Source organism: Ningiella algicola, from assembly GCF_028401415.2.
Taxonomy (GTDB): domain Bacteria; phylum Pseudomonadota; class Gammaproteobacteria; order Enterobacterales; family Alteromonadaceae; genus Glaciecola.
Window position 1 is genome coordinate 2,940,962 of record NZ_CP171821.2, and the last position, 57,671, is coordinate 2,998,632.

At 45.5% G+C, this 57,671-nt stretch carries 50 protein-coding genes (2 of these 50 running past the window's edge); 21 read left to right on the top strand and 29 right to left on the bottom strand.

Translation table 11 applies throughout. From position 1 onward, the window contains the following. A protein-coding gene (locus tag PN836_RS12795; protein ID WP_395338873.1) for an alpha/beta hydrolase family protein crosses the window boundary here: on the top strand, positions 1–703 show its 3' portion. 1,283 nt of this gene lie to the left of the window's left edge; the window shows 703 of its 1,986 coding nt (coding positions 1,284–1,986); its start codon lies off the left edge, out of view; its stop codon occupies positions 701–703. Positions 704–728: 25 nt separating this feature from the next. On the opposite strand, the gene PN836_RS12800 is transcribed toward PN836_RS12795, so the two are convergent. The 3 genes from PN836_RS12800 to PN836_RS12810 are packed head-to-tail and all read right to left on the bottom strand — an operon-like array spanning position 729 to position 5,486. After that, positions 729–1,442, bottom strand: coding sequence for a DUF4919 domain-containing protein (locus PN836_RS12800; RefSeq protein ID WP_395338875.1), 714 nt, complete (start codon positions 1,440–1,442; stop codon positions 729–731). 16 nt (positions 1,443–1,458) lie between these two features. After that, the gene (locus PN836_RS12805; RefSeq protein ID WP_395338877.1) at positions 1,459–2,343 is read right to left on the bottom strand and encodes a hypothetical protein; all 885 of its coding nucleotides are present in this window, start codon (positions 2,341–2,343) and stop codon (positions 1,459–1,461) included. Positions 2,344–2,387: 44 nt separating this feature from the next. After that, positions 2,388–5,486, bottom strand: a complete 3,099-nt coding sequence (locus PN836_RS12810; protein ID WP_395338879.1) for a CheR family methyltransferase — start codon at positions 5,484–5,486, stop codon at positions 2,388–2,390. Between the two features lie 240 nt (positions 5,487–5,726). On the opposite strand from PN836_RS12810, the gene PN836_RS12815 reads away from it, so the two are divergent. Further along, on the top strand, positions 5,727–8,393 hold the full coding sequence (locus PN836_RS12815) for an EAL domain-containing protein (RefSeq protein ID WP_395345647.1): 2,667 nt from the start codon (positions 5,727–5,729) through the stop codon (positions 8,391–8,393). 25 nt (positions 8,394–8,418) lie between these two features. On the opposite strand, the gene PN836_RS12820 is transcribed toward PN836_RS12815, so the two are convergent. The 17 genes from PN836_RS12820 to PN836_RS12900 form a co-directional block, all read right to left on the bottom strand. Continuing rightward, positions 8,419–9,363 carry an exopolyphosphatase gene (locus PN836_RS12820; protein WP_395345650.1) on the bottom strand — a complete coding sequence of 315 codons (945 nt, stop codon included), beginning with the start codon at positions 9,361–9,363 and terminating at the stop codon, positions 8,419–8,421. Between the two features lie 143 nt (positions 9,364–9,506). Beyond that, the gene (locus tag PN836_RS12825; RefSeq protein WP_395338880.1) at positions 9,507–10,349 is read right to left on the bottom strand and encodes a CLCA_X family protein; all 843 of its coding nucleotides are present in this window, start codon (positions 10,347–10,349) and stop codon (positions 9,507–9,509) included. A 162-nt stretch (positions 10,350–10,511) separates the two neighbouring features. Then, positions 10,512–11,558: an AgmX/PglI C-terminal domain-containing protein gene (locus PN836_RS12830; RefSeq protein ID WP_395338882.1), complete on the bottom strand. Its 1,047-nt coding sequence runs from the start codon at positions 11,556–11,558 to the stop codon at positions 10,512–10,514. Beyond that, a complete protein-coding gene (locus tag PN836_RS12835; protein WP_395338884.1) occupies positions 11,555–12,178 on the bottom strand; it encodes an ExbD/TolR family protein in 624 nt (207 codons plus the stop codon). The genes PN836_RS12830 and PN836_RS12835 overlap by 4 nt, the downstream gene beginning before the upstream one ends. Further along, positions 12,175–12,828, bottom strand: a complete 654-nt coding sequence (locus PN836_RS12840; RefSeq protein ID WP_395338885.1) for an ExbD/TolR family protein — start codon at positions 12,826–12,828, stop codon at positions 12,175–12,177. Before PN836_RS12840 ends, PN836_RS12835 begins: the two co-directional genes overlap by 4 nt. 8 nt (positions 12,829–12,836) lie before the next feature. Then, positions 12,837–13,502, bottom strand: coding sequence for a MotA/TolQ/ExbB proton channel family protein (locus PN836_RS12845; protein WP_395338887.1), 666 nt, complete (start codon positions 13,500–13,502; stop codon positions 12,837–12,839). 4 nt (positions 13,503–13,506) lie between these two features. Then, complete coding sequence (locus PN836_RS12850; RefSeq protein ID WP_395338889.1) at positions 13,507–13,893, bottom strand: hypothetical protein; 387 nt, start codon at positions 13,891–13,893, stop codon at positions 13,507–13,509. Beyond that, complete coding sequence (locus PN836_RS12855; RefSeq protein ID WP_395338891.1) at positions 13,890–14,765, bottom strand: tetratricopeptide repeat protein; 876 nt, start codon at positions 14,763–14,765, stop codon at positions 13,890–13,892. The genes PN836_RS12850 and PN836_RS12855 overlap by 4 nt, the downstream gene beginning before the upstream one ends. Continuing rightward, on the bottom strand, positions 14,755–18,375 hold the full coding sequence (locus PN836_RS12860; RefSeq protein WP_395338893.1) for a tetratricopeptide repeat protein: 3,621 nt from the start codon (positions 18,373–18,375) through the stop codon (positions 14,755–14,757). Before PN836_RS12860 ends, PN836_RS12855 begins: the two co-directional genes overlap by 11 nt. Before the next feature lie 6 nt (positions 18,376–18,381). After that, positions 18,382–20,544: a hypothetical protein gene (locus tag PN836_RS12865; protein WP_395338895.1), complete on the bottom strand. Its 2,163-nt coding sequence runs from the start codon at positions 20,542–20,544 to the stop codon at positions 18,382–18,384. A gap of 12 nt (positions 20,545–20,556) precedes the next feature. Next, positions 20,557–21,129 (bottom strand): hypothetical protein, encoded by a 573-nt coding sequence (locus PN836_RS12870; protein WP_395338897.1) that lies wholly within the window; start codon positions 21,127–21,129, stop codon positions 20,557–20,559. Positions 21,130–21,138: 9 nt separating this feature from the next. After that, positions 21,139–22,488: a DUF3570 domain-containing protein gene (locus PN836_RS12875; RefSeq protein WP_395338899.1), complete on the bottom strand. Its 1,350-nt coding sequence runs from the start codon at positions 22,486–22,488 to the stop codon at positions 21,139–21,141. Next, complete coding sequence (locus PN836_RS12880; RefSeq protein WP_395345653.1) at positions 22,424–22,612, bottom strand: DUF4266 domain-containing protein; 189 nt, start codon at positions 22,610–22,612, stop codon at positions 22,424–22,426. Before PN836_RS12880 ends, PN836_RS12875 begins: the two co-directional genes overlap by 65 nt. 215 nt (positions 22,613–22,827) lie before the next feature. Then, on the bottom strand, positions 22,828–23,373 hold the full coding sequence (locus PN836_RS12885; protein ID WP_395338901.1) for a TlpA family protein disulfide reductase: 546 nt from the start codon (positions 23,371–23,373) through the stop codon (positions 22,828–22,830). Between the two features lie 26 nt (positions 23,374–23,399). Beyond that, a complete protein-coding gene (locus PN836_RS12890; protein WP_395338903.1) occupies positions 23,400–24,071 on the bottom strand; it encodes an outer membrane beta-barrel domain-containing protein in 672 nt (223 codons plus the stop codon). 13 nt (positions 24,072–24,084) lie between these two features. Continuing rightward, complete coding sequence (locus PN836_RS12895) at positions 24,085–24,852, bottom strand: SH3 domain-containing protein (protein WP_395338904.1); 768 nt, start codon at positions 24,850–24,852, stop codon at positions 24,085–24,087. 4 nt (positions 24,853–24,856) lie between these two features. Further along, positions 24,857–27,715: a hypothetical protein gene (locus PN836_RS12900; protein ID WP_395338906.1), complete on the bottom strand. Its 2,859-nt coding sequence runs from the start codon at positions 27,713–27,715 to the stop codon at positions 24,857–24,859. A 705-nt stretch (positions 27,716–28,420) separates the two neighbouring features. Between PN836_RS12900 and PN836_RS12905 the strand changes: the two genes are divergently transcribed. The 9 genes from PN836_RS12905 (at position 28,421) to PN836_RS12945 (ending at position 41,345) form a co-directional block, all read left to right on the top strand. After that, positions 28,421–29,668 carry a hypothetical protein gene (locus PN836_RS12905; protein ID WP_395338908.1) on the top strand — a complete coding sequence of 416 codons (1,248 nt, stop codon included), beginning with the start codon at positions 28,421–28,423 and terminating at the stop codon, positions 29,666–29,668. 2 nt (positions 29,669–29,670) lie between these two features. Next, on the top strand, positions 29,671–32,145 hold the full coding sequence (locus PN836_RS12910) for a LamG domain-containing protein (RefSeq protein ID WP_395338910.1): 2,475 nt from the start codon (positions 29,671–29,673) through the stop codon (positions 32,143–32,145). 21 nt (positions 32,146–32,166) lie between these two features. Continuing rightward, positions 32,167–33,825: a hypothetical protein gene (locus PN836_RS12915; RefSeq protein ID WP_395338911.1), complete on the top strand. Its 1,659-nt coding sequence runs from the start codon at positions 32,167–32,169 to the stop codon at positions 33,823–33,825. Between the two features lie 283 nt (positions 33,826–34,108). Next, entirely contained in the window at positions 34,109–37,099 is a 2,991-nt protein-coding gene (locus PN836_RS12920; RefSeq protein ID WP_395338913.1) for a TonB-dependent receptor domain-containing protein, read from the top strand. Between the two features lie 54 nt (positions 37,100–37,153). Then, positions 37,154–38,629 carry an SLC13 family permease gene (locus tag PN836_RS12925; RefSeq protein ID WP_395338915.1) on the top strand — a complete coding sequence of 492 codons (1,476 nt, stop codon included), beginning with the start codon at positions 37,154–37,156 and terminating at the stop codon, positions 38,627–38,629. Then, entirely contained in the window at positions 38,626–39,510 is an 885-nt protein-coding gene (locus PN836_RS12930; RefSeq protein ID WP_395338916.1) for a hypothetical protein, read from the top strand. The genes PN836_RS12925 and PN836_RS12930 overlap by 4 nt, the downstream gene beginning before the upstream one ends. 21 nt (positions 39,511–39,531) lie before the next feature. Next, the gene (locus PN836_RS12935) at positions 39,532–40,605 is read left to right on the top strand and encodes a M14 family zinc carboxypeptidase (protein ID WP_395338918.1); all 1,074 of its coding nucleotides are present in this window, start codon (positions 39,532–39,534) and stop codon (positions 40,603–40,605) included. 28 nt (positions 40,606–40,633) lie between these two features. Further along, positions 40,634–40,825 (top strand): hypothetical protein, encoded by a 192-nt coding sequence (locus tag PN836_RS12940; RefSeq protein WP_395338920.1) that lies wholly within the window; start codon positions 40,634–40,636, stop codon positions 40,823–40,825. Positions 40,826–40,832: 7 nt separating this feature from the next. Continuing rightward, a complete protein-coding gene (locus PN836_RS12945; RefSeq protein WP_395338922.1) occupies positions 40,833–41,345 on the top strand; it encodes a GNAT family N-acetyltransferase in 513 nt (170 codons plus the stop codon). Positions 41,346–41,389: 44 nt separating this feature from the next. Here PN836_RS12945 and PN836_RS12950 read toward each other — a convergent pair whose 3' ends face one another. Continuing rightward, positions 41,390–42,358: an SDR family NAD(P)-dependent oxidoreductase gene (locus PN836_RS12950; RefSeq protein WP_395338924.1), complete on the bottom strand. Its 969-nt coding sequence runs from the start codon at positions 42,356–42,358 to the stop codon at positions 41,390–41,392. 458 nt (positions 42,359–42,816) lie between these two features. Further along, positions 42,817–43,782: a RhuM family protein gene (gene rhuM, locus PN836_RS12955; RefSeq protein WP_395338926.1), complete on the bottom strand. Its 966-nt coding sequence runs from the start codon at positions 43,780–43,782 to the stop codon at positions 42,817–42,819. A 382-nt stretch (positions 43,783–44,164) separates the two neighbouring features. Here rhuM and PN836_RS12960 point away from each other — a divergent pair, with 382 nt between their 5' ends. From PN836_RS12960 to PN836_RS12980, 5 genes are all read left to right on the top strand, one after another. Beyond that, positions 44,165–44,464, top strand: a complete 300-nt coding sequence (locus tag PN836_RS12960) for a type II toxin-antitoxin system RelE/ParE family toxin (protein WP_395338928.1) — start codon at positions 44,165–44,167, stop codon at positions 44,462–44,464. A gap of 4 nt (positions 44,465–44,468) precedes the next feature. Then, on the top strand, positions 44,469–44,744 hold the full coding sequence (locus tag PN836_RS12965) for an addiction module antidote protein (RefSeq protein WP_395338929.1): 276 nt from the start codon (positions 44,469–44,471) through the stop codon (positions 44,742–44,744). 325 nt (positions 44,745–45,069) lie between these two features. Next, the gene (locus PN836_RS12970; RefSeq protein WP_395338931.1) at positions 45,070–45,729 is read left to right on the top strand and encodes a hypothetical protein; all 660 of its coding nucleotides are present in this window, start codon (positions 45,070–45,072) and stop codon (positions 45,727–45,729) included. A 107-nt stretch (positions 45,730–45,836) separates the two neighbouring features. Further along, positions 45,837–46,493 carry an isoprenoid biosynthesis glyoxalase ElbB gene (elbB, locus tag PN836_RS12975; RefSeq protein WP_395338933.1) on the top strand — a complete coding sequence of 219 codons (657 nt, stop codon included), beginning with the start codon at positions 45,837–45,839 and terminating at the stop codon, positions 46,491–46,493. A gap of 18 nt (positions 46,494–46,511) precedes the next feature. Next, positions 46,512–46,913 (top strand): DUF2784 domain-containing protein, encoded by a 402-nt coding sequence (locus tag PN836_RS12980; protein ID WP_395338935.1) that lies wholly within the window; start codon positions 46,512–46,514, stop codon positions 46,911–46,913. A gap of 2 nt (positions 46,914–46,915) precedes the next feature. Here PN836_RS12980 and PN836_RS12985 read toward each other — a convergent pair whose 3' ends face one another. The 3 genes from PN836_RS12985 to PN836_RS12995 all read right to left on the bottom strand — a co-directional run bounded on the left by PN836_RS12985 (position 46,916) and on the right by PN836_RS12995 (position 48,757). Continuing rightward, a complete protein-coding gene (locus PN836_RS12985) occupies positions 46,916–47,338 on the bottom strand; it encodes an aldehyde-activating protein (protein ID WP_395338936.1) in 423 nt (140 codons plus the stop codon). 145 nt (positions 47,339–47,483) lie between these two features. Continuing rightward, positions 47,484–48,485 carry an FAD:protein FMN transferase gene (locus PN836_RS12990; RefSeq protein ID WP_395338937.1) on the bottom strand — a complete coding sequence of 334 codons (1,002 nt, stop codon included), beginning with the start codon at positions 48,483–48,485 and terminating at the stop codon, positions 47,484–47,486. Further along, the gene (locus PN836_RS12995) at positions 48,482–48,757 is read right to left on the bottom strand and encodes a hypothetical protein (protein WP_395338939.1); all 276 of its coding nucleotides are present in this window, start codon (positions 48,755–48,757) and stop codon (positions 48,482–48,484) included. The genes PN836_RS12990 and PN836_RS12995 overlap by 4 nt, the downstream gene beginning before the upstream one ends. 165 nt (positions 48,758–48,922) lie before the next feature. Here PN836_RS12995 and PN836_RS13000 point away from each other — a divergent pair, with 165 nt between their 5' ends. The 4 genes from PN836_RS13000 to cydB all read left to right on the top strand — a co-directional run bounded on the left by PN836_RS13000 (position 48,923) and on the right by cydB (position 53,760). Continuing rightward, positions 48,923–50,125 (top strand): hypothetical protein, encoded by a 1,203-nt coding sequence (locus PN836_RS13000; RefSeq protein WP_395338941.1) that lies wholly within the window; start codon positions 48,923–48,925, stop codon positions 50,123–50,125. Between the two features lie 663 nt (positions 50,126–50,788). Beyond that, a complete protein-coding gene (locus PN836_RS13005) occupies positions 50,789–51,328 on the top strand; it encodes a GbsR/MarR family transcriptional regulator (protein WP_395338942.1) in 540 nt (179 codons plus the stop codon). 25 nt (positions 51,329–51,353) lie between these two features. Beyond that, a complete protein-coding gene (locus PN836_RS13010; RefSeq protein WP_395338943.1) occupies positions 51,354–52,727 on the top strand; it encodes a cytochrome ubiquinol oxidase subunit I in 1,374 nt (457 codons plus the stop codon). A 1-nt stretch (position 52,728) separates the two neighbouring features. Beyond that, positions 52,729–53,760 carry a cytochrome d ubiquinol oxidase subunit II gene (gene cydB, locus PN836_RS13015; protein WP_395338944.1) on the top strand — a complete coding sequence of 344 codons (1,032 nt, stop codon included), beginning with the start codon at positions 52,729–52,731 and terminating at the stop codon, positions 53,758–53,760. 27 nt (positions 53,761–53,787) lie between these two features. Here the strand turns inward: cydB and PN836_RS13020 are convergent, their stop codons facing one another. From PN836_RS13020 to PN836_RS13030, 3 genes are all read right to left on the bottom strand, one after another. Continuing rightward, entirely contained in the window at positions 53,788–54,000 is a 213-nt protein-coding gene (locus PN836_RS13020; RefSeq protein ID WP_395338946.1) for a Rho-binding antiterminator, read from the bottom strand. 38 nt (positions 54,001–54,038) lie between these two features. After that, complete coding sequence (locus PN836_RS13025; RefSeq protein WP_395338947.1) at positions 54,039–54,416, bottom strand: GFA family protein; 378 nt, start codon at positions 54,414–54,416, stop codon at positions 54,039–54,041. Positions 54,417–54,649: 233 nt separating this feature from the next. Further along, positions 54,650–55,594 (bottom strand): prenyltransferase, encoded by a 945-nt coding sequence (locus PN836_RS13030; protein ID WP_395338949.1) that lies wholly within the window; start codon positions 55,592–55,594, stop codon positions 54,650–54,652. Positions 55,595–55,766: 172 nt separating this feature from the next. On the opposite strand from PN836_RS13030, the gene PN836_RS13035 reads away from it, so the two are divergent. Continuing rightward, a complete protein-coding gene (locus tag PN836_RS13035; protein WP_395338950.1) occupies positions 55,767–56,405 on the top strand; it encodes a TetR/AcrR family transcriptional regulator in 639 nt (212 codons plus the stop codon). 69 nt (positions 56,406–56,474) lie between these two features. On the opposite strand, the gene acnA is transcribed toward PN836_RS13035, so the two are convergent. Beyond that, positions 56,475–57,671, bottom strand: the 3' portion of a protein-coding gene (acnA, locus tag PN836_RS13040) for an aconitate hydratase AcnA (RefSeq protein ID WP_395338952.1). 1,530 nt of this gene lie beyond the right edge of the window; only the last 1,197 of its 2,727 coding nucleotides appear in the window; its start codon lies off the right edge, out of view; the stop codon is at positions 56,475–56,477.

Sequence of the window (57,671 nt, forward strand, 5' to 3'; positions counted from 1 at the left end):
ACCAAGCAGTGGCGAAGCTCCCTATCCCACAGTTATTTATCCGCATGGTGGACCAGGGACTAGAGATTTCGGCGGCTTTGATCCTTATGTTTCTTTCTTATCAAGTCGCGGCTATGCCGTCTTTCGACCTAATTTTCGCGGATCTCAAGGCTATGGGTTTGAATTCGCACAAGCCCAAATGCAGGGCTGGGGCTTGCAGATGCAAGATGACATAAGCGATGGTACCCAATACTTAATTGACCAGGGCATTGCCGATAAGGACAATGTTTGTATTGTGGGTGCAAGCTACGGGGGCTATGCTGCTGCTATGGCGGCAGTGAAAACGCCCGAATTGTATACTTGCGCTGCTAGCTTTGCTGGTGTGTTTGACTTGCCTGCGTTAAAGCGCAAACTGTCCAATTTAAGGGGAGGAAGAGAGCTCGCTGAACGTCAGTTTGGCAGTAACACTGATGACTTGCTTGCCCGCTCTCCTGTTTCTGGCGTTTCTAAGGTACAAATTCCAATTCTGCTAATGCACGGTGAGACGGATTCGGTGGTAGATGTTGATCAATCCAGAGGCTTTTTTAGCGCACTTAAGCGTGCCAACAAACAAGTTAAGTTTGTTGAGTTTGAACAAGGCGATCATTTCCTTTCTCGCCAAGACAATCGCACGCGTTTTTTCGCTGAACTAGAAGCATTTTTAGCACAACATTTACATGATTAAAATGAGGGCACCAACGCGCTCACTGTCACTGCATCAGACCATGGCGAAACTGTGGTGACACATCAAAATACCAATATGAGAGGCTGCCATTTTCAGGTGTTTGCACGGTAATCTGCTGGATGGGTCTGTTTTCAAAGTACACGAGGCGCTGGTCTTGCAAGATAAGTTGATGAAACTGCACAAAAGCAAACAAGTCTTGTGAGCTATTGATGCGAAAGGCGGTTTGTGCAGAGCGACCGTCGCCCGTTCGCCAAATAGCTTCAATTAGCTCGTTCAACACATAGCTGTGAAACCGGGACTTGCTCGCTAGCGTTTCATTATCCTGTGGAGAGACACTCGATACTTCTATCGCGTTTCGCGCGCACCAAGCCATGGCGTAATGCGCGTCTAAGGAGCTGTAGTTTTTTTCAAGCACGCTTGCTGCGAGTGTTATGCAGTCATCAAACTGATTATTTTGCATATATCCTCTGATTTGATTACTGCGGTCTTGCTGAACTTGGCTATGGGGCTTATAGAATGAGCTTAGGGGGTAAACCCATAGCAATCTGTCAAAGCTGGTGTCATCGCCCAATCGGTTTTCGATGGTTTGTTTTAAAGACAAATAAGTCTTATCCGCTTTATCGATAAAAGCTTCGTACCTTACGGTATTCGCTGATTCCTGCCTCTTGCCGTTTGTAGCGCATGCAGCGAGCAACAGTATTAGATTGCAAGTAATGAATATTGATATTGAGGCGTTCATGGTTTTTAGATTATTCTTACATCGTAGCGGGAGCGATATTCGATGGAACACTCATTGGCAATGTCATACTGACGATAAAGGCATAATCTTCTTCATGGCGCTGCACGTCAAATTTCAATTCTCCTGCATATACACCAAGAATGTAATCAACAATCGCAAGCCCAATACCAATGGAATCTTGATTCGACGACGACTCGACCACCGCCTGCTTAAATAATAAACGCAAGGACTGCAATTTTGTCTCATGCACAGTGACAGACTCTGAAGAGATGCTAAGGTCTTCACGGCGTTTTATTTTAAGTAAGTTACCAATATTTGCAGGAAAACTGATAAATCTCAGCTCAACAAAACTCGGGTTGACGATATCAGGCTTGGCATCAATTTCCAGTGCACAACTAGGGGAGCTGTCTTTCGTCGAGTGAAGAACGGAATTGCTAAAGAGTTCATTTGCTACCCGTAATAGGTCTTGATACGCGATGGGCATGTTGAAATGCGTGGCTTGCTCACTCGCTAAATTACTGTCGCCAAAATTGAGAGTCTTGACTGAAAACGTAAGATTGGGCTGCGATGCCTGATAGGTCTCGAAAGCGCCGTTGAATACTTCGATGGCATTTGTTAACACGCGCTTGCAAACAACATTCGAAATCGCATCCGCATATCGGGATAAACCTCTAAGCTGCTTTATGGCGTTTTGTTGCTCTTGCAGCACAATCGACAAATGTGATTGAACCGAAGCATTCGCACCATGACGCTCGTCAAACTCACTTTGCAGTAGCTTGGCAAAGCCAGAGGCTGTGCTAATTGCCCCCTTTATATCATGACAAGCGCGTTTTATCGCCTCACCTGCCACTTGATGTGAGGATGCTTTACTTGCTTCACCAAAAAAGGGCTTCGAATTCACGTTTATATCCTTTCTAACAAAGCTTAGCTTACCTTGGTCATTGCTTAATTATCATGGCGGTTTTCATCGGCGAGCTCTTCTGAGTTGCTGACCATCATGGTGTCAATTTGATCATCTATTTGCTGCCGACGTACGGCGTAGCGCATACTTTTGTCAAGCAGAGCCGGTGTAATGTCTTCTTTTTCAATTAGGTCAAGCGCACCATGGGATAATAACATCGGGCTTAGCTGCTCGGTCAAATTGCCCGTTGTCACGATTACAGGGAGTCTTATTTGGTCGGGTTTCAGCGCGTCAATGAAATCGATAGCCGTCTCATCATCTAAGTAATAATCGGATATACAAATATCGATATCGTTATTTTTTATACTTTCAATTGCTTGCTCAACGCTTGTCGCTGTATGAATGTTACACTTGTAACTCTCAATTGCCTTGAGATTTTCACTGAGCAAAGAAAGCGCATTTTGATTATCATCCAACAATAACACTGTAAGATTATCGCTAAAGGGGGCGGTATCAAGCATATCAAGCGCATTGTTCACGCTTGAGCGCAACTGCTTGTAGGCGACTTCCATCCCAAGCTCGGTGTATTTAACGCGTGAAATATCCGAAAACACGATCGCAACACCTTTTGTTTGGTCCACGTCATTATGCGTGTAGGCGCTTATAGTAATGCGTAACAAGCGCTTATTCGGTAACGTGAGCTCTTTTTCTATAGATTCGCTGGTTCTAAATACTGAGGCAACATCCTCCAGCATGTTGTCATAAGAGATATTCTGACTAATATGATGTAGCGGCCGATTCACATCTGACTCGAGTACGTTTACGTAGGCTTTTACCGCATCGGTATAGCGGCGAATAAGCATATTTTCATCAAGGAATATAATCCCAATTTTAGCCAGCCCTAACACTTCATCTAAGTCGCCGTTGGCTTGTGATATTTCAGAGATCTTTTCTTGATATTCCGAGTTCACAGTGTATAGCTCTTCATTAACCGACTGCAGCTCTTCATTCGTGCTTTGTAACTCTTCATTTGCCGACATCAGCTCTTCGTTGGCAGACTGTAGCTCTTCATTGGTTGTTTCGAGCTCTTCTACCGTGACTTGTAAATGCTCCTTACTGAACTTAAGCTCCAGTTCCAAGTCTTCAATACGCTGTTTTGCTTGCTCAGCGGCATCGAAAGACTGCGGTTTAGGGGAGGCTTTATCGCCCTCATCAGAAGGTTCAAACACTACCCAAAAGTACCCGGGTGCGGAAGCTAAGTCATGTTCTTTGACATAGCTAACGCGCATATTCAAAGCGACCGGGCCAGTTCCGCTGTTGGTACTCATATCGGTATAATAGACAACTTCGCCCTTTTGCTTAGCGCGCTGTAATGCCGACATCACCGCAATGCCAATATCTTCGTTCACCATATCGCTTACTTCAGTGCTAATGCGTCCCGGTGGTAAGCGCTTCACATATTTTGACACATCGCCATACACATGAATTGCTTGAAATTCGTCGTTCAATAGTAAGCATGGCGGCACATATTCGGTTATCAGCGCTTCGTTTGCGAAACTGATAGAAGATACGGTAGAGACTTGTCCACGATAGTTTTTCATTAAGGTAGAAACCGAGGGTATCGTCGTTGGCAATTGTTTATTTGTGTTTGGCATAGTGCTGTTTGTACTAATTGGCAAACGCGTATCGGAGGTTTTCTGAAAAACACGCTCCCGGTCACTGATCACTTTAAAGTGACTTGAAAGCTCGCCTAAATTCTCCGATGAACCCAAAAACAGGTGACCACCACGCTTCAGTGCAAAGTGCAAAGAAGACAGCACTCTTTTTTGAGCACTTTGCTGAAAATAAATTAAAACGTTCCGGCAGGTGACCAAGTCAAGATTTGAAAAAGGAGGGTCGACAATCATATTGTGCGTGGCAAATACCACCATATGCCGCACTTGCTGACTCACTTGATAATCGCCTGCCGCGCGCTGGGTGAAGTACTTCGTGAGTAAAGGTGCAGGCACATCATGGACAATGTCTTCGCTATACACGCCCGCGCTTGCTTCACTAATCGCATCTTGATTAATATCTGTAGCAAATACCTTTATTTCACGCTTTAAGCCTTGACGTTGCACCTCATCACTTAACAATATGGCAACTGAATAGGCTTCTTCACCACTTGAACATGCCGCCACCCATGCTCTTATGAGTCCACCATCTTTGGACTTACTGACAATTTCAGGAATCACCTTGTCTTTGACTACTTTAAACGCTTCATCATCGCGGAAAAAACGCGTAACGCCAATTAACAACTCTTTACTCAGCACCTCAACCTCATAGCTATCTTTAAACAAAAGCATTAGGTATTCTTGTAAAGAATTGACTTGCTTGATCGTCATTCGACGCTCTATGCGCCGAGCGATAGTTGAAGGTTTGTATTTCGAAAAGTCGATATTGCTTTTGGTTCTGAGCACTGAAAAGACTTCGCCCATTAAATCGGTACTGCTTTCCATGTCATGCTGAATAGTATCCGACTGTCCGCTAACGAGTGGATGCTTGATGTATTCAGCGAGTTTTTCGCCCATCACCTCGGGTCTCAAAATCATATCAACGATGCCGGTGTTAATGGCACTGTTTGGCATCCCATCAAATTTAGCACTATCTGGCTCTTGCGCAATCACCAGAGCCCCTGCTTCTTTGAGCGCTTTTACCCCTCGGCTGCCGTCCGAGCCTGTACCGGATAAAATGATGCCGATGGCTCGGTGCTGTTGGTCTTCGGCCAATGAACGAAAAAAGGTATCGATGGGTAGGCTTAAACCTGAATCCGGTATCTTATCGGATAGGAGCAGCTCCCCTTGCGCGACAATCAGCGTCTTTTTTGGCGGCAATAAGTAAATCGTATTGGGTTTTGCAAGCACACCATCTTCAACGTTCTCAATATTCATGCCCGTATGTTTGCTCAGAAGCTCTAACATCATGCTTTTAAAGTCGGGGGACAAATGCTGCACAATGACAAAGCAAGCGCCAGTGCCCGTGGGCAAATGTTGCAACAGTGTTTGCAAAGCCTCTAAGCCACCAGCAGATGCGCCAATACCTATAAAGTGGGAAGGAAGTATCAGCTTGTTAATAGGTGACACAGATTTTGACGCTTCGTGCATAACTTGTTACTCTCTTCGAACTTGTAAGAAAATCAGTGTTTTATAATATTTTAGTATATGCTTTTCATAAAAACATAAGCGTAATTAGAATATAACACTAAAGTGAGTAATTACAGAACAGCTTCACCATTTTCTTATGCATGGATGCTTGCCTATGTTAGAAGAATAGAGAAGTAGAAACGTGAAAAAAACAGCAAGTAAAACGCCGCCTAGTGTTAACGTTGCATTGGATTGCCAGAGGTGTTAAATCGCCGCAGTGCCTCAGATGTGCGAGGCGCAATTAATACCGCGCAAGAGCTCCTGTTTGACCCAGAAGCAAAGACGCAAGTCTTTTCTCAAATGCTTGAGCATTTTTTATCGCTGACCAAAAGTGATTTATGTGCCTGTTTTGTTGCAAATGAAACGGTGAGTGAGGCGATTACAGAAGAGTGTGACAAATTACACGGTATTTACTTAGATTCAGTAAAGTCCTTTGTAAATAAGGATGTATTATTTACTTGGGTGCGCACAAAAAACGCTCTATCTCGTCCCTCTTTCTATCAAGCCCCTTATCCATTCGCATGTGCCGCCTTAATGAACGAGGAAACGCATACTCAAGCGATCATGATTATTCCCATCCGAATTCATGACGAACTGATGGCGATTTACGTTCTTGCGAAAAAGTCGGGCACTTACGATGCCGCAATACTGACTAAGCTGCGACCCGTAATTGGTGCAATTTCATGCACGATGCAAAGCGCAGAAAGCGTTGATAGTAATTTTAGCGGCATTGATAAAACCATAGCGAACGACAACTATATGAGCAGCTTAATTGCCTCTTCTCCTCTGGCGATTATTGTAGTCGATCACACCGATAAAGTCGTAGTCGCGAACCCAAATTCTTTGCTCACCTTTGCCGATAAAAATAACCGCGACCCTGATATCTTAAACGGGCGAGACATTCACGATTTGCTTCCCAATTACGAAGATTTATTTAAGTGGTCACGTCAACAAGCTCGATTTGGAGAGATGAATCATGCAAAAGGACCGCAACTGTTTAAAGATCAAAAAGCTTTTACGATTAAAGGTCAAGCCCTTAGTGTAGGTCTCACTATATTTCGATATAACAAAGGTCCACTGCGCTATACGACATTACAAATTGAGGATACGACGAGTTTTATCGAACAGACCGAACATCATAAGAGCACGGCACAGCAATTTGAAGCGCTAACGCAACTCGTTCCAGTAGGCATTATTCGTGTCAATATTTACTGGGAATGTGAGTTTGCCAACGATAAATGGCTAGAATATAGCGGTATTGAGCTGGAAGACGATGGCGACCAAAATTGGATAAATGCAGTACATCCAGAAGATATTGAAGGCTTTTTAAAAGCCATCAAACAAAGTCTGGAACATGCAAGTGATTATGAGCAGCAAGTAAGGATAGTGAATGCACTTGGGGCGACAAAATGGACAGATTTTCACTCTCGGGTATTAGTCGATGACGATGGAAATGTAGAAGGCTTTTTAGGCACCTTTTCAGATGTCACTGAACGTCACATTATTCAAGAAAAGCTCAAACAAGTCGCGCAATTTGACACTTTAACGGGCCTTGCCAATCGCTTGTTATTGCAAGATAGGCTTAACCAAGCGTTTGCCAACGCGCAGCGAAATCATCAAATCGTGAGTGTTCTGTTTTTAGACTTAGATGAGTTTAAGCACATAAACGACACATTAGGCCACGATGTGGGCGATATACTCTTGCAACAAGTGGCCAATCGCCTTACCAATGTATTGCGTGCAAACGACACCATTGCCCGTTTTGGTGGTGATGAGTTTGTTATTCTATTAGGGGAAGACGATCATTTTACTGAAATTTTAGTGGTCGCAGAGAAGATTATCGCGCACGTTGCAGAGCCATATCTTATTGGTGGCGAGCAGCTTTTTGTAACGGTAAGCGTGGGTATTGCCCAAGGAAATTTCGAGGACAGCAATCCAGAAACCTTGCTAAAACATGCTGATCTTGCGCTTTACAGTGCAAAAAACGAAGGTAAAAATAATTATCAAATATTTAACGAAGAGTTTGCACAAAACACTCATGAGCGCGTTGAAATTTTAAATCAGTTGCGTGCGGACAGTAGCTTATCTCGCTATCAATTGTTTTATCAGCCTATATGCGATGCTAAGGACAAACGTGTTCTTGGATTTGAAGCTTTAATTCGATTTCAGGCAAACGATGGCACTTTGGTCGCGCCTGATCATTTCATCCCAATCTTAGAAGAGTCGGGCATGATATTGCAGGTGGGTCGATGGGTGATTCAAGAAGCGTGCAGACAGCTTGCCATTTGGCAAAAAAGTGGTGATTTTGTGCCTCAAGGCTACGTTTCGGTTAATGTATCAGCCAAACAGCTGCTTCATGCCGACTTTGTTGAAGAGCTGCGCCAATGCTTCGACATATTTAGAGTGGCGCCTCAATGCATGGTAATGGAACTGACCGAAACCGTGCTGATTAAAAAGCCGGAACAGATAGGAAACGTGCTTGCTGAAGTAAAGGCGCTCGGCGTAAAGTTGGCGCTTGACGACTTTGGTACGGGTTATTCGTCGTTGAGTTATCTACAAAACTACCCCTTCGATATGCTTAAAATAGACAAGTCATTTATTGATGATTTATCTGAAGACTCAAAAGATACCAAAATAACCAAAGCTATTATCGCTTTAGCATCTTCTATGGAGCTTACCGTTGCAGCAGAAGGTGTTGAAACTCAAGTCGCGTATGACGCAATTGAAAGGATGGGCGCTGATATTTTCCAAGGTTTCTATGTTAGCAAGCCCTTAAGCTCCGTCAGTGCCACCGCCTTGATGGCGGGCAGCACTGCTGACGAAGAAGCTATTGAAGCTCAAAATGAACAGATAGAAGTGCCAAAGTGACAATACCAATCTAGATTTAAACCGCCTAGCCGTCCGCGTTGATGCGAGTAATCAAATCCAATTTCACATCTTCTGCCTGTTTGTTAGGCACTTGGCATGTGCCCGCTGCCTGATGACCGCCGCCGCCATGACTTAAGCAAAGCTGACCGATGTTAGTTTGAGAGCTTCTATCTAAAATCGACTTGCCAATAGCAAACACCGTATTTTGTTTGCGAAATCCCCACATTTGATGAATGGAGATATTACATTGAGGAAACAGGGCGTAAATCATAAAACGATTGCCTGCGTAAATCACATCTTGGTCTTGTAAGTCAAGGACTACCAGATTGTCGTAAACTTTTGAACATGACAACAGCTGTCGCTTAAATTTTTCTGCATGCTGGTTGTACATCTCAACGCGTTCTTGCACATCGGGAAGCGCGATAATTTCGTCAATGCTATGATTGCGACAGTAATCAATGAGTGCCATCATCAGCTGATAGTTTGAAATTCTAAATTCTCTAAAACGCCCCAGCCCAGTGCGGCTGTCCATCAGGTAATTTAGCAATACCCAACCACGAGGATTAAGAATTTCCTCTTTGGTAAATTGGGCAGCGTCCGCTTTGTCTACTGCGTCCATCATGTCATCCCATGCTTCTGGGAAGATGTCTTTACCGCCGTAATAATCGTATACGACTCGTGCGGCTGATGGCGCGTGAGCGTCAATAACGTGATTGGACTTTGCGTTGTCGCCACGACGCTTTAATTCGCTGGCGTGGTGGTCAAATGCGATATGACAGCCCGGCACATAGGGCAGGTTTGTCGTAATATCGTTAGGCGTAATCTCAATTTTGCCATCCTGCATGTCTTTAGGATGCACAAATTTAATGTCATCGATTAATCCGACTTCTTTGAGCAACACAGCGCAAACTAAGCCGTCGAAGTCACTACGGGTTACCAGTCTGAATTTTTCTTCTATGGGGGCAAGCATCGATGCCATTTTTATTTCTCCAACTCAACATGATTCAACTTGTGCCATGCTACCTTTGTTCGTCAATGAAAGGGGTATCAACGCACATACTTAGGTGTGCCTGAAAATAAAAATATGCGCTTGGTCAAATTTGGATAAAAGGCTTAAGACTTGAGCGCCAAGCCTAGCTGGTAAAAGTGTTCAAATAAATAATGTTGAATCTGCATCAAACGGTCTTGTTTTGGGTAAATACCGAATTTTGCCTCATCGCTAATGCGGGCCCTTGCGTTTTGATAACGGGGATCTAGCGCTAACACCTCGGCATCGAGGGCACCGTCGACCAAAAAGGCATTCTTTGTGACTTGGTACTCAATAACGCTTTCAAAAGCGCGCGCAGCCAGCTCTTGTGGGCGAGCGTAATAGAATGAACCGCGCGCTTTATCGGCCATTACGCTGAACTTCACCAACTCATTTGGACCCGTTCCTGCATCGTTTAAAAACATCGCGCCAAAGGCGCGCGCCAGTTTTTGATTGAGCGGATGTTCCACCGTACTTGCGCTATCATTTAGCCAAAGTTCAGAAGCAAATTGATTAGGCGCATTAACCATAAACACATGTGAGGAAATATAGTGGTCAAAGGCATGAAACCACTCATGTGCTAGCGCCCCGCCACCCGCATTTTTGGCAAGCGCTAGCTGCCGTTTTGCACTATTGTAGTGAGCACAAACATATTTTTGCCCGCCTACACCAAAAGCCAGAGCCAGCGTGCCTTTAAGCGATATCACGGTTTCTGGCACCTGAAGTATGTCCATTAAGTCACATAAAGCATCAAAAAAGAGATTTGCAGCGATTTGCTGCTCTTCTTTGCTCACCCATCTACCCACTTCAATACCTCGGAACCCGAAAATCTTTACGATATCGGCAAAGCTCACGTCTGCACCTGCGCGATGATCTTCACCGTTTCTAAAGTAGGCTTTATGAATACGGCTGCTGACTGGTCTTTTCATTTCGTTTGGTTGATTTTAAGTACAAAAAAAGAGTGTGTTTGGATATACGGGAATTGCGAGAAAATTGGGCAAACGCTCGTAGAATGCATATTACATGTATACAAAGTGCGTTAGGCGTTCACTCGCTAGCCTTAGGCCTCGCCGTTTAAAACGCACTAAGCGCTAAAATGGTAGAAAATTAAAGGCGTATTCTAACTCGGTTTGACTGACGTTCTGGGCGCCAAAATCAATCAACGCAATTCGCGAGATGAGTTTTTGTACCAAGTCAGGCGCATTTAGCTGAGAGTCAATTAGCTGCACATCTGTTAGCGAGCCATCGGGTGCAATAATCAGTTTAACCGTTAGTTTGCCCTCTATGCTTGGGTCTTGACGAAGCGCTCGTCGATACAGCGCATATACTGCGCCTTTGTTCGCATCTAAGATTTGCCGAATTTGATCCAGACTTCTATTTCCGACCACTTGCGCTTGGGTTTCAATGCGCTTCGTAGCAAGGGCGGCTTGGCCCTCACTGGCGGCAACAAATTCGGTGCTGCGCCGACCTTCTAACTGTCCTGCGGCGCCTACTGTGGTAGACAGCTCTCCCACCTGAATACCACCGCTAGTGGCAATTTGATTGCTCACAATCGCGTTTCGCTGGGTAAGCTCAGATTGCCCAGCGCCCTCAGTCAACTGCGTATTTGCCAGATTATTGATGTTCGCTTGTTCCCGCATGCTGGCTAATTGATCCTGAAAGGCTAGCACGCCTTTGCTTTTGGCGCTTTTACGAGCTTGAAGCACTTTTTCTTGTTCACTTAACACGACTTCTTCGGGTGTTATCTCAGGCTGTGCAAGTTCTGGGAGATCTTCCTCCACGAGTGGCTCAAGAGGTTCAGGCTTAATCTCAAGCGCCTCTTCAGACGGCGGTTCAGGAACTATCTCAGGTAACACCGGTTCGGGAATAGGAGGAGGTGTCTGCGCTTCGATAATTCTGGCTAGCTGCGGCGGCAGTTTCTCTCGCTGCTCTCGCTCAATTTCAGGTAGTGCTCGATTGGCAATGACGATAGCAAAGGCAATCGTTAAGGCTAGCATTAGCAGACACAATAGCAAAAAACGTTTGTTCTCGGATGCGCCTGCACTCCAAGGGAGCTGGCTGTCAAAATACGGCGCTACGCTGACCGGCATTTGAGGTGTTCTGCGCCATTGATCCATGCTCTGTGTTATTGTGCTCATAAGGCATCCTCAAACGCAGACTTAGGCTCAATGCTAGCTTGATTGGGCTGAGGAACCATCGCCTGAGAACTCAGGGCGGTACCACTGGACTGCATGTTTTCAACCGCTAACGCGATATTAGTGAAACCTGCCTTGGCGCTTGCCTGCATGAGTTGTTTAAGAATAGCATAAGGGATACTTTCATCGCCCATAATCGTAATCGATTTGCCCGCTGAGGCGTCTTCAAGCGCGTCAGTCTGCGCTTGCTCATTGCTGTGTTGCGATGGCGAAAGGTGCAACTCTCTGTTTGCGTGAAAACGCAATTCATCGTTCAAGGTCTGCATTTGAAATGAATCGGCCCTTGCAAAGGCTGGCGTATCGCCCAGGACTTTACCTTGAAGCAATACGCTTTGACTAGTCACCATTAAAAGTATGTTTTCATCTGCGGGGGTTTCGGCTGTCGATTGTGGCAAGTTAACTTGATCACTGGATTGCAATACCTGTACATCAGAGGCATTAAACATGAGAAAGAATACCAATATAGTGAATATATCCATTAGCGAGACTAAAGAGAGCTTGGCGCTTTTTTGGTTGCGCTTATGATGCCTTTCCATTCGCTTTGCACGCATTGATTGTTTCATTCGCTGCCACCCTGCTCTTGACTAGCGTTAGCGGGCAATTGCACGCTAGTTTGCACGGCATCTGCAAGGGAAACCTCTGGAAACAGTTCTGCATCCACCACCGACGCCACCACCACGTCTTTGTATGAACGTGAGGCATCAATCAAACTCACAATAGTTTGATAGTCTGTATCCTGCTGCAAAAGCAAGCTCAGGTCTTTTTTGTCCACCTCTTGGCTTATCAAAGTCTGTTTAATTTGTTTTAGTGTGTTTTGCAAAGCCACGAAGTCATGCTTTGCTTGCCCACCTTCGCCCAGACTAGTGTTCCCCGCACCCGGGGAAATACCCTGCGTGCTGGTTTGTGAACGTGAAGCTTCCGCATCAGCCACTGTTTTGGGGATACTGGCCACTAAATAGCCTTGAGGAAAATACACTTCCAAGCCATCTGCATTCACCTGTACCTCGAGCACTTGCGCTTTAATTTCTTCGCTTGAGCTTTGCGCAATGCCCGGCAAACTCAGCTCCACCACCGTGATTCGAGAAAACACCATCATCATCAGAAGCACCGGCACCAATACAATCATCAGGTTCATAAACGAGGTGATATCAAGCTCGGCCTCTGATTTAGCCCCTCGTCTGCGTGCTTTTGAGGATGAACGATTATTCAACATACCCGCCTCTATGCGTCGGACGCGCGAGTTTTCAAAGAAAGGTGCTCAAGAGAAATAAGGCTGTTGAGACACTTCACGCCGGCCATTTCCATCGAATCGATAATTTCGGTCGTTTTACTTTGCAAAAGCGCGTGAAAGCCAAGCAAAGGAATAGCGGATATCAAGCCAAAAGCCGTGGTATTCATGGCCACCGAGATGGAACTAGACAGCAAACTGGCTTTTTCCGATGGGTCTGCATTAGCCACCGCAGAAAATGCCGCGATAAGTCCGATAATCGTCCCCAGCAGTCCAAGTAAAGTCGCGATGTTTGCTAAGGTTCCAAGATAAGACGTCCGCTTTTCAAGCCTAGGTACGGCCTCCATCAAGCCCTCTTCCATCGCATATTCAATGTCTTCACGCCGTGGGCTTATTCCTAAGCGCGTAATACCTGCGGCGATGACTCGGGACACAGGTGCACTGCTTTGCTGACTCATTTGCAGGATTTTGTCGAACTGCTGCTTGGCTAACAACGGCTCTATTTTACTAAATGCCAGTTTATTGGTGTGTTTAGCAGAGAGTAAAAATATATAGCGTTCAATCGTAATCGCTAGGCCTAGCGCCAAAATAATCGCGATTGGCAGCATAAATGAGCCGCCCTGCTGAAAAAACCGCGTGAGTGTGTCTAAAATATCCATGGGTCTACTCTCTTTCTTCTGAGTTTGCGTTGGGGTTAAGATTTCGTGTTTTATAAGCTTGCCTCAGCGCCAATTCTTGTAAAAACTGATTGCGTTCGATACTGGGCAAAGTATTTACCACCGGCTGCCAATTTTGTGTTTCATTGATTCGCTGATGCGTTGGCAGTTGCCAAGGCACAATAGTCAGCACTTGAGGTTGTTCTTTGTTGGCTCTAATGGTTTCTTCTAAGCGCAAGGGAGCTTGCGATTGGACTTGAGCGCTCTTCTCCTCCTCTAGCTGCGACGCTTGTGTCTGCTGCGCGCGAGGATCTTGAGCAAATGTCGAGGGCGAAAGCACGCAGGTAAGCAAAAGCGCTTTGAGCATAAATAAGGTTGTTACAGTAAACCTCATTGTTGACTCCTTTTTGAATGTTGAGCATCACTAAACAAACTTCCCGAATGGCGTCGTTCAATGTCTATGAGCCAGCCTTTTACTTGTTTGATATTTGCCCGCACGCGTGTTTGTTGAGCTTCGTTCCCCTCAATTTGTGAAGGCTCTGGAGAAGCTAGCAAACGATACTCAAGTAAAGCCAGGTAAGTCTCATAGTCGTTTTTTGCTTTGAGGGCATCGCCAATATACAAATCGAAAAGTAGCCCTCGGTTTCGGTAGCTGGGCGCGTATGAAGGCTTTGCCTCAATTGCCCGTTTATATAGCGCAAGCGCGGCATCAAAATCACCATTAACGCGATGTCGTTTTGCGAGTCGATTGGCTGCATAATAGTTATCAGGGTTGGTCTCAAGCGCTTGTTGGTAGCTTTGTATAGACGCTTCAAGCTGCTCATCGGCAAGATAAATGTCCCCCTCTAGCACGTATGCTGAGCTGTTAAGATCACTCAAAAAACCGGTTTCCTCTTTAGCTTGCGCAATCGCTGCCAAGGCCGCTTCGTATTTACCCTGATGATACGCATTCAGTGCATCGACTAAATGAGCCTTGCTGGCAGGAGGGTTCGTGCCTTTGCTGGACGCAAATCTGTCTGGCGAGTCAAGTAAATCACGTATGCGAGGAGAGATGTCCTTTGCAAATACTTGATTTCTTTGCAGTGCATTTTCAGTGGGTGCATTTTCAGTGGGTGCATCATCACTAAATAAATTACCCGTGCTCTGTTGGGCAGTCGCATCCGCGTCACGTTGGGAAGACACCAGCGACATCAGACTTGAACATGCACTTAGGGAAATTACAGTAACGCTAAGCAGTCCAATTGAGCAAAGGTGTTTATAAATCATCAGCACTTAGCTCCTCTATAAGTTCCTGTTTGTTATAACGAACAGGCATGAAATGACTTAGTGCTTCAAAGCTTTGCTTTACATAGCTGTCGTAAATGCCTGTCTGTGCGCGCTTTGCGTTAGTCTCATGTATTTCAATAGCTTGTTCTTCAAACGGATAGGCTTGCTCTTCAAGCAAAATTTCGTATTGGCTTTGTTCCAGCGCGCTTAAATTGTCTGGGCGAGCCGAAGACATGAGATCTTGTGCCAGTGTGCTGTACAAATTCGCCAGACGATAGTTTGCTTGGGTAGTGAATTGCGCTACGCCAAAAGACATAACTTGATCGTAGCTGTTAATGGCTTGTGTCAGTGCACTTTGCTTCTTTTGCAAGCTTTCGTTTAATGGTAAATCCAGTGCGATTTGAGAAAAGGCACGGTCGGCATCTTGCGCAAAAACCATGGCCGCCATCGCCGCTAGATAACGTGACCTCGGTGTACCCAGCGCGGCCAACTGCGTGTCGTTACTTAAAGAACCGGCATCCGCCTCAGCATCTTGTGAGGGCGACGACGACAGTTCAAGCTGTGCCTTTATGAGTTTATCCAACCAAAATCGGCGCTTATTTTCTTCTCCAGACTCAAGGTAATATTCACTCATTTTGAATCGTGCTTCGTTCGCTGGGGCAAGCGGATAAGGATAGGCGTGTGCATACTGTCGAAAGGTATCGAGCGCTTTGTTACGATTGCCGGCTTGCTCGTAATATAGTGCGGCCTGAAATAGCCTCTCTCGTGCTTGTTGCTTGTTATCGCTGCCAACTGGATGTTGATTTTGTGCGCCAGCATTAAATTGACTGCGCAGTAAATCGCCTGCGGCTTCATAATTGTTGCTTTGCTGATAAGCAAAAAGAAGCTGCTGCGGCAAACTTTCATTTAGTGGGGAATCAGCAAAACGCGTTGAAAAATCCAGCCAAAGCTCAATGGCTTGCTGCCAGTTTCCGAGCATGGCGAAATATACCGCACTGTCATATTGAGCGGCACTTCGAAAACTAGATGTGGGCACATCTTTGATCAAGCGTGCCCAGTGAGCCAGTGCTTCTTTGAGAACAAGTTTCGCTTCAGCGCTTAGCTTCAGATCGTATGGATTGCTCATCGCACTAATATCTTGTGGGCTTAGTGCGACTTGTGCGAGCGTTTGCTCTGCTTGCTTATAGATTGCAGCTGCTAGGCGGTCTTGTAGTGCTGAGATCTCAAGCCCCATCACAGTGGCAAGCGCAGCTGTAGTTTGCTGCTTGTCCGGCGCAACTGTGGCGTCGAGTAATTCACGATAATAGCTTTCAGCCTGAGCATATTGACCTTGTTCGAAAAGGCTATGCGCCATGACTAAAGATGCGCTTTGCTGGAATTGAGAAGATTGCGGATGGTCACGCAAATCCACTATTATTTGGGCAATCAGAGTGTCACTGAGTTTCTCTGACCCAGATGAATCCATGACAGATGTAACATCGCCTAAAAGATAGGCTGCCCACTTTTGAGCTTGAATATAGGCGCGCTCTGCGAAATACGAATGCATTAAATTCGACGCCACTAGCGGGCTGCGCTTATCATCATAAAAGGTAAGTACAAAGCGCGCTTGCGACTGCTGTTTAGCGCGTATGGCTTCACTTACATGATTATCAACAGGCGATTGACTATTCGATGCTTGGTTTGCATGTGGGGGTGCGCTGGTAAGGCCTTCGTGAGCAAGAATGGCGGCGTAGGCAGCTTCTGCCGCCAGCGCCTGGTCGCTTTGATCATCCATATAGGCATAGCGTTCAAAAGCGCTTATCGCTTGTGGATATTGTTCAAGCGCAAAATATGCCTCTGCCATATAAAAACGAAGCTGTGAGACTTCTTGCTGATATTCACTGTTCTGGGGCAGTTTCGAGAAGGTGTTTATAAAGTTTTCATAGTGAGATATGGCTTGCTCATAGGCTTCAGTGCGCAGGCTGCGTAAGTCGACTTCGCTGGCATTAGCCAAGGATTGATTCAGATCATCCGCTTTGCCTGACACTGGCTCAGAAGCAAAAGCACTTGAAAAATCGCGTTGCTCGAGTGCTTCAGAGCGGTCTTTATCCTTGTCGTTCATGCGCTTTAATTGAGCGTCGATGTGCTGGCCTAAATGATGCTCTGTTTGTGCCAACTCTTGTAAGTAGCGTCGTAGATAGGGCAAGGCGTCATCGGCTATTGGAGAATAAACAGCCGTTAAAACTCCATTTCCAAGTGAATAGGTGTCAACAAATTTGTTTTTCGCTATGCGTGCTTCGTCACTAAAACCACCAAGCAAGTAGGCGTCAATGTGGCGAACATAAAACTCGACGGCTCTTGGGTGTGCCGGGCTTGCTTGCGCGAAAGCCAACAGCACAGAAGCACTGTCAGTATATCTATCCTCATCAAGGTATTGCTGAGCTAGCTCCTCAAATATCAAATGACTATAGGCTGGCTGCCCTTGTTGAGCGTGTGTAGCTTGAGAAATCCCCTTCGCATAAAAATCCAGTATCGCTTGGCCACTTCCCTGATATGAAAAGGTGAGTGCCATGATGCGTAAACTATCTTTGAGCAAGCGCAGTTCTCCTTTACTCAAACTTGTATCGTCAAGTGCGCCGTTAAGTGAAAGTTTGGACAAGATGTTGTTTTGCTGCAATTTCACGTCGTTATTGAAGGTGTGTGCAAGCATCAAGTCAAACGCATACAAAGCTTCATCGAAACTATCGCGTTTAAATTCACTCCACCCGAGCATGTAGGCTGAAATCGCATAAAAATCGGTGCCGTGTTTGAGAGAAACTTGAGCATGAGTATCTATGACTTGGCGATAGTATCCGGAGGCAGTCTCAAAATCTTGACGATTGAAATAGTATTCGCCAATGCGAAAGAAAAGTTCCAGGTGCTGCTCATTGGGTGCATATCGCTCGAGTGAGAAGGTCTTGATATAATTTTTTGCCACCTCAACGCTCTGCGACTGTTTACCGCTTAAATCAAGTGCACGAGCCAGCTGATACATGGCATCCATTTGTTTTAGTGTGCTCGAATTCTCCGTATCCGCATTCTCATCAGATTCAACAAGGTCAGGAAGGTATGTTTGCGGTTGCGCGAGTATGCGCTGATATTCATCGATGGCTTCACTTAGATTGCCTGAGGCAGAATCATCCGCATTCATAAGCGCGATTTCCGCAATCTCCATTTTGATATCCGCTAAACGATAAGCAATTTGACGGCGCTGCTGCTCATCTCTCACGAGCGGCAGCAAAGATTCATATTCCGCTTGCTTTTGTAGCAAGCTGAGCCTTGGAATATCAGCAACATTGGTACTTGCAGAAGTCTCTGTATCTGTTTGCTGGCCGCGGGCCTGAGGCATCAAATTTAGACTGGATAAACCAGGCCGACTGCTTTTCCCCGCCAGCAAGCGTTGGCGTTGTTCGCGCTGAATCTCAGATAACCCCTTTGCGGGGCTTGCAGAAGCTTCAGGTTCAGACTCAATTGAAACAGGGTGACGCATCAACCCAAGTGCGCATGAAGCGAGAGAAAACAGACATACTAAGCTAAGCACAACGGTGCGAAATGCATTTAAGATGAATATTTCACGCTTACACTTATTCATCGTCTATCACTCTGAGGGCGCCAAGTCTTGTAAACGCAGCATGGCCAACCGCGTGTTCACTTGTTGGCTTGTCAATTGCTCAATTCGAAGTCTTATTAAATTTAGCAGCGCATTTTGTAAGCGTAAATCGGCTTGGTTAAATATCTCACGAGCCTGCTCATACAAACCCAGTATGCGAAGTTTATTTTGATCAATACTTTGCGATTGTTGCTCAAACAACTGTGTATTTTGTTTGGCGAGCCTTAAGCGTTCAAACTGATCTTGGGCGCTGCGCATCGCTTTGATTGCATCATCTAACAAGATTAGATGCTGTTGACGGCGCAGCGTAAAATTGTCATAAAGTTGCCAGTGAAGAAGCCCTTCTATGCGTGTGAGCCTTTGTTCAACATTTTCGGGCAGCGCTGAACTTTCATTGCTCTTATGACTTTCATCTGCATGGATGCTTTTCAATCTCAATTGAGCGCTCTTTAATCGCCGTAACTGCTTGCTTTGTGCTGGGGTCGCCATTTTTTTTGCAAGCGCAATTTCTGCATTTGGCTGACCTGGGTGTTGTGTGATTTTCGCATTGATAGTTTCAAGCGCTTGTCGCGTGTGACTAAGTTGGACTTGTGTTTGCTTGAGAGACAGGGCCTGCTGTCTTTGCAAATAGCGTGCTTGGCGAAGCTCAAGCATTTGTTCAAAAGTCGCCAGACTAGCAAGCTTACTTTGCAAGGCCCCCATACTTTGACGCGCTTGCTGGCGGACCAGCAAAAGATATCTTGCATCGAAGCGACTTGTGGCACTAGGAGATAAAAACAGCTGTTTTATATCAAGCAGATCATCGGGCCATGAGCTCATGCTAGGCTGAATATTCGCTCCAGCTTGTGCATCGCTTAGTTCAAGCTTATTAACAAAAGAAAGCTGGTCGAAAAACCCACTCCTGCGAACCTCGCCTGCAAAAGCCTCAAGCGATGCGATACTTTGGTCGATTTGCGCACTTGTATCTTCAAGTGCAAAAAAAGCATCTGCGAATTCCCCTTCTAACTGATAGGCGTATGCGAGTCCATAACTGGCCTGAAGACGATATAAACCACTCGAACGCTGCTGCAAATAATGCCAAACCTGTTTCGCTTGTACCAATCGCTCGTCTTGCGCCATAGCCCAACCAAGGGTCAGCATCGCTTGTTCAGCGTCGCCACCGTCAATGGATACTGCTGTGACGACTTCCAAAGCATTTGCATCATCACCTTGCTTTAACAACGAATAAGCTAATCCAAGATTGACGCGATCATATAGCGCATCTAGCTCAGTTTGCACGAGTGCCTGCGCTTGTTCGACTGCGGCTCTATCAACACTGAAATCTTCGATAAACCAATTGCTTGGATTGATCCAGTTGGCGAAGCGATTGCTGGCAGATAACTGTGGATTAGCCCTTGAAGCAAGAATTGACTGTTTTGCTTCAATAAACGCAGTCTCGGCTTGTTCATAGTTTTGCTGATTAAACTGAATACTGCCGAGATTGGCTAATAGGTAGGCTCGATAGAAGGTATCGTCGCTTAATTGCTTTGCTAAATCCTCCCAAGCTTGTCCTTGCTGCATACGCCAGTATGCATTTAAGTAAATCAGTTCTTGCCATTGCTCATGTGTAATATGTTCGTTCAGGGCGCGCTCAGAGATGATCGAAAACGCTTGCTGCGCTAAGTCAAATCGTTTGTTTTTAAGCCCTGCCTTTGCCAACCAATACCACGTATTTGCTTGAATGTAGGGAGAGCTGCTTTGCGCCAACAGGGTATTTAATCGCTTTAAAGCCTGTTCATATAATCCGATATTCAGCTCTGAGGCGCCTTGAATAAGGCGTAAGCGATCGAGATTCGCTTGGTCAAGCGCTGAAAACTGATGTCTTCGTTCAGCCACTTCAATCAAGGTAAGCGTGCTGTCGTACTGCCCTTGAAAATAAGCATAAAGTGCGTGTTCAAAATCTGTCTGCTGCTGGACTTGTGCAGACGATATACTCTGTGAAACGGCAAATGGACAAGCGCCTGCTGCGAGAATACTGGCGTAAACCCATCCCCATAAATGTTTTCTCAGCCTATTTGAGCGTGTTTTTTTCGCGGCTGTGTTCACCAGTGCTTTTGGCAATGCCCAGACCTGCGCAAAGCAAAGCTGAATGTTTAAATGCGAAGTGCTCATTAGCCTGTCATCCTAAAGGCGAGTGGCAGTAAACACAGGCTGGTGCTTAGCACTTGAGTCAAGCACGCTTAGCTCAATCGCAAGTGGCTCATCTGTCTTTTCAAACTCCAGGCTGAGCGCACGTTTGTATTCTCTTTGCTCGGGCCCTATGCCAATGAAAAACGCGCTGATCTCGTGCACACCCTGACCAATATTGCCAATATACAGACGCTGCACGCCACCTCGATAGAGCGCGTCTACTTGGCGTTCTGTATAGAGATATTGGGTAACTGTCTCGTCTCCTATTTTTAGCTCAACCGAATCAAGCGCGAAGTATTCACCCACGTCCATAGAAAGGTAAACAGCCACTTGAGTTGAAGCTGGAAACAGCAAGTCTTCTTCTAAAATAAACAAGTCACGGTTAAGCCGCACTATCGCTTGACGCAAGCTTTCAATTTCTGCCCCCAACTCGCTCATCTGGGGTGTTTGCTCGCTATTGTTGCTCTGTTGCGAGAACGCTGCCGGGCTTAAGCAAATGAGCAGAAGAAGGCCACAAATCAGCCTGCTTGTTTGCTGAAACGACCTGATAATAGCTAACATGCTCATATCGAGCTCCTAATAGTAAATTGAGCCATAAAGCTTGATCACGCTGGCGGAAAAACCAAACAAAGGCTCTTCGCCCACCGGCGCATCCGCCGTAACGTCGCGAAAGTCCTCATAATCGAAGTCCATATAGTCGTATTCAAAATGCAATGAACTTCGTTTAATCATGTCACTGGATGAAAACTGCCATTCATAGCTGACGGCCACCCCTAGAGTAAGCCCACTATAGGTGCTCATCTCTTTATCACGTGCCATGAAATTAAACTGGTTTTCGCGTTCGAACAGGTCCTGATAAAAATCGGCGCTCTGTTGGGTGTAGTAGCGAGCAAACACATCAAACAAAAAGCCTTGGTAAGGATGCAGGTAGCCAAGCTTGTAGTTTTGCGCGTCAATGCCCCAAGTATCATCATATAAGCGAGCATCAGCGTAGATAGCCGCGCGGTAGGGCAAGTAGTAGTTTGCATTTAACGAATATGCATTAGATGAGCGAGTGTTTGGGTAAATTTCAGTGGCAAAGCGAAAGCCTTGTTCAGAATTTGCATCCAAAAATCTTACACTTCGATACGGATTGTTAAGGTAGCCCTCATCGGAAATATGTTCGGCGTTAAATCCCATGATCAGGTTTTTGGTAAAGACTTGCGTAAAGCCGAAGCCAAACTTTTGTCTATCAGCCTCTTCACTAAAGCTCTCATCACCGCGACGCCCTACCTCGTCCCAGCCTTTGGAATAAGTGAGTGAAATAGTGGATAAGTCGCCAAAAAAGTCTTGACTGATGCCCACGAAAACGGAATTTGCTTCAAAGTCTTCTTCGCTTGAATTGGTGTAGCTGACACTTAACAAGGTTTTTTCGTGCAAAAAATCAGAGCCCAGCGTGGTCTCTTTTCGGGTTTCTTGATAAGGGGACGCGGTTGCCCTTACATCTATGGACGCGCCAGACACCGTATCGACATAATAATTGGCTGAGAGCGATACATGATTACCTACTTTTTTTCTCAGCAGCACGGAGGGGCCGTCAATGGTCACGCCATCTCCTTCATAGCGGTGATACATCACATCCGAGCGGTCTTGCGGTAACACCGCGGCCTGACTGGAAGAAATTGAAACAATCATTGCGGCAACAATGAGTACCAGCGCGAATAAAAACAAAGCTGTTTTCAACACGCGAGACCAAAATCGAGATGGTCGCAGAAAAAGCGGTCGTTGTTTCATAGCAGCCAGCGCTTGACTTTGGGCAGCATCTTTTAACACGATTCCGGTATCAAAACGGTGTAGCGTTCGTACAGACGGTTCCACTTGTTTAGTTACAGCCACAACCACCACCAGCACCGCCATCGGCGCCACGTGCGCCTTCTCGTGATTCATTAACGTGCTTACCATAGGCTAAAGCGATAGGGTTACGATTCATGCTCATGATGGGGTCTGCTAAGTTACTGCGTTCATAGGGTTTTACCCAAGGTTCTACTTTAAAAAATGAGGCACTAAACAAGCCTTCGAAAAAGCTCTCTGGCGTCTTTTCAGTTGTTGCATCATTTGGGATGACACCATCTGAAGCTTGCGCAGTTTTGCTGTTTTGCGCTTCAAGCCGAGCGTCAGAATGATTGTTGGTCATGGCGAAATACTCGCTTTGCGTCGACATGCCTGCACACCCGCTTAAAAATGCACTTGCAAGAATGACTATCAATCCAATAAAGCAACGCATGCTTACTCCTCACGCAATAGCATGTTGATTGCCTCTTCATACTTAAGCTCATCGCCTTTGCGATAACCCATATGAAGCAAGCGCTGCTTGCCATTGCGATCGATAATCACGGTGGTTGGCATAGCATTGACATTAAAAAGTTCACTGACCTTTCCCTGAGTGTCGTAAAGTACGGGAAAGCTCACTTCGATATCATCAAGCAATACATTGGCTTTATCAGGGTGGTCGTCTACGTTCACCGCTAAAATTTCAAAGCCTAAGTCAGAATAGTCTTGATAGAGGCTTTCCATTTCAGGTAACTCCTCTCGGCATGGCCCGCACCAGGAGGCCCAAAAGTTGATAAGCACAATGTTGCCGCGCTGCTCCGACAGGCGAATATTGCCAGCATCTTTGCTCTTAAGGGTAAAATCCGGTGCTAAAATACTCTTATTGATGCCCTCAGTTGCTGCATTGACGTAACTTGACATAAAACCAAGTAAAGCCACCGACAGCATAACGAGTAAGATAAAACTAAGCGCCGTTTGCGAACGGTATGGTTGGAATCTCATAGTGCTTGCCTTTTCATTTACATGCCTTAAAAGAAAAATGAGGTTGAAAGCGTGTAGGTTAGATTATTCACGTTCTTTTCTTTGCCTAATATATCGCTGTTGAAGATGTGATCGCGCACATCTAATCGAAGCGCGAAGTAATCGGTAAGCAGCACTCGATAGCCTGCCCCTGCCGAGACAGTGAAGCGTTCATCTCCACCAAATTCTGTACTGCCAGCGCCCAGCGTCAGATAAAAATCGGTGTTAAACACCAGGTCACTGGTCACAAATAGTTCACCGTTCATGTTGTAGCCAAGGGAAACATCATAGTAGCGGTAGTCTCGCTCGTCGTCGGTCAAAAACGGTGCGCCACCCGAGAGGGTTTCAAAACTGGTTTCGCCGGCTTGAGCAATACCGTAGGTTCCTTCAATGAAAAGGTGTTCATTGACGTGGTAGGCAATGCGAGCGCCATATACAACATTGGATTCAAAATCTTCAATACTAATGACACCCATGTATGCACCCACCTCAAAATTCTCAGAATCAATGTCGAATTCTTTGATGTCACGACGCTCAATATTTGGATCAATCTCCACCTGTGCTTGATTGCTATTGACTTGAGCAAAGGCAGTATTGTTGATGATAAATTGACTCGCTAGCACGGCTAGACAAACAACGGTTGCGCCATATTGTTTAATTCTATTCACGGTCAATTTCACTGCCATTTCTCCTTTAAAAAAACACACTGGCGCCCAGCATCCACTGATCTAGGCGCTCTTGTTCATCGCGATCGGTAAGCGCAAGTAAGGCTCGATATTCAAATTTGAGCAACACACTTTTAGTAAAGTAATAGCGCGCACCGGCACCCACCTCGTAGTGGTTAGATGTTCTCAATTCGTCGCCACTTTGCACTAAGTTCGCTCTTGGCTGGGTGCGAATTTGACCCGCCCCAACAGCCAAATACGGGCTTATCTTCCAGCTGGGAAATAAAGTATGACGCATGCGAAGCGACCAAATTCTGTTTTCAGAAAAATCCCCGAGGGCTTGGGTGAAGCTTGCATCCACCGCCAAATTGCGCGTCCACACCCAGGTGCCAGATGCGCTCAACGCTGCAACATCGTCAAGTACACCACCCATCAATGTTATTTCGAAGTCGCGGTTTTGATAGTCTTCAAAGCTGCCGCTGGAAGCAAACACGCTACTACCGTCGCTTAAGCGGGTTAGCGCAATACTTTTTTCACTTATCCAACCTTCGACTGCCCTGCCACCGCGAGTCTGCACACGAATTTTGTACCATGAGGTTTGTGATTTAAGCACGGCTAAACGCTCACCTTTTTCGACCACGTGAAAGATAGGGTAAGCTTGAGCAGGGCCCGTGTGGACGTTGATAAATGCACCATTGACAATCAACTCAAAAGGCTGTGAAGCAACAAGCGGGGAAGAAACACCATATAGGCAAAGTGCGAGGATGAGTTTTGCGCTCAAGACGTGACTAAACATTCTCCTAGTCCTGCGGCGCATCAAAAGGGTTATTGTAGTATTGGCCGCCAATATCTAACCATTCGGCAATCAACTTAAGCTCAGCGGCTGACAAAAGCTCGGCATGGTTTACCGTTGTGTCTAAATCGTTGGCTAAAAATGGCGAGAAAAAACGCTCACTGGCTAAGGCGCCTTGTGTGCGCATACTGGGGGGCACATTTACCCCATCAACAAGCACAATAGGGTCACCGTTAGCATCTAAAATCAGCTCGCCGTTTTCATCTGTGGCGAACACTGGGTCACCGTTTTCATCTAATACGGGCTCCACAATATCCAGTAGCGCGCCGTCGACAAGCTCCTGCGCGTTATCATTAAAAAGAAGTTCACGGTAGCTAGTGACAACATCTGCGTCATCTGTTGACGGTGCATTGACGAGATTGAGCTGGGCCGCCGGTATGCGGCTTTGTCCATCTGCATCTGTATCGCTATGGCATGCTATGCAGGTATTATCATTCAGTACATTTCCCAGCTCGTCCCGTGTGGCTCTATCTAGCTCAAAAATAGGCGCAATATGCAGAGGGTAGTTGATCACGCTGCGGCAAATAGCTGACCAATTTTGTGCGCAGCTTTGGGACACTGGTAAGGGTGTTTGCAAATCAGCATAGGCGTAAGCAAATGATGGTTCTGGCGTCTGTGTTTGTGGATTCGCCCATATGTCCTCAAATACAATGTCTGAGGTTAATGACGGCAAACCCTGCACGCGCGAAAACGTTTGTGCCATGGTCTCACCAATGTCGGCAAATAAACTTGGGTTGGCGCCAGGAAAGGGAGCTCCGGTATTAGGTGCGCCACCATTGATTGAATCGTGCTGCGCCTCAATCCGCCCGTGAGGCGCTTCACTATCTTGACTATGACAACCCACACAGTTTTTCTGCTCGCCGGGCACGAGCTGCAACCAATTGTCGTGTCTTTCATAAATACGCATACCCTGCGCATCCAACACTTCTATAGTAAAGGGAACGTTCGCAGGTACCGCGACTTTGACCGAACCATCTGGCTGAATAGGTGTATATCCTAATACTTCTCGCATCAACTGATCTTGTGAGCGTCCAAACGCAGAATTGTCGAATTCGAGCACGTCGTCGTCAGGTATCGACACGCTTTTAACCACCCGTAAAAAACGAGCCGGGCGCATGCTAGCAGGCGTTATTAATGGATTGCTAGTGTCTACTATGCCGGCGGGACTGCTGTCTTCGCCATCAAAATCATAAACGCTGGCAATGTTGATTACGCCGTAGGCATTATCGAGAAGCTGCTGATTACTCGCATCCACGCTTGAAATTGGGTTGGCCGGGAAGGGGCGGTTTTCCATGGCAACCACTTCACTAATAGCGACGGTTTCTTGGGGAATATTTAGCGCTAGTTGAGTTTGCTCTAGCGCGCTCTCATCTGATGCCTGCGCAGGGTCAAACATCCACAAACCATAAACGGGGGGGGCAAGTTCGAAGCTCTCTGGTGCCGCCATATCTGCATTCGGATTCTCATCATCAACAATCGTATTTGCAATGTTTTCTTCACTACAGGGGGCTATGGTGCGTTGTAAGTTTGGGTCGCTAGGGTCTTCACCTTCTGCCAAGGCTTTATACAACCTGCACTGCGCCCAGCCAAAAATAATTCGCCCGCTGCCGTCCCACAATGGATACAAAGCGTTGATATATCCGCCTTTTGATATCTCTTCTGACAAGCTGATGCTTTCAAACAATATGCTTTGTTGCGCTTGTGTTGCGCCATCAGCTACTTCACCCACAATCGGACGCTCGTTGTCTGTGAAGGCTTGAATATCAATGCTGTAATAGTTGGTGTTAAATAAGGGCTCTGAAAAAGACGCTGCACCATACAAAATTTGGCCATCTGGGGTAACACTCGTATTGCTGTATTGCGCAGCATTAATCCCAGGCACTGAATCACGACTGTGGCGTCCGTACATAAGGGTTAAATCACTTCCATCAGCGTTCATTTGGTAGAGATTAAGGCCTTTATCGCCCGATACCTGATCCCAGCGACTGAAGAGTATTTTGCCATTAGGTTGTACAACAGGGTCTAAATCATGACTTTGGTTATACGAAATTTGCGTAATATCACTGCCGTCTGCATCCATCAAATGCAGCACAGAAGCCGGCACGTTCAGGCTCTCTTCAAGGCCAGAATACTGAGGTTTTCCCTCATCAAGCAAACGGGCTTGATTGCCGCGCTGACGAGTAGAACTGAACACAATGCGTCCGTCTGCTAAAAACGAAGGACCGGTGTCGTCACCCGCTTGTGCGCCGGCATCGGAACTGATAACTCGAATGAGCGAGTCATCGTCTCGAGAATACAAATATATATCCCAAGTGGGTGAAAAACCTAAGGCATCAAATTCGGCTAAATCTGGCAAGCGTGCTGCAAACACAATGCGCTGTCCGCTGTAGTCGTTTTCCAAGTCTTTTATATCGATGAGTACTGGAACGCCGTTTTCATCTACAATCGGTGCTTGTTCATTGACCTCCACCGTTTCTCCTGTCGCGCTTTGCAGCATCAGCGCAGTCAAGCGCTGAGTCAAATCGATTTGAGAAGAGGATGCGCTTGCTCTGCGTTTTATGACTAGCGATGCGCCTGGAATAAACTGAGCGGGTTGAGTGATGTCGCGCAGCGGCGGGCCGTCTGATGAGAGAAAATCTCTTTGAATAAACGCGATAGGGACTTCAACGACAACGGGATCCGCACCCTGCTCGTCGTCTGAATTTGAATCTACAATTGAACCACCGCAGGCAACAATGAACAGGCTAAAAAGCATAGCAAGCATAAATGCCAAGCAACGAGTGCGATGAACCCCTCTTTTATTCATGATGAGGATGCACCTAAGCTTATTGGATTGTGATGCTTGTATTTCATGTATCAGCTTCTCATAACTATCACTCGTCGAACCCCGAGTCAGAAATGCTATTTGTTTGAACAATTGATCAAGCTCTCGGCTTGAGTGTTGCACTCGGGTAAGACACTACGCATTGTCAAGAATAGTGCTTATCGGGTCAGCGTAGCTAGTGTCGCGATTCAAAGACGAGGCGCGCGAAAGTCATCCTTTTTTGCGCTTTACATGGATAAGAAGCGTGTATGAAATGTCACTTAAAATAGTCACTTAGGGCGCTGGTATAGCAAGTGAAACAAGTGTTTCGCAGCAGTTGATGACACAAGGAAAATGCCTTAAATTTAGGTTATAAAAATCAAGTTATATATGCACAATTAGAATTAAAAAAAACATTTTCATACTAAAAAGATTTCGATGATTACGAATGCACACCTTTTCGACTAAACTCTAAGATATTGATTAATCTATAGATAATTTGATATTTGTCGCTTAATGATGGTTTATCCGCTGTATTGGTGTCGACCATTTGCGACCAATTGAAGCTTGTCATTCAGTTTAGGATAAGCTGAGTAAGCCTTGCATCAAACTTATCTCTTTAATTATCAGTAGCTTGTTGTTTTAGGCACAGTTTGTGTAAAGGCACGCATGAGATAACACGCTCGCTGCAAATTTAGGGAGTAGTCCATGCACCGACCCGGATTTCTAGATAGTGCGGCATTTGCTCTTGCGCTTTTAGTCCTTCCACCTTTATCGCTTTCACAAAGTCTCCCATCGCAAGATGCACGAGTGCAGGCTAAGTTTATCCATGACCGTATTGCAGGCGTGCCCCCATCGGCGCTGGTGTTGGACCAAATGAGTAGCTTAATTCAAAATGCTGACGCGCTAGGCGCAGCTCAGTTGGCCATGCAAGATCCATCCTTCTATAACGTGACGCTTAAAAACTGGGTAACACCTTGGACTAACGAAGAAGCCGATATATTTGCGCCTCTCAACGATTACACTGCGACCGTCATCGGCATGGTGCGCGATGATCTAGACTTTCGCGCCGTCTTAAGTGCTGACATTCTCTATAGCGCCAGCGGCCACGCTGGCGCGCCTGCTTACAGCACCAGCAATAATGCGCACTATGAAGCGCTTGAAAATAGCGGCTTAGATTTATCAACGGTACTGGTGCAATCCACTCAGTCTTCCCTTACTGGATTAGCGCCTGACGCCACCGCTGGCGTCATGACTACAAGAGCCGCTGCAAAATCGTTTTTCAAAGACGGCACCAATCGCGCAATGCTGCGCTTTACTTTAATGAATCATCTTTGCACCGATCTTGAGCCCTTAAGAGATACTAGTCTTCCTCCCGATCGTATCCGCCAAGATTTAAGTCGCAGCCCAGGTGGTGACAGCCGTATTTTCTCAAATTCCTGTGCAGCTTGTCATAACGGTATGGATCCACTTGCGCAAGCCTTTGCTTATTATGAGTACGATTACAATGTCGATGCCGACCCACAGGGTGAAAATGGGCAGCTTCGATATAACAGCGAAGGGCAGATTGATGCACAAACCGGCACGCGTGTTACAGCAAAGCATCGCATTAATGAAAACAACTTTCCCTTCGGCTTTATCATAAATGACGACAAATGGGATAACTATTGGCGAGAAGGCATCAATCAAAACTTGGGCTGGTCACAACAGCTTAGCGGCAGCGGATTTGGCGCAAAAAGCATGGGGGAAGAGCTTGCCAACAGCCGTAAGTTTGCCGCTTGCCAAGTTACCAAGGTATTTGAAAACGTGTGTTTGCGGCAGGTACAAGATAGTGACGACCGCTTGGCTCTGACTCGTATGACTGACAATTTTATTGCATCTGGCTATAAGATAAAAAACGTGTTCGCTGATACTGCGGTTTATTGCTCCTCTAGCTTATCTGCGCCGGGAGAATAGACATGAATATCAACCGTCGAACACTGATTAGCGCTGCCGTTTGGATGCTTACCATTATCACCCTCAGCGCCTGCGGTGGGGGTTCCGATACGCAGGTAACTGAAACGCCCACACCGCCTCCTAACAATTCACCTGACAGCAACTACAATGGTCCGCCTCCGGCAACTACTGATGTACAGAACTTCAAACTCAATGTATGGGACAACTTGGCAAGTGCAGATAAATGCGGCGCTTGTCATATTCAAAATCAACAAGACCCGGCATTTGCGCGTTTTGACGACATTAACGAAGCCTATGCGATTACCAATACATTGGTGGACAAAAATGCCCCAAATGACTCCTTACTGATAACAAAGGTGGCAGGCGGTCACAACTGCTGGTTAAGCAGCCTAAGCGCCTGTACAGATTTGATGATCACGTGGATTGGCGCATGGCTAGATGACAATCAAAGCGCTACAAGCATTGAATTAGAAGCACCGATAGCGAGAGAAGTAGGTGCAAATAAAAACTTTCCGTCGTCACCCTCTTTATTTGAGGACACCGTTTACCCTATTTTGCAAACCTACTGCAACGAATGCCACACCGGTGATGCAGCAATTCCTATTTCTCCCTTTATCGCCTCAAGTGATGTCGCCGAGGCTTATTTTGCCTCTATATCCAAGCTTAACTTAGATGTGCCTGAAGACAGCCGAGTCGTTGCCAGAGTCAGAGACGAATTTCATAACTGCTGGAGCGATTGTGCCAGTGATGCCAGAACGCTTAACGATGCTGTTCAAACGATGTCTGATGCAATAGAAGTCACCCAGCTTGATAGCAATTTGGTTGCCTCCGATGCAGTGGGCTTATTTGACGGCACGCTTGCCAGCGGCGGCGGACGGTTTGAGTCAAATCTGGTGGCTAAATGGGAATTTAAAACCGGCTCTGGCAATACGGCTTTTGATACCAGCGGTGTCTCCCCAGCTTTGGATTTAACGCTGTCTGGTCAATACAGCTGGGTAGGTGGCTGGGGAATCAATCTTGTCAACGGCAAAGCGCAAGGCACTACAAGTAATAGCAGAAAGCTCTATGAACTGTTGACCGCCACTGGCGAGTTTGCAATTGAGGCCTGGGTTGCGCCAGCAAATGTGACCCAAGAGGGGCCTGCTCGCATTATCAGCTATTCAGGCGGCGATGACAGACGCAATTTTATGCTAGGGCAGAGCCTTTACAACTATAACTTCTTGCTTCGTCATGGCAATACGGACGCAAACGGCAGCCCTGCGCTTAGCACAGCAGATGCCGATGAAGATGTCCAAACTGCCTTACAACACGTGGTCGTAAATTACAGTGCCAGCGGTGCCAGAGAGATATTCGTCAATGGCGAAAGCACAGGGGATATTGATAGTATCGAAGCCAGCAATTTCAATGACTGGGATGACACTTTCGCATTTGTTTTAGGAAGCGAAGTCAGTGGTCGTTTTCCTTTTGCTGGCGTTATTCGTATGGTGGCAATTCACAGCCGTTCGCTAGACAGCGCGCAGATTCAGAGCAATTTTGATGCGGGGATAGGGCAAAAATTTTATCTGTTATTCGGTATTACTGACATTATAGATGTGCCGCAATCCTATGTCGTATTTGAAGTCAGTCAGTTTGATAGCTACAGCTATTTGTTCACCGAGCCTTTTGTTATCAGTCTAGATCCACAAAATAGCGCTGCACTTGACGACATTCGTCTAGCAGGCATGCGCATTGGTATTAATGGTCGAGAGGCAAGCACCGGGCAAAGTTTTGCAAGGCTAAATACCGCTATTGATTCGGCTACAAGTAATGAGCTGAGCGGCGTGCCTTTATCGGCTCAAGGAACGATTATTCCTGTGCAAAAGGGACCTGAACTGGACGAGTTTTTCCTTACCTTTGACCTGCTTGGCCAAGCGCAGTCTCAACGCGTTGTTGCACAAGCGCCAGTGCCTGCGCCACCAAGCGATTTACCGGCACAGGCCGAAGTTGGTGTACGGAATTTTGAAGAAATCAATGCTAGTATGTCAGCGCTCACCGGCGTTGCCAGCAACCAAAATGATGTTTACGTCACATATACTCAACTGCGTCAGCAACTCCCTAGCGTAACTGCACTAGACAGCTTCTTGGCATCAAACCAAATGGCAGTCACCCAGTTAGCGATTAAATACTGTGATGCCTTAGTTGAAGACACAAACCTTCGCGCGCAGTATTTTCCAAATGTGAACTTTAGCGCCAATGCCAATAACGGCTTTAGTGAAGATACAAAAGCCGCAATCATTACGCCCTTAAGTCAGCGCATGCTTGGAAGCGGACTTAGCTCGCAACCACAGTCATCTCAAATATACTCAGAAATCAGCGCCTTGATTGAGCGTTTAAGTACCTGCTCAGCTAGCAGTAGCTGCTCTGTTGATACCACAAAAACCGTCGTGAAGGCCAGTTGCGCAGCATTGCTGGGCAGTGCTGTTGTTACCGTTCAGTAAGCGGATTGAGGAACACCCATTATGAAAAAAACCTACAGCATGCCCAAGGCCAAAACCCAATCCGCAAAGCGATCTTTTTCAACGCGATGCACTAAGGTCGCACCAGCGCATACTAAAGATGCACCGCTGTTGCACAATGACCACGGCAAACCAATCACCCGCAGAGACTTCATTGCTCAAGGTTTTTGTGCGGGCGCTACCGCATTTGCAGGTGCGTCAGTTTTGAGTTTGTTTGCCAATCCAAGAAAGGCCTATGCTCAGCTCTCACCCGACCTAGAAGCCCTGAAACAAAGCTGCGGCATTGCGACTCAAGGCGCTGGCAAAATTCCGTTTATCGTGTTTGATTTAGCCGGTGGAGCAAATATAGCGGGCTCAAACGTGCTCGTGGGTGGACGCGGCGGTCAAATGGATTTCCTAAGTGCTCAAGGCTATTCAAGACAAGGACTGCCTGGCGATATGATCCCCTCTATTGCCAACCCCGACACTGGCCTTTCAGATTTTATCAATACCGAATTAGGCTTAGCGTTTCATTCCGACAGTGCTTTTTTAAGAGGCATACAAGATAAGTTGGCACTCACAAACAGAGCCAATGTAAATGGTGCGGTAATACCTGCACGATCTGAAAACGATACTGGCAACAATCCCCATAATCCGATGTACGGCATCCATAAAGCAGGTGCCGATGGCTCACTGCTAACATTGATTGGGTCGCGTAATTCTGACTCTGGCGGCAATTCTATGGCGCCCGCTGACTTAATTGATGCGGCTATTCGCCCCACCAAAGTCGACCGACCCTCTGATGTGACGGGCTTAGTTGATACCGGCGATTTAGTCGGCTTGCTGTCTCAGGATGACTCTGTAGCTGTGATGGAGTCAATTCAGCGTATATCAGACATGAAACTTAATCGCGTTAACACCCAAATCAGCAGTGATGATGTCCTTAAAGACTTAGTCAGATGTGCTTATGTGAAAAGCGCCGATATTACCGATAGATTTGGTGACCCAAGCACGCTTAACCCTGAGCTTGACCCAGTAATTGTAGGGGACGGCGGCATATTCAGCGCTGAAGAGTTTGCCTCAGACCGTGAGTTTCAAAAAACCGCATCGGTAATGAAGTTGGTAATGAACGGCTTTGCAGGTGCAGGCACGATCACGATGGGCGGCTACGACTATCATGTTGGGAATCGGTCCACCGGTGAAATACGTGATTTGCATGCAGGCCGCTGCATGGGCGCTTGTCTGGAATATGCAGCGCGCGTTGGCATGCCTTTAATGATGTACGTGTGCAGCGACGGCTCAGTGTTTAGCAATGGCATGATTGATAACTCTGCCGACGGGCGCGGCAAGGGCGTTTGGACAGGCGACAATTCCTCTACCGCTGCCTCATTTTTCTTGGTTTATAACCCCAACGGCACACCGCAATTAATAGGTGCAGACCAAAGCCAACAAGCTATGCATCAGCAGCTTGGCTATATGCGCAGCGACGGAAGCGTTGAAACCGCAAGTACACCCGCAGCTAACAATGTGAATCTATTAGTTGAAACGGTGGTGCTCAATTATTTAGCCCTGCATGGTGAGCAGGGCCGAATAAACGAAGTACTACCTGGCAATAGCCTTGGCAATGCCAACTTTATCGACTCACTTACCGCTTTTGCGCCTATTGTAGATGGACAAATTTAGGCAATTATAAGCCAAGCATTTCAGGCAAGTATTTCAAAAGACTTGCAATATCCTCGCACATAGGCGTATATTTTTTGAGCTACTGGAACATGAGATTCAATCATTGTTCATTAAGCTTTGAGGATATAACGCGTGATTGCCACCGTCAGTCTGACGAATAAGCACGATTATTTGCTCCCTTATTTTGCTCAGCCGAGCAAGCTATCCGTGCATCTCATGCGCGTAGTACATGGAATCCAGCCAATACACACACTTAGCCCAAAATATAAAAGCAGGCACACTTATGAAACCAGCTTCAACACGTTTAAGTCAATTAACATTGTCATTAGCAATTGCACTATCAAGTAGTACTTACTCTACACTCGCTCTTGCTCAAGATGCGGCCGCAGAAGAAGACGAATCCGTCGAGAAAATTACCGTTGTCGGTTCGAATATAAAAGGCGGCCCAGTGGCTGAAACTTTAGCCGTATCGGTCATCGGCGCAGATGAAATAGGCACTTTGGGCATCGATTCTATTGATGATTTACTTCAGCTCATTCCAGAAAATGGGCAAAACTTCTTCAGTGAAGCTGAGAACATCAGCGGCGGTGTGAATGCGGCTCGTGGCGATGTAGGCACCTACAATCTTCGAAATCTGGGTACCGGTAACACGCTAGTGTTATTAAACGGCAGACGAATGGTTAATTCCGCCTCCTATCAGACTGAAGAAGTTGGCGGAAGCTTTGTCCCAGTAAATTCAGTGAACGTCAATACCATTCCGGTGCAAGGTTTAGATCGCGTCGAAGTACTGCGCGATGGTGCATCTGCTATATACGGTGCTGATGCGGTCGCAGGTGTAGTAAACCACGTGCTTAAATCTGACTTTGTAGGCTTAAATATTTCAGCGCGCTGGGGGGAGTATGAAAACACCCCTCGCGATACCCAAACCCTGACAATAGAGTGGGGAAAAGACTTCAACGGTGGCCGCACTAACGTCAGTATGTTCGCCAATTATTTCGCGCGCGACCGGGTCAACTCACAAGACGACGAACGTTGGGCAAACTCAGACTTCAGAGATCGCGTGCCTGAAGGTTCTTTGTGGGAAGGTGATATACGATTCAGGAACAACAGCGCCAACTCTTTATTCGGACAGTACGACCTGGTCACAAGTGCGTCGAGTGCAGGATTACGGGATGTACTGACTGATCGCTCAGGTGAATTTGAAACCTACCCAATTGGCGACCCACGCTGTGAATATGCCATCAATGCAACTACCTGCGGCGCAATAGATGGCCAAGGCACTTTTCGACTAAACCTTAACGCAGACAGGGACTTAAGCTCAGAACTAGAACGCACCAACTTTTTCGTATTTCTCAATCATGAATTTAAGAACGGTGTAGAAAGCTTTACTGAGTTTTCCCTTTATCAATCAAAAACAAACTTACGCCGTCATGCGACGGCACCTTTTACAAGCTCTCGATTACGTGTTGGTGCAGAAAACTACTATAACCCATTTGGGCCTTGTGGTTCGCCGAACCGACTCCCAGACTCGATGATTCCCGATGTTCCTTGTTCTGGATTAGAGCTTATTATTGATAATTATCGCTTCGCTGAACTACCCCGTATCGTCGATAACGACGGCGACTCATTCAGATTTTTGCAGGGCTTTAGAGGTTACATTGGCGATTGGGACTGGGAGGGGGCTTTTACACATTCCCAAGCGAATAAAGAGGATATTACCAGCAATCGAGTGTCTAACAATTTGATTACGGAAGCGCTGTTTGATCCAACGCCTGCTGCCTACAACCCCTTCAGTGGTGGTGCCGACTCAAATATCGAAAGAGCGCTCATTCAGGTAGTGCGTAAGAATGAAACTGAACTCACAACCTTTGATTTTAAAGTCTCCACGCCAGCTTTATTCGAATTGCCGGGGGGCGACGTAGGCTTTGTTGCTGGGTTTGAGTATCGTGAAGAGTCGTTTATTGATGATAGAGACGACCGATTAGACGGCACCATTCCCTTTACCGATTTTGAAGGTGACACCTACCCCTTTGTATCGGATGTGGTGAATTCAAGTCCAACGCCTGATTCCAGTGGCGAGCGTAGCGTGACATCCTTATTTATGGAGTTTCAGGTGCCCGTGCTTGACAGCTTAGACGTGCAGGCCGCAATTCGTTATGAGGATTTTTCTGATGTCGGCAGCACCACAGTGGGCAAAGTCGCGTTCGGCTGGAAACCAACAGACTTTTTCATGTTGCGCGGCTCTTGGTCAGAAGCGTTTAGAGCGCCAAATTTAATTACCATTAATGAAGAAATTGTTGCGCGTAACAATACCCGCACCGATTTAGCTTGTTTATATGCTGCGTTTTTCGGTGGAGATCCAGATCAAGACACGCTTGATTGTAGAAACGCTATTCAGCGAATTGCGCAAGGGAGTGATCAACTTAAGCCTGAAGAGAGCATAAACACTAACCTTGGTATCGTTTTAACACCTATTGACGATTTAACCATTACTGTTGATTATTGGTCGATAGAAAAAGAGAACACTATCGGCTTATTCGGTGAAGAAAATCATACATTGCTCGACTTACTCTTGCGTTTAGAAGCAGGTACATCAAACTGCGGAAGCGGCGGGTTTAATCCTGCAATAACCCGTCAGGCACCGGACGAAGATCAGTCCGCTATTTACTTAGCTGCTGGTATATGTCCAGCCGGCGATATTCAGTTTATCGATGACAGGTATGCTAATTTAGATGATCGAAATTTAGCGGGCTTTGATATTGGCATATACTACAATTTAGACACAAATATCGGCGAATTTAAGTTTAGCTACAATGGCTCGTTTATTGATGAATTTGAGCAAGTGCCTGGTGGCGAAGCTGCGTTATTAGTGAGTGCACAAGAGAGTGGCGCCATTCCCGCAAGTTTTCCCGTTGACGGTTTCGCTGATTTAATAGGGCGAGACGGCAATCAAGAACAACGGCATTCGGCGAGAGTCAGCTGGCGCAAGGATGACTTTGGCGCGAGCCTGAGTGGCAATCGTATTGGCGAATTTTATCAAAGCTCCTTAACGTTAGATGACGGTACGCAATACATTATTCCTTCAATGACAACCTACAATGCAACCTTTGACTATCGTTTCGACGTAAAAGACGTGAACACACGCTTGCGTTTGGGTATTCGTAACCTAACTGATGAACGCGCTCCCCTTGCAGATCGCTTTTTTGGTTTCTTTGCAGACGCCCACCGTGATTTTGGACGCACTTACTTTGTTGATGTAAGAGCTCGCTTTTAAGTAGCCGTAATTGCCAAGGTCAACGTGATTGACCTTGGCTCGCAAGGAGTTGTAATGGCGTCTGTACAGTTTAACGAACACGCCCGTGCTCGTTATCAAGATATCGGCCTGATTTTAGGGCCACTTCTGTTTGCTTGCATGATGATATTTGACGCATCGCAAAGCGCAATGGAGCCAGCCGCTTGGCGGGTTGCCGCAATAGGGCTTTGGATGGCAGCGTGGTGGGCAAGTGAAGCGGTTCCGGTGCCCGTTACCGCATTTTTGCCCATTGTCACTTTTCCCTTTCTCGGAATTGCCAGTATTGGCGATACCACCAGTCACTATGCCAACCCGATTATCTATCTATTCTTAGGCGCGTTTATTTTGGCGTTGGCGGTTGAAAAGTGGATGCTCCATAAACGCATCGCGCTCGCCATTCTTAACATTACAGGGACTGACGGAAAGCGGCTTATTGGGGGTTTTATGCTGGTAGCAGCGCTGCTCTCAATGTGGATGACCAATACCTCAACCACAATGATGCTAATGCCAATTGCGCTGTCGGTGGCAACCGTGATTGCACAAAACAATCAGCATTTATCAGATGAGCAAACCCACGCATTTAAAGTTGCCATGCTATTGGGCCTTGCTTATGCGGCTACCATCGGCGGCCTTGCTACGCTAGTTGGTACACCGCCCAATGCTTTGTTAGCGGCGTTTTTGACTGAAAACTACGATATCCAAATTACCTTCGCGAATTGGATGTTGGTCGGCGTGCCCGTGATGCTAATTATGCTCCCTCTGGCGTGGCTATCGTTGACTCATTTCACATTCAAAATAGATATTCCCGCTAATCCTGAAGTCAGCCAGTATTTGTCAGCTTTAAAACAAGAGTTAGGGCCTATGTCTGTTGCTGAAAAGCGCGTGGCCATCGTATTTTTATTAGTGGTAGTGTGCTGGATTTTGCGCCGGCCAATATCAGCGTGGCTGGGCATCGACTTTTTAAGCGACACCGGCATTGTAATGACAGCAGCGCTGTTATTATTCTTGCTGCCAAGCGGGAATGAGCAGCAGGCGCAAATTATGGTCTGGGAAAACGTACAAAAGTTGCCATGGGGTGTATTGGTGCTCTTTGGTGGCGGTTTAAGCTTGGCAGCGGCAGTATCCAATTCTGGTTTGGCAAGCTTTTTAGGATCCAGCTTAACGCCTTTGGGTGGCTTCGGTATTTTTGTGTTAGTGGTGGCTGCCACCGGCTTGGTGATATTTTTAACTGAGCTCACTAGCAATGTTGCCACCGCTGCCACCTTTTTGCCGGTCGTGGCCGCCGTGGCGCTTGAGTTAGGTGTGTCGCCACTGCTGCTTTGCATTCCCATTACCCTCGCTGCAAGTTGCGCCTTTATGCTACCGGTAGCAACACCGCCTAATGCGATCGTGTTTGCATCAGGCGTGCTGACTATTCCTGAAATGGTGAAAGCAGGTGCAGTGCTTAATTTGATTGGTATGATCCTGCTGTCTATTGTCTCAATATGGTTAGCGCCAATGGTGTTTTTATGAAAGCTGTATTTCCGATAGCAAGCTGCTTATTTGGTCTTTATCTGCTCTGCATGAACGATTACGCGCATGCGTTGATTGATGAAGAGCAAGATGCTAAGGCCTCTTCCATATCGGCATTTCAAGCAAAACCTCCTATTCCAAGTAATGCTGAGCGAAGCGACAGTTACAAGAAAATATTGTTTGTGGGGAATAGTTTTAGTTTTTACAACAACGGTATCCACAATCAACTAGGCAGTTTGATTCGCGCACAGGGTGAGTGGGAGAGGGGTGAAAATCGTATGCGCTTGCTTACCCTTTCCGGCGGGCACATCCACGAGCATTTAGACGGGCTTGCGAATCAACTTAAGCATGATCCGCGCCCGTGGCAAGCCGTCGTGCTTCAAGGGCATAGCAATGAGCCGATTAGCAAGCGTAAACAAGACCGCTTCGATGAATCTCTAAGCAAAGCCATCCAAATTATCAAAGAGCGTCAGCTTACTCCGATTTTATTTATGACCTGGGGATATAAAGGCGAGCCTGATATGGCGCAAGCGCTTCGCCACGCATATGAGGCTCAGGCAGCAAAGCATCAGGTGGCGGTGGTGCCAGTAGGGCTGGCCTTTCAGCGCGCTGAAAAGGTTTTTCCCGACATCAACTTGTTTGTAAAAGACGTGCTGGGCATGTCTGAATCAGCTGGCACCGAGCGCAGGCTCACTTATCGAGATGATATAAAGCATCCTAGCGCCGCAGGGACGTATTTAGCGGCCTGCGTTTTTTACGCATCATTGTATCAGCGCTCTCCTGAAGGAAATGTGTTTACTGCGGGGCTAAAAAACACCGATGCACATAAACTGCAAACACTTGCTTGGGAGACAGTGAGTGAGTATTTTAATTATCGGTAAGCGCAATATTAAGTGAGCAGAATGACTAATAGATACTGGCAGATCGCGCATCAAGCGCTAGCACCACTAAAAAAATGCGCATTAATTTTGGTGATAGGGTGTTTGCACAACGCGGCAAGTGCGTGCATCTACGAGAAAGTCATCATTAGCAAAGATTTTGCGGGAGCAGGTTTAGCGAGCTGTGATCAACTGTCCACGGATCATTATCTGCTTACAGTGTCTCCTGAAAACACGCCCATCAATCCTAGCCCTTGGTATGCATTTAAAGTCTCAAAAACATCTGGTACGCCCTCGCATGATATAAAAATTAGCGTGCTGGCACAAAACGCCAAACCTCGTTATGTGCCCAAAATAGGTCAACTAGAGGGCGATGTGTGGCATTGGCAAAGCTTGCCCTTTAATGTAGAAAACATGTTGATAAACGACTCCACTGAGAACAGCAATACAGAGCAAACACAAAGACCCGTGCTGACTTTTAGTTTAAACGTAAGCGATGAAGCGCAAACCATCAGCGCACAAGAGATTATCAATAGCGACAGCTATGATGCGTGGATGCAAGACAGTTCATTGCGCCAGCGTTTTACTCGAGTAGTCGTAGGTGAATCAGAAAAAGGCAAGCCTATTTCAGGCTTAGTATCAAAAAATGAAGGGAGCACTGAATGGCTTTGGATTATAGGCCGCCAGCATCCACCAGAAATTACGGGCGCACTTGCCTTAAATGCCTTTGTTGAAACTTTAGGGCAATCAAGCTCGCCCCTGCACGAGCGCTTTTTTGAACGTTTCAACGTGCTGATTGTGCCTTTACTCAATCCTGACGGCGTGGATGCCGGGTTTTGGCGACACAATACAGGTGGTATCGATTTAAACCGTGACTGGGGGAAATTTACGCAAAAAGAAACGCGAAGCGTGTTTCGGTACTTCGATGCGCAGCTAGAAGGCGACAATCGCTTAGTTTTTGCGTTGGATTTTCATTCCACACAACAAGATATTTTCTATACCATGCCGGTAGATTATGGCCTTAAACCTGAAAAGTTTGTAGAAAAACTGGCTGAGCTCACTCAAAGATGCTCGTCTTCGCTCCTTTACGGTGCGTGAGCGGCCTGGTTCAAGCCCGGGTAGGGGCGTGTTTAAACAGTTCATCGCCGATTATTATGGCGTGCATGCTGTCACCTATGAAATGGGGGACAATACAGAGCGCCAGCTAATTAATCATGTGGCTCAAACCAGCGCTCTGCTGCTTATGGAGCAGATGCTAGACACACCACCAGATGCATTTCGGCGCGAGCAACGCCCAACTGCAGAAGAAAAACAATAAACTTTTTATGCAGTTAACAGCACCTCATGCTCAATTTGAACAAAGCTATAGAGACTATATTCAAGAGCTCGGCGATGAAGAGCGCTATCCTTATCCTATGGATTTGCCTTTCGATGACTTTGCAGTATTTGTCAGTACACTCAAAGGATACGATAAAGGCATTAAGCTTCCGCACAATCTTGTCCCTAATTCCACGTATTGGCTAATCAGCAACAATGAAATAGTAGGGTGTTCACACTTGCGGCATCATCTCAATGCCGCACTCGAGCATGCTGGTGGACACATCGGGCTTGGTATTCGCCCTCGCTACCGCAATAAGGGTTTGAGCACGATATTGCTTAGGCAAACATTGGACAAAGCGCGAGAAAAGGGAATCGACGACGTGCATATTCACTGCTATGCAGACAACCTTGCTTCAAAGCGCATGATTGAAGCTTGCGGCGCAAAGCTGCATTCCCAAGTCTTCCTTAGTGAACATTCAAAAACGGTTCTACGGTATATTAAACTCAACCCGGGATAAGCGACAGCACCGAGTTGAGCTTATATTAGGAATGCGGCACTTTCCTAATTCGCGCCATTCCCCTCAATCGCTTTATTCACAAGCTCGAGCAGCTCAGCTTGCGTATATCGATACTCACCCCATTGATTCAGCTCCACCAATTGACGAATCTTATCGCCGATAGTGAAGGCGTGTTCCTCTTTGTTAGGCGTGACTATGTAGCGTCGCAAAGGATTAGGGTCAAATAAGGCATGCATGTATGCCTCTGACACATCATCGGGCTTGTTTAGCGATAGTTCATAAGCCGCCATGTCATCGTATTGTTTTTGCATCTCAGGTGTAATTGCTTTGCCTTGGGCTTTGAGCTTATTGTGCTGGTGAAGGACACTAGTGCGGCGAATATTTGTTTGATAGTTGCCTGGCTGGATCACGCTTAACCTTACTCCAGAAGCTTGCATTTCGGCCGCTAAAGCGTCAGTAAATGCTTCCATCCAGTGTTTTGTACCACTGTATGCGCTCATTTGAGCCCGCGTAATAGTACCTGCTATTGAACCTGTCGTTGCAATGCGTCCTTTTGATTCGATGATTAAAGGGATAAAGGCTTTACTGACCCGATATACGCCCTCTACGTTCACTTCATAGAGTTTTCTGTGGTCGGCCATGTCGGTACTTGCAACCTCGCCCCCAATGAAAATACCAGCATTATTTACTAAGGCATAAAGCCCCGTGCCATTCTTTTCAATTAATTGCCTTACGGCGTCTACTTCATTTTGCTTCGTGACGTCTAGTCGAACCGCTGTTATGTTTTCAAGCGCATTTAACTCTGCGATGTCTGACTCTTTGCGCGCTCCAGCATAAACGTGATGCCCCTCACTCGCTAATGTTTCAGCCAAATGTCGTCCAATACCCGTGCTCGCGCCTGTCACCAGTATGGATTTTTGTGAGTTGTCTGATTTATCCGATTCTACCGCCTGACTGGCGCAGACGATGATTAAACTAAGCAGTATTGCCGCAATTGAATTTAGTAGTTTCATCCAGGTTCCTTGAGTCAATTTCAACTTTATTCGTTTGTATCTATTGAGCGTGTTTGTTGGGATTGATTGTTAAACCTAGTAAAGCAGAAAATTGATAGATAAAACTATATTTTTGCGACAAAGTGCGGATTTATGCGATAAACCAATAGAGCGAAATGAGTTAATGCTTAAAAAGCGTTAGTAGACTTAAAAGCAAGCGGCTGCTTGCTATGTGGTTTTGCTTTCTTCATCGTAGTATATCTAAAAATAAGGGCTATTTGCATTCTAGGTTTGGAAAGAGCTATTTCGAGTATCGTGGAAACATCCCCGTTTTGTGCAAAAGTAGATTGGATTGGTTAGAAAAACAGCACAACTTAAACTGTGGGATTGTTCGCTTTGCGGCATCTCAGGCTTTACATACTTAAAAAGCGCAATGTGCTAAAATTTAGCCCGGTTTAAACAAAGGACGGTCATTCAGTTCATTCCCTTGTCGCTAAAAGGTTTTCAATTAATCTAATGATTGTATCTTTTTCGTTTGGGTCGGACTCCGCAACTAGCAACGTGGTTGCTGCTAAGCCGGTATCGTTAATTACTGGCTCAAAAGCGCTGTTGTATAGTCGATTATTACGGTTGAGAAAATCTACAAACAAGAAAGCAGCAGTTCGTTTATTGCCATCACTGAATGGGTGATTTTTGACAACAAAGTAGAGCAAATGTGCCGCTTTTGACTCTACCGTTGGATAGGCTGGCTCTCCGAACACCGTCTGTTCTAAATTACCCCAAATTGAGCTTAAACCGTTTTCACGCTCACTAGCAAACAGCGCTGTCGCTTCGCCCTTTTCAATTAATTGGCGCTTAAGCTCACCAATTGCAAGTTTTATATCAGAGAGCGCTGAGAGGATACCACCTGGAGATCCTTTCGGCTCGGTAAGCATGCCTTCATCGTATTGTTGCAGCCATAAAAAGGTAGAAGTGTATTTACGTATAATGTCAACTAGGCCAGCTCCAAATTCGCTGTTTCTTGGTAAACTAGCAGCGCGTTTAACAAGCTTTAGCGCACTTTCTAGTTCAGCGGCATTCTTACTTAGACGATCTTCATTTAGTGTGTAGCCTCTCAATAAGTGCTGTTTGAGAGTTTTGGTTGCCCACTGGCGAAACTTGACACCTTGTTTTGACTTCACACGGTAGCCAACTGAAATAATGACATCGAGCGAATATAGGTTTACGGGTTTATCTGAATTAGCAATATGCATTTTTTGCATATTGCTTTTTCTCTCTAATTCGCCTTCTTTAAATACATTGTTTGTGTGCCTTGAAATGACAGATTGATCACGGTCAAACAACTCAATTAATTGAGTCTGAGTAAGCCATACTGAGTCTTCATCAACAGAGACGTCTAGGTTAATGCTTCCGTCATCACTTTGATAAACCTCAACTTCGTTCACTTTCTATCTCTCTATTCTTTTGACTTGCCAACTCAGTGTGTAGTTTATTGTACTGTAAGTCCACTGTCCTTTGAGGTGGAAAATCATATTGCGAAGGTACGTTTTACAAACCTTATGTACAAATTATTGGGTAATCGTTCCAAGAAAGAACAATCTGAACTTACGCTGTGTTCGCTTTGCGGTATCTCGAGGATCAGTGTTTATGAATACAATACTCTTTTAAAATATTCTACAGAAGAGTTTTCAGCTATAGCTATTTGCGGCCGCCATTATTCCTTTGCTACTTTTTCATTCCCTACTCGCGCACTCATTTCTAAACATTCAATCGCGTCGTTACAAGTTTTGACTTGATATAAGTAGCTTTTAAGCTACAATGGGAGGGATGAAATATGAAATTATCACCACAGGGTATTTTGACCAATGGCTTTCGAAACTGAAAGACAGAAAAGCAGTAAACGCAATCAATAAACGAATATTGAGGGCTGAGGCAGGTAATCTTGGTGATATCAAACCTGTTGACTCTGGTGTAAGTGAGATGCGAATCTTTGTTGGGAAAGGCTATCGTGTATACTTTTCAATTAGGAACGGAAAATTAATTTTGCTTTTAAATGGCGGGCACAAAGATACACAAGCATCAGACATTAAATATGCCAAATCTATAAATGAAATGGTGGAGGTATAATTCAATGAAAACAAAACCATTTAATCCATTCGATTACATGGAAACTCAAGAAGAAATTAACGAATTTTTAGTTGATTGCTTCAATGATGACGATCCAAAAGTGTTCATCGGGGCACTAAATCACTTAGTAAAAAAGCATGGCGTTGCAGATATTGCCGAAACAATTGGTGTGAATCGTGAAAGTTTGTACAAATCATTCAATGGCAAAGTAAGCCCACGCTGGGATACAGTTAAAAAAGTAATGAAAGTTTTGAACGTTGATATTACGCATGCTGCTTAGGGAGTTTGGTGCAAGTTCAACAATTCAATTTTAGAAAGGATTATTGTCCTATATAGCCTTTAGCTGTAATGGCGTTTAGCTGGATTGTTCGCGAGGACTAAACCGGAACTACAAATCATTGAATAGTCAGTCCAAATAAGAATATCCCGAGCGTCCGCTTTGCCTCAAAAGCACTATTTGATTTATCACTAAGACTGCATTCCAGCCAACTAATGATTCTGACAATTCACTGGTGTTTATCAATTTCCAACCCTAGAATGCAAATAGCCAAAATAACTCACTATTTGTTTTGTAAAAAGTTGCTTTGGGAGAGGTCAATATATCTATGAGCCCAGATTATTCTAGATACAATTTGGAGGAGCTACGTTGCGCGTTAGCGAGTATTGATCAACAGCGCTATCCAGAGCGAGTGGCATCTCTAAATCAGCATATAGAAGCAAAAACTCGAATCGAAAAAAGTGCGCTAAACGAGCACTACCGTCAACTCGCTAAACAGCTAGAAAAATCTAGAAATGAGCCCGTGATACTGCATACCGTTAATATGCGAAACATAAAGCATGTTTTTGCCTTTATATGCGTTTTTTCGTCAATGTGCCTTGCCGCTATGCACTCTTATTATTATTCATCTGCATTCAGCTTCTTTTTCTCAATTTTTTTCCTTGTTTTAGTCATACTAAGCGCTGAAAAGTTGTTTAAAACCGCTGAGTTGCTTGTTATTGATAACGCATTAATAAAAAAATATGGCAAGTTTCAGTTGTTTCTACGCGATAAACGTTTTGAGCTAGCTGGCGCGCAAGAAGCGTTTTTACAGCGTGTTTCAAGGCATACACGAGGGATTACAGTAAAGCTGTTCGTAGTTAAGCTTAGATATGGTAATAAAACGACGAGAAAGGTCATCGAAGTAAAAGACGAAGCGTGTGGAAATTCCCTAGTGGCAACCCTCAATGAAGCTTTACGCGTTCTACATCGACACGAAAAACAGTAAAACTTCTTACGATTCTCATAATCTAAACAATGGAACTTGAACTTAATGACGGTATTGGCAATATCTAATAACAACTGATATCTGAACATGTTAACTGAGGGTTGCTTATGAAAAAGGTCGCGGTTGTTTTATCAGGGTGTGGCGTATTTGACGGGGCAGAGATTCAAGAAGCGGTGCTCACACTTTTGTATATTGCAAAAGCCGGTGCTCATTATCAGTGCTTTGCGCCGGATGTTGCTCAAATGCATGTGCTTAATCACACAAATGGTGAAGAAATGCCAGAAACGCGCAATGTGATGCTTGAAGCCTCGCGCATTTGCAGAGGCGATATCAAAGCTATCGATACGCTGCGCGCTGATGACTTTGATGCAGTGATTTTGCCCGGTGGCTTTGGTGCTGCTAAAAATTTATCTGATTTTGCGACAAAGGGCGCACATTGCAGTGTAGAACCGAGCACCCTCAACGCCCTCAAATCCTTTGCAAACGCAGGTAAACCGGCGGGCTATATTTGTATTGCACCCGCGATGATCCCATTAGTGTATGGTGAGAACGCAAAAGCCACCATTGGTCACGATGCCGACACGGCTACGGCAATCAATCAAATGGGTGGCGAGCACGTCAGCTGCGCGGTTGACGATATCGTGGTAGATGAGCAGCATAACTTAGTCTCTACGCCCGCCTACATGCTCGCTGAGTCGATTTTAGATGCCGACGCCGGTATTCGTAAATTAGTCGCGAAGGTTTTAGCTATGTGCAAGAAGTAAAAACGCATATCCAACAAAATGGATGAGAAACTGCTTTACCTGATTGTAGCTGACCTACTGCTTTTTGTGCATGTCTTGTTCGTTGGGTTTATCGTCTTCGGACTGTTGCTGATATTTATTGGTAAAATGCTCACCTGGCAGTGGGTGTATTCGCTTTGGTTTAGATTAACTCATCTAATCGGCATCAGCATTGTGGTTATTCAAGCCTGGCTAGGCATAATTTGTCCACTGACAACGTGGGAAATGACCCTTAGAGATTTGGCTGGCGATACCGTATACGAAGGCAGTTTTATTTCATACTGGCTTTCTTCGCTGCTTTATTACACCGCGCCCGCATGGGTATTTGCAGCGGTCTACACGGTGTTTGGCATACTTGTGGTGCTAAGCTGGTTTTGGGTGAGGCCGCGCAAGCTCAGATAAATTTAATCAGGCTCGCTTAATTCAATGCTTCCCCAAAGTGTTTTCCATCTTTCGAGCTTTTCATTTGCACTTAGCTCCTTTGGTGACACGAGTTCCGGTTCGGATAATACATCCATATCGTTTAAACATTCTGCGTTTATCGCTCCGCGCAGCACATTGTCTATTGTCACGCTAACTGCAACTACGGTTTCACAATTCACGCAACATAAGAACTCTGCTTGCTGAGAGCCTTGGCGTTTATGAAAGAGGCTGATCATTGAATTGATATGAAGTTTGGCCAAAGGGTCAGATAAATACACGAGATCGTGCTCAGCGCAAAAGTCGCAGTCACAGGCTCGCGTTTGGTAACGATCGATGGTGTTTGCTAATACAAGCGACAGTTCTACCTGCCCACAGTCGCACGCGCCAAAATAAGTATGCGCCAAGATAAGGGTCCTAAAAAAAAATAAGCACCAAGAAGGTTATCATTGCATGAGCATCTAGCCATACAAGAAAAACTCGTTGTCTGCTGACGCCTTGTTCGTTTTTATTTACACACTATTCGCTAAAGCAAGGTATGTGATCAACTATCTATTGCTGAAGCCCGCTTGAATAGTGCATGCGACGTTCATTATCCATCACAATGGCTTCAAATTCTGGTAAGCCATTTATCAGCCCAATGCCATTCTCAAGCCCCATAACAAACACTGCGGTAGACAGCGCATCGTTATAGACAGACTCAGGACCAATAATAGACACAGACTGTACTTCATACACCGACTCGCCGGTGCGTGGACTAATAATATGGTGATAACGTTTACCATCTTCCTCAAAATAGCGTTCGTAATCGCCTGAGGTGGACATCGCTGCGCTTTCAAGGGGGATCACGACAGCTTGTTTTTCCTCATCTCGCGGGTCGCGTATGCCAACAATCCATGGCTTTCCAAGCCTATCGCCCAATAACCGCGTATCGCCACCGGCGGTGACCAAAGCGTGCTCAATGCCCAGAGCTTTTAGTCTTTCAATAGCAAGATCCACCGCATACCCCTTTGCAATGCCGCCTAAATCAATTTTGAGGTCATGGTGTGCAAATCGCACGCTATTGTTGGCAGGATCAAGCTGAACGTGCCGGTAATCGATAGCTTGAAGTTTGCCATCTATCTGAGCTTGATCAGGACGCTGCTGCTCTTTGTAATCATACATATAGCCAACACTGGCAAAAGTAATATCAAAAGCGCCCTTTGTTAGCTCAGACAAACGCGCAGACAAGGCAAGCAGATAAAATAGCTCATCACTGACCACCACTTTGCGTGTTGCAGCTTCTCGATTCAATAGACTCAATTCGCTGGAGTCGATGTAAGGACTCATTAGCTGATTAATCTCTTCCATCTGCATCATCACCGCAGAAAGCGCTTGGTTTCTAAGCTGCTCGCTTTCATGATAGACCTCAGCGCGGATATTAGTGCCCATGATAGCCGCGCTTCGCTCCTCCCATTGAGAAAAGCTTTGACCACTCATGGCTAAAGTACAAAACATTAGGATGACCAAAATTTGCGTATTGATACGTTTTTTTGAAATTGATTGACGGCTCATAAAATCCATATACTCGTTGCTAGCGTTAAACCTAATAAAGCGATGCCAGAAAAGACATATTTTGCAGGGTACTTTGTGTGTTCATAATTGAGCAAACAGTACACCGCACTGAGCGGTAAAAAGATGATACAGGCAATAGCAAAGCCTTTGTCATTTTTGGCAAAAGCGCCTGCGATGGTAATTAAACTGCCGACAAAAAATAGGGTAATACCGATTGCAGCCGACATAGTCACAGCGATGACCAGGTACATGTTAGCGTCGGTAAAGTCCATTCCAAGCTCCTACATAATATAAGGCCTATTGTCAGGCATAGAAGAAATTTATTAGGTATATATAACATGTAAAGTAGACTCAACTCTATAAAATGGTGGGTGAAACCGCATGATTTACGCCCTCCTATTTTTTAGCATGTAAACTAAGTACAGTGAGAAACTAGATTGAATGATACCCCTTGGTTAGAAAAAAAGGCATGGGCTAAAAATCAAATTACCTCATACACCAAAATTCAGCTCATAATATCCTATGTCTTTTCGGTGATTTGGTCATGGATTTGTTATGGGCTGTATATTAAGCGTGATGAATTGCTAGCAAATGCGAGTGAAGAGCCTGCTGTCTATTTGCTGTTGCTATTCCCGCTGAGTCTAATCGCAATCCTGTTTCAGACATACAAGCAGTACTCGCTGTGGCGAACGATTGGTCCGATGCCCCTTAGCCTTGACCCTTTTCCCGGCGCTATTGGCGGTCATGTAGGTGGCAAAATTGCGTGTAAGTTAGCGCATCACTCTGAAATGAGCGCGAGGGTGAAGCTACTTTGCATTAAACGCACACATTCAAACAATAGTAGCAATTCTGGAGTGCGTGAGCACGTAGAATGGGAAAACGATGGCGTGTGTCATGTGCAAGCAAACTCTGGTGGCTGTGATATACGATTTAGGTTTGACGTCCAAGAGGGCTTACCTCCCAGCGGTAGAGTGGAGAACTCAAAAACCAATGTGATCTGGCGGGTTGAACTCGAAATTGACGATAAAATTCAGCGATTGTATGAGATACCCGTATTTGAAAGCGGTGAAAAGTCACAACACATTTGTCATGGCACCGAAACGTATGAAGCCACGGGCTTCGCCGCCGGTGAAGCATTAAGTGGCATTGCACAACTAAAGCGAACAGCAGATAAATCAACCATTTACTTTGCGCCTTTCAAGCGTCCGCTCAATGGCGTACTTCTTGTATTGATAGGCGTTTTGTTTGCGAGTATCGGAATTATTGTCGATATGAATGATGCTCCCATGATTTTTGGGATTGTGTTTCCATTAATCGGGTTGGGGCTTGCTTTAGCGGGCTTGCAATATTTAGGAAAGGCCCTGTTAGTTACCATCGATAGTGAAAATCTTAAGTCGCAACGGCTTTACTTCGGTATATCGTTTTCATCACAAAGCTTGCCCATTAAAGATATCCAGTCCTTTTACTTAAAAGGTGGAGCGACCGTAAGCTATGGTACTAAAACTACCACTTACTACCAGCTTTTCACCGTAGGGAAAAACGCCCAAAAGTATCGAGTGGCTGAGCGCTTGAATAGTCGCTCGGAGGCGAATAAGGTCGAGAAAACGATATGCGAGATAGTATCGGCTTACAAAAGGTAAAATAAAAAGGGATGGCTAGCATTGATGGGGTGTCGCTGTTTTGATTAATTCCATCTCACCCTATTGCCATTGTCTCACTAGACGAATCTGTAGGTTGCTTAAAAACTCTGAAGAATTGTGAGGTCTCATGTTCGTTGAAATGGCGAGTCCCGCAATTTCACTAAATGATGAGAATTTTTTGATATGAAAGTCTCATTTTGATTGAAATGAAAGTGAAACGTTTAGCGGATGGAGACACTGTTGCTAACATGATGCTATTAATTCTTTGAGCACCGAGCAGTGGCTTTTTACGTATTCCTGCCGTTGACTGCGAAGATACTGAATTGTTTGCTACGAAGAATCGTCAACTCTATTCCATCCGCTCATTGTCTAATGCAAGCCCCACGTGTACTTCTTAGAAGTTTGACCGTTACCCCTCTAAAATGCATATGCGCCTTTGAGCGCCGAATCACTTCTATTTCACCCCATTGAGACACCCATTTCACAATAAGAGTCGTCATTTCACTCCAAAAGAGAAACCACAAAAAAGGCAATTAAGCTCATAAAAACTTGATCTAGATCAAATATAATATATACTTTCAATAATTTTTGAAACTTCAGAACATTAAGACAATGAACCAAATAGCCGACCAAAACCAGAGTATGACTCCTAAGATGACGCCAATGATCGAATCCTTTGTATTCCACTTTGGCGAAATGGGAAGCCGGTGGGGATTTAACCGAACGGTTGGTCAAATATATGCGCTGTTGGTTATTAGCGAAGAGCCGCTCAGCGCTAACGAGCTAGGCGATTTGCTGAGCATTTCCAGAGGAAATGTGAGCATGGGTATCAAGGAGCTTATGGCTTGGCAGTTGGTGCAGCGCATTCACAAACAAGGTGATCGAAAAGACTATTTCCAAACCTTAGGCAGCATTTGGGACATGGCCAATAAAGTGTTCGAGCAGCGCCGTAAACGCGAGATGGACCCGACCTTAAGCTTGCTGCGCGATATTATGCTAGATGAAGCCGCTAATAAGCAGGAACAATATGCGCAAAGTCGCATCCACGAGATTCATGACTTACTCGAAAACATTACTCAATGGACACAAAGCTTACAGCAACTCTCGCCAGACAAGCTCAATACGCTTATGAAGCTCGGATCAGGTGTTAGTAAAGTGCTTGATATAAAAGATAAACTCAGTCCCAAACCACGCCCTGCATAGTTTGCTCAAGTAGAAGGAGAGAAAGGTGTTAGATGTCCTAATTTTGTCGCGCATTCAGTTTGCTGCAAATATCAGCTTTCATATTTTATTTCCAACCATCACTATCGCCTTAGGTTGGTTGCTCTTTTATTTTAAAGTGCGCTTTGATCTGTCTAAACACCCAGTTTGGATGCGCGCCTATCGTTTTTGGGTAAAAGTATTTGCTCTCACCTTTGCTCTGGGAGTGGTAAGTGGAATTACCATGTCGTTTCAATTTGGAACGAATTGGCCAGGCTTCATGGAAACGGTTGGCAACATTGCAGGCCCGCTACTGGCTTATGAAGTGCTTACCGCCTTCTTTTTAGAGGCATCTATGCTAGGCATTATGCTTTTTGGCTTTAATAGAGTACCTGCGTGGGCACATACCAGCGCCACCTTTCTCGTTGCATTTGGCACCACAATGTCGGCCTTTTGGATTATTTCTCTGAATTCGTGGATGCAAACTCCTGCTGGCTTTGAAGTGCGTGACGGCGTGGCCTATGCCACCGACTGGCTTGCCATCATCTTTAACGCATCTTTTCCATACCGCTTAACTCACATGCTGATGGCTTCTTCGCTTACGGTATGTTTTTTGGTAGCGGGTATTAGCGCCTATCGCTTGTATCGAGGTGATAATAAAAAAGCACCGCGGTTAACACTCAAAATTGCGGTGTTTTCTGCCGCTATTTTAGCGCCCACCCAAGCCTTTATTGGTGACTTGCACGGTTTAAACACCTTAGAACATCAGCCGCAAAAAATTGCCGCGATGGAAGGACTTTGGGAAAGTGAAAGCGGTGCGCCTTTAGTCCTTTTTGCGATTCCAGATGAAGAAACCCGCACAAACAAGTTCGCGTTGGAAATTCCCAATGTGGCAAGTCTCATCTTAACTCACGATTTAGAGGGCGAATTGCAGGGTTTAAACGAATTTGTAGGTGAACACCCTCCTGTTGCACCCGTATTTTTTAGTTTTCGGATTATGGTAGGTACTGGCTTATTAATGATTGCCGTGGCCTGGTGGACAAGCTTCAGTCTGAAGCGAAAAAAGGGATTGTCTTCCTTACAACTTAAAGTGCTGATGGGCATGACCTTCTCTGGGTGGTTAGCTACGCTTGCTGGCTGGTATGTCACAGAAATCGGTCGACAGCCTTATATTGTGCATGGTGTGCTAAAAACAGCAGACGCTGTCACACCAATAGCCGGAGAAAATGTGCTCCTAACACTTATTGCTTATTTGAGTCTATATATTGTGCTGCTCATTGCCTATATCCGCACTATATTTGTGCTGGCACGCCGGGCGGTAAAAGAAGAAGAATACGACCTCACTGTGCCGGGCTTGATGAAAGTAGAAGAACAAGCAAAGCTGAATCAAGTGGGGGCATAACATGAATTACTTAGATGCCCATTCGCTCTCATTGATTTTTGCAGGATTAACTGCACTGTCTATTTTGCTATATGCGATTTTAGATGGTTACGATTTGGGTGTAGGATTAACTCTACCCCTTAAAAACGAGGTTTGGAGTGACACCGCCATCGCCTCTATCGGGCCATTTTGGGACGCGAATGAAACCTGGCTGGTATTGGGCGTAGGCTTATTATTGGTCGCGTTTCCTGCTGCGCACAGCGCCATCCTTCAGGTGTTTTATCTGCCTGCATCGCTGTTGTTACTTGGCCTGATATTGCGTGGCGTGTCATTTGATTTTAGAGCCAAAGTGCACCCTAAAAACAAGAAACACTGGGATATTACCTTTGTTGTAGGCTCATATATCGCCACCAGTATGCAGGGCTTTATGCTCGGCATCTATATCATGGGGCTTGAGTATACTTTCACGAGCATCGTTTTCGGTATATTTAGTGCCTTGTGTGTTACTGCGGCTTATGCGCTTATTGGTAACACTTGGTTAATTTTAAAGACTACTGGCGATTTGCAGGCTCACGCAATTAAAAATGCAAAACGCGCCGGCGTGCTGACTTTTATGGGTATTTTAAGCGTTTGTTTAGTTAATCCCTTGGTCAATGCCAACGTATTTCAAGTTTGGACTACCGCGCCTTTCGCTTATTTCTATGCAGCAATTCCCATCATTTGTTTTGCTATGTTTGTATTCGGCTATCGAGCACTTTCAAGGCTATCGCGCTTATCGGGCGACGCTAAAAGCCAAGCTGTTACGTCCAGATATGATTGGCAACCCTTTGCTATGGCTATCATCATTTTTGTTGGCTGCTTTATTGGTCTCGCTCTGAGCTTCTACCCCTTTGTTGTGCCAAACGAACTTACCATATATGAAGCCGCAAGCGCTCCCGAATCATTGAGAATTATTTTGATTGGGGCAGTCGTCGTTATTCCCGTTATCGCCCTTTATAGCGCGTTTGTTTACTATGCGTTTAGAGGAAAAACTCAGGGTTTAAAGTATTATTGAGCGCTTCCTATATCAGTTGGAAATTAATTAAACATTGGGCGCAAACTGCACATCTTCAAAGTAAGGATTAGCCGTTAAGCTATGCATTGACAAAAGCTGGTCTAAAGCAACCTTTACTGCACCAGCGTCAGTCTCAATGAGCAATGCCTCTTGGTGGCTATCAGTACGTGTGGTATCAAGTGCGACTCCCTCCAACTCGCTTGAGTCTTGCATAATTAAGCGAATACGTAAGCGATGCATACAGGCGATTTCTATATAATCGTAATGGTGACACGCGATCATATTGATTTATGCGCCAAGGTATGCGCATTTGCTTCCCAATTTTGCCCATCAAAATCGACAATAGTCGCATTCGGATGCGGAGTATCTAAGCAATGCAGATTTACGCTCACCCCGTCTGGGTTTGAGCGAGGAATATAAAAGGCCTTTATTCCACACACCTTGCAAAAGGTGTGTTTTGCTAGTCCAGTATTAAACTGATAGGTGGTGAGCATGTCTTGCCCTTGCAACAGCGTGAAGTCTCGCATGGGAATAATGGTGTGAATCAAACCACTTTTTACACATATAGAGCAGTTGCAATTTTCGCACTCAACGCGCTCAGGCAAATCAACTGCAAACCTGACTTTTCCGCAGTGACACCCGCCAGTATATTTCATGTCTTTCCTTTGATATTTAACCTGAATCCTGTTTAAGAAACGGCGCTCAGTACCGCTAGAATTGCGAATTACTACGTTGCAAAAGTCAGCAATAGAATAACTATTACGTGACGTTTGCGCCTTGTACTTCACAATTCTAGCAGCACTGAGTGTTAGAAATAAACTTAAGTATGTAACACAACAGCTAGCACCATTTCTTAAACAGGATTCAGGTTATTTATTCTTTATATAGCCTAAGAGACATAGAGTATGATCGCAAGCGCTATGGGTATAAGTAGCGACAAAATCACATTTAAGGCCATTGCAGGTAAAAAATGAGCCAACATATTGGGTTTAAAGCAGTATGCGCGGCGAAATATTTCAATGCTGAATGGAATGCCAATAAAACAAATAAGCGCAACATCGGGCAAATAATCAAGCTGCCAAAGCGCATAAGCAATGGTGTAAATGCCTAGAGAAGATATTGCGAACAAGCCTGCGCATGTTTTGTATCCGTATTTGATGACCATGTGATTTCGCCCGGCTCTCTTATCCGCAACAGCATCTGGAAACTGGTTTATAAGCAGTAGATTGTTGACTTGCAAGAACACAAGTGAACACAAAAGCATAATTGGGGCGGTCACCATATTCAGAAAGTTGGCATGCATATGTGCACTCAGCACGGCGTAAGTGCCGCCGGTGATCACAATACCAAAGCCTAGTCCGGGCGCTAAGAAACATAATACAGCGCTACGGTTAATCCAAGGGGTATAGCTTATCACCAGCGTGAGGCCAACTATTCCTAACACTAACAAAAACATGCGTAAATGCGCTATTTCATAAATGATGTAGCTGCCAATTAAAACGCAGACGAGAATACACCATAAACCAGCAAGAAATACTGTATGCAGCGCCTGAGGATTTGTCTGCAGAGCGCCACTGCCACCGCTAAATGGGGTTTTGATGGTATGCTCATCTAAGCGTGATTTTGCATCCGCATATTCGTTGAGTAAATTCACTGCAGCGTGAGCAAGCGCTGCCAAAATCAAACACGCTAAGAACAAGGCTGGACTCAAAGAACGCATTTCGCTATCTACGTTTCCAAAAGAGTGGGACGCTGAAGCCCCTAAACACACACATACGGGTGCAAGACATAGAAATTTGGGCCGAGACGCTGCCAACACCGTTTTCCAATGCATTGGGATAACTTCCTTATAACCAGACTCTTAACAATGACACACAGTATGCCATTGGACTTTTTGTATTCCCATTGTGTTACTTAACCTGCAAGCGCCTATTTTGACCTCGAACGCGTAAAAGACTACACTCCAGATACTGTACTACATAGTCTATTAATTACATTCAATTCATATGCAAGTAACGCGAAGCGGTCGACCAAAAAGTCAGGAAAAACGTGAAGCTATTTTAGAGGCTGCAAAAATACTTTTTCTTGAAAACGGTGTTAAAGAGACCTCAATGGAAGAGATAGCCAAAAAGTCTCGCGTGTCTAAACAAACCGTATACTCTCACTATCAAAACAAGGATGCGCTCTTTTCAGCGGTCATTGCCTTTAAATGCAAGGAGTATTTGGTCACTACTGAACAATTGCTTCATGATGATAAGGCTTGTTTGGAAACAGCCCTTGTTACCATAGCGAGTAAGTTCTTCGCGTTGATATTCGATGAGGCGGTCATTTCTGTCTACAAGACGATTATCGCAGAGGGGAACAATTCGCCCAGAGTTGCCGAATTGTTTTATGAGGCAGGCCCGCTTGCAAGTATCAATGCCCTCTGTGATGCTCTTCACTACCTAGCAAAGGGTAATTTGACACGGTCTGACGCTCGCGAACTATCTATCGATTTTTATTCTCTTTTAAAAAGCGACTTTCATACTCGCAGTTTAATGAACCTAGACTTTAAGCTGAATGAAGCCGAGAAAGAAGCTTTTATACGCACTGTAGTGCAAAAGACTTTATGTTTATATGAACATTATTACAACAAGCATAACTAGAATCTCTAAAGAAGTATTAGCTTCAAAGGTGCCAATTAATATAGGGTATACTTTAGCCCTGTTGTATAACTAGTTGGAGGCGATATTCCTTAAAACATAATGCAAAATGCCTCCGTGTTGATAGTATTCCCACTCACTTTGCGTATCAATACGCACCTTTGCATCAAATTCAATTTGCTCTCCATCTTCTCTCGTGGCCGTCACTTTAATTTGTCTTGGCCGCTCAGCTAAGCTCGAAATACTGAAGGTTTCGGTACCAGTCAGGCCATAAGTCTCGGCATCTTTTTGAAGCATGAACTCAAGCGGTAACACACCAAAACCTACCAAGTTTGAGCGATGAATGCGCTCGAAACTCGTGGCAATTACCGCTTCTACACCCAACAATTTGGTGCCTTTTGCCGCCCAGTCTCGGGAAGATCCTGTGCCGTATTCTTTACCCGCAATGACAATTAACGGTATACTGGATTGCTGATACTTCATGGCGGCATCGTAGATACTTTCTACTGTGTTTTCGGGGAAGTAGGTGGTGAACCCACCCTCAGTCTCAGGTGCAAGTTGATTGCGCAATCGAGTATTGCCAAAAGTACCGCGCATCATCACTTCATGGTTTCCTCTGCGTGAGCCTAAGCTATTAAAGTCAGTTGGCTTCACGCCTTGCTCTTGCAAATACATACCCACTACGCTGTTTGACTGAATAGCCCCTGCTGGCGATATATGGTCAGTAGTAATTGAATCTCCTACTTTAACCAAACAGCGAGCCTCTTGAATGTGAGGCAGAGGTTCTTCCTCGCTTGCCATTTTGTCGAAAAACGGCGGATTTTTTACATAGCTTGATTCGGGCCAGCTGTAGGTTTGACCGCTTGGTGAGGGTAAAGACTTCCACTGCTGTGTTCCTTCAAACACATCTTCATATTGACTTTGAAACATCTTTGCAGATAGCGAGGATGCCACTAGCTCGTTTATCTCTGATTGCGAAGGCCAGACATTTTTCAAATAAACCGGCTTATCGTCGTTGCCTACGCCAAGTGCTTCGTTTTCCAAATCAATGGTCATGGAGCCAGCAAGGGCATATGCGACTACCAGTGGAGGCGAAGCTAGGTAGTTCGCTCTTACATCCTGGTGGATGCGTCCTTCAAAATTTCGATTGCCAGAAAGTACTGAACACACCGTCAATTTGGCCTTTGATACTGCTTCACTGATGTGTTCCGGTAAGGGGCCCGAATTTCCTATGCAAGTGGTACAACCAAAACCTACTACATCAAAACC

Excerpts from the sequence above, each read along its gene's own strand:
- PN836_RS12800 (WP_395338875.1), bottom strand. The coding sequence starts at position 1,442 with ATGAACGCCTCAATATCAATATTCATTACTTGCAATCTAATACTGTTG.
- PN836_RS12810 (WP_395338879.1), bottom strand. The coding sequence starts at position 5,486 with ATGCACGAAGCGTCAAAATCTGTGTCACCTATTAACAAGCTGATACTT.
- PN836_RS12820 (WP_395345650.1), bottom strand. The coding sequence starts at position 9,363 with ATGCTTGCCCCCATAGAAGAAAAATTCAGACTGGTAACCCGTAGTGAC.
- PN836_RS12825 (WP_395338880.1), bottom strand. The coding sequence starts at position 10,349 with ATGAAAAGACCAGTCAGCAGCCGTATTCATAAAGCCTACTTTAGAAAC.
- PN836_RS12830 (WP_395338882.1), bottom strand. The coding sequence starts at position 11,558 with ATGAGCACAATAACACAGAGCATGGATCAATGGCGCAGAACACCTCAA.
- PN836_RS12835 (WP_395338884.1), bottom strand. The coding sequence starts at position 12,178 with ATGAAACAATCAATGCGTGCAAAGCGAATGGAAAGGCATCATAAGCGC.
- PN836_RS12840 (WP_395338885.1), bottom strand. The coding sequence starts at position 12,828 with ATGTTGAATAATCGTTCATCCTCAAAAGCACGCAGACGAGGGGCTAAA.
- PN836_RS12845 (WP_395338887.1), bottom strand. The coding sequence starts at position 13,502 with ATGGATATTTTAGACACACTCACGCGGTTTTTTCAGCAGGGCGGCTCA.
- PN836_RS12850 (WP_395338889.1), bottom strand. The coding sequence starts at position 13,893 with ATGAGGTTTACTGTAACAACCTTATTTATGCTCAAAGCGCTTTTGCTT.
- PN836_RS12855 (WP_395338891.1), bottom strand. The coding sequence starts at position 14,765 with ATGATTTATAAACACCTTTGCTCAATTGGACTGCTTAGCGTTACTGTA.
- PN836_RS12860 (WP_395338893.1), bottom strand. The coding sequence starts at position 18,375 with ATGAATAAGTGTAAGCGTGAAATATTCATCTTAAATGCATTTCGCACC.
- PN836_RS12865 (WP_395338895.1), bottom strand. The coding sequence starts at position 20,544 with ATGAGCACTTCGCATTTAAACATTCAGCTTTGCTTTGCGCAGGTCTGG.
- PN836_RS12870 (WP_395338897.1), bottom strand. The coding sequence starts at position 21,129 with ATGAGCATGTTAGCTATTATCAGGTCGTTTCAGCAAACAAGCAGGCTG.
- PN836_RS12875 (WP_395338899.1), bottom strand. The coding sequence starts at position 22,488 with ATGAATCACGAGAAGGCGCACGTGGCGCCGATGGCGGTGCTGGTGGTG.
- PN836_RS12885 (WP_395338901.1), bottom strand. The coding sequence starts at position 23,373 with ATGAGATTCCAACCATACCGTTCGCAAACGGCGCTTAGTTTTATCTTA.
- PN836_RS12895 (WP_395338904.1), bottom strand. The coding sequence starts at position 24,852 with ATGTTTAGTCACGTCTTGAGCGCAAAACTCATCCTCGCACTTTGCCTA.
- PN836_RS12900 (WP_395338906.1), bottom strand. The coding sequence starts at position 27,715 with ATGAATAAAAGAGGGGTTCATCGCACTCGTTGCTTGGCATTTATGCTT.
- PN836_RS12905 (WP_395338908.1), top strand. The coding sequence starts at position 28,421 with ATGCACCGACCCGGATTTCTAGATAGTGCGGCATTTGCTCTTGCGCTT.
- PN836_RS12910 (WP_395338910.1), top strand. The coding sequence starts at position 29,671 with ATGAATATCAACCGTCGAACACTGATTAGCGCTGCCGTTTGGATGCTT.
- PN836_RS12915 (WP_395338911.1), top strand. The coding sequence starts at position 32,167 with ATGAAAAAAACCTACAGCATGCCCAAGGCCAAAACCCAATCCGCAAAG.
- PN836_RS12920 (WP_395338913.1), top strand. The coding sequence starts at position 34,109 with ATGAAACCAGCTTCAACACGTTTAAGTCAATTAACATTGTCATTAGCA.
- PN836_RS12925 (WP_395338915.1), top strand. The coding sequence starts at position 37,154 with ATGGCGTCTGTACAGTTTAACGAACACGCCCGTGCTCGTTATCAAGAT.
- PN836_RS12930 (WP_395338916.1), top strand. The coding sequence starts at position 38,626 with ATGAAAGCTGTATTTCCGATAGCAAGCTGCTTATTTGGTCTTTATCTG.
- PN836_RS12935 (WP_395338918.1), top strand. The coding sequence starts at position 39,532 with ATGACTAATAGATACTGGCAGATCGCGCATCAAGCGCTAGCACCACTA.
- PN836_RS12945 (WP_395338922.1), top strand. The coding sequence starts at position 40,833 with ATGCAGTTAACAGCACCTCATGCTCAATTTGAACAAAGCTATAGAGAC.
- PN836_RS12950 (WP_395338924.1), bottom strand. The coding sequence starts at position 42,358 with ATGAAACTACTAAATTCAATTGCGGCAATACTGCTTAGTTTAATCATC.
- PN836_RS12960 (WP_395338928.1), top strand. The coding sequence starts at position 44,165 with ATGAAATATGAAATTATCACCACAGGGTATTTTGACCAATGGCTTTCG.
- PN836_RS12965 (WP_395338929.1), top strand. The coding sequence starts at position 44,469 with ATGAAAACAAAACCATTTAATCCATTCGATTACATGGAAACTCAAGAA.
- PN836_RS12970 (WP_395338931.1), top strand. The coding sequence starts at position 45,070 with ATGAGCCCAGATTATTCTAGATACAATTTGGAGGAGCTACGTTGCGCG.
- elbB (WP_395338933.1), top strand. The coding sequence starts at position 45,837 with ATGAAAAAGGTCGCGGTTGTTTTATCAGGGTGTGGCGTATTTGACGGG.
- PN836_RS12980 (WP_395338935.1), top strand. The coding sequence starts at position 46,512 with ATGGATGAGAAACTGCTTTACCTGATTGTAGCTGACCTACTGCTTTTT.
- PN836_RS12990 (WP_395338937.1), bottom strand. The coding sequence starts at position 48,485 with ATGAGCCGTCAATCAATTTCAAAAAAACGTATCAATACGCAAATTTTG.
- PN836_RS12995 (WP_395338939.1), bottom strand. The coding sequence starts at position 48,757 with ATGGACTTTACCGACGCTAACATGTACCTGGTCATCGCTGTGACTATG.
- PN836_RS13005 (WP_395338942.1), top strand. The coding sequence starts at position 50,789 with ATGATCGAATCCTTTGTATTCCACTTTGGCGAAATGGGAAGCCGGTGG.
- cydB (WP_395338944.1), top strand. The coding sequence starts at position 52,729 with ATGAATTACTTAGATGCCCATTCGCTCTCATTGATTTTTGCAGGATTA.
- PN836_RS13020 (WP_395338946.1), bottom strand. The coding sequence starts at position 54,000 with ATGCATCGCTTACGTATTCGCTTAATTATGCAAGACTCAAGCGAGTTG.
- PN836_RS13025 (WP_395338947.1), bottom strand. The coding sequence starts at position 54,416 with ATGAAATATACTGGCGGGTGTCACTGCGGAAAAGTCAGGTTTGCAGTT.
- PN836_RS13030 (WP_395338949.1), bottom strand. The coding sequence starts at position 55,594 with ATGCATTGGAAAACGGTGTTGGCAGCGTCTCGGCCCAAATTTCTATGT.
- PN836_RS13035 (WP_395338950.1), top strand. The coding sequence starts at position 55,767 with ATGCAAGTAACGCGAAGCGGTCGACCAAAAAGTCAGGAAAAACGTGAA.